Origin of the sequence: Arthrobacter agilis (assembly GCF_030816075.1) — a bacterium.
Lineage (GTDB): Bacteria > Actinomycetota > Actinomycetes > Actinomycetales > Micrococcaceae > Arthrobacter_D > Arthrobacter_D agilis_E.
This window is the reverse complement of the sequence record NZ_JAUSXO010000001.1, coordinates 3,404,651-3,460,895: the sequence shown is the minus strand read 5'-3', so window position 1 is coordinate 3,460,895 and position 56,245 is coordinate 3,404,651. Positions and strand designations below refer to the sequence as shown.

Annotated in this window: 57 protein-coding genes, 1 tRNA gene and 1 pseudogene (2 of these 59 cut by a window edge); 20 read left to right on the top strand and 39 right to left on the bottom strand. The window is 71.3% G+C overall.

The window, feature by feature from the left end; genetic code table 11:
- Window positions 1-611, bottom strand: partial view of a hypothetical protein gene (locus QFZ50_RS16345; protein WP_307085938.1) — the 5' portion only. It extends 10 nt beyond the left edge of the window; only the first 611 of its 621 coding nucleotides appear in the window; its start codon is at window positions 609-611; its stop codon lies beyond the left edge, outside the window.
- 199 nt (window positions 612-810) lie between these two features.
- Here QFZ50_RS16345 and QFZ50_RS16340 point away from each other — a divergent pair, with 199 nt between their 5' ends.
- Window positions 811-1,569, top strand: a complete 759-nt coding sequence (locus tag QFZ50_RS16340) for a ZIP family metal transporter (RefSeq protein ID WP_307085937.1) — start codon at window positions 811-813, stop codon at window positions 1,567-1,569.
- A 46-nt stretch (window positions 1,570-1,615) separates the two neighbouring features.
- Here the strand turns inward: QFZ50_RS16340 and QFZ50_RS16335 are convergent.
- Window positions 1,616-1,692, bottom strand: a tRNA-Lys gene (locus QFZ50_RS16335).
- A gap of 136 nt (window positions 1,693-1,828) precedes the next feature.
- Between QFZ50_RS16335 and QFZ50_RS16330 the strand changes: the two genes are divergently transcribed.
- From QFZ50_RS16330 to QFZ50_RS16320, 3 genes are all read left to right on the top strand, one after another.
- Window positions 1,829-2,476 carry a hypothetical protein gene (locus tag QFZ50_RS16330; protein ID WP_307085935.1) on the top strand — a complete coding sequence of 216 codons (648 nt, stop codon included), beginning with the start codon at window positions 1,829-1,831 and terminating at the stop codon, window positions 2,474-2,476.
- Between the two features lie 214 nt (window positions 2,477-2,690).
- Window positions 2,691-3,308, top strand: coding sequence for a DUF47 domain-containing protein (locus tag QFZ50_RS16325; protein WP_307085933.1), 618 nt, complete (start codon window positions 2,691-2,693; stop codon window positions 3,306-3,308).
- Window positions 3,309-4,319, top strand: a complete 1,011-nt coding sequence (locus tag QFZ50_RS16320; protein WP_307085931.1) for an inorganic phosphate transporter — start codon at window positions 3,309-3,311, stop codon at window positions 4,317-4,319.
- A gap of 126 nt (window positions 4,320-4,445) precedes the next feature.
- On the opposite strand, the gene pstB is transcribed toward QFZ50_RS16320, so the two are convergent.
- From pstB to QFZ50_RS16300, 4 genes are all read right to left on the bottom strand, one after another.
- Window positions 4,446-5,225: a phosphate ABC transporter ATP-binding protein PstB gene (gene pstB / locus QFZ50_RS16315; protein ID WP_307085929.1), complete on the bottom strand. Its 780-nt coding sequence runs from the start codon at window positions 5,223-5,225 to the stop codon at window positions 4,446-4,448.
- A gap of 30 nt (window positions 5,226-5,255) precedes the next feature.
- Complete coding sequence (gene pstA / locus QFZ50_RS16310; RefSeq protein ID WP_307085927.1) at window positions 5,256-6,362, bottom strand: phosphate ABC transporter permease PstA; 1,107 nt, start codon at window positions 6,360-6,362, stop codon at window positions 5,256-5,258.
- Window positions 6,362-7,294: a phosphate ABC transporter permease subunit PstC gene (gene pstC, locus QFZ50_RS16305; protein ID WP_307085925.1), complete on the bottom strand. Its 933-nt coding sequence runs from the start codon at window positions 7,292-7,294 to the stop codon at window positions 6,362-6,364. The genes pstA and pstC overlap by 1 nt, the downstream gene beginning before the upstream one ends.
- A 143-nt stretch (window positions 7,295-7,437) precedes the next feature.
- Complete coding sequence (locus QFZ50_RS16300) at window positions 7,438-8,556, bottom strand: phosphate ABC transporter substrate-binding protein PstS (protein ID WP_307085922.1); 1,119 nt, start codon at window positions 8,554-8,556, stop codon at window positions 7,438-7,440.
- Window positions 8,557-8,779: 223 nt separating this feature from the next.
- Here QFZ50_RS16300 and QFZ50_RS16295 point away from each other — a divergent pair, with 223 nt between their 5' ends.
- From QFZ50_RS16295 to disA, 3 genes are all read left to right on the top strand, one after another.
- Complete coding sequence (locus QFZ50_RS16295) at window positions 8,780-9,907, top strand: FUSC family protein (protein ID WP_307085921.1); 1,128 nt, start codon at window positions 8,780-8,782, stop codon at window positions 9,905-9,907.
- 94 nt (window positions 9,908-10,001) lie between these two features.
- Window positions 10,002-11,387: a DNA repair protein RadA gene (gene radA, locus QFZ50_RS16290; RefSeq protein WP_307085920.1), complete on the top strand. Its 1,386-nt coding sequence runs from the start codon at window positions 10,002-10,004 to the stop codon at window positions 11,385-11,387.
- Between the two features lie 245 nt (window positions 11,388-11,632).
- Window positions 11,633-12,709: a DNA integrity scanning diadenylate cyclase DisA gene (gene disA, locus QFZ50_RS16285; protein ID WP_307085919.1), complete on the top strand. Its 1,077-nt coding sequence runs from the start codon at window positions 11,633-11,635 to the stop codon at window positions 12,707-12,709.
- An 18-nt stretch (window positions 12,710-12,727) separates the two neighbouring features.
- On the opposite strand, the gene QFZ50_RS16280 is transcribed toward disA, so the two are convergent.
- A complete protein-coding gene (locus tag QFZ50_RS16280) occupies window positions 12,728-13,465 on the bottom strand; it encodes a hypothetical protein (RefSeq protein ID WP_307085916.1) in 738 nt (245 codons plus the stop codon).
- Between the two features lie 156 nt (window positions 13,466-13,621).
- On the opposite strand from QFZ50_RS16280, the gene QFZ50_RS16275 reads away from it, so the two are divergent.
- On the top strand, window positions 13,622-14,566 hold the full coding sequence (locus tag QFZ50_RS16275) for an A/G-specific adenine glycosylase (protein WP_307085914.1): 945 nt from the start codon (window positions 13,622-13,624) through the stop codon (window positions 14,564-14,566).
- A 112-nt stretch (window positions 14,567-14,678) separates the two neighbouring features.
- On the opposite strand, the gene dhaM is transcribed toward QFZ50_RS16275, so the two are convergent.
- The 24 genes and pseudogenes from dhaM to dacB form a co-directional block, all read right to left on the bottom strand.
- Window positions 14,679-15,431, bottom strand: coding sequence for a dihydroxyacetone kinase phosphoryl donor subunit DhaM (dhaM, locus tag QFZ50_RS16270; protein WP_307085912.1), 753 nt, complete (start codon window positions 15,429-15,431; stop codon window positions 14,679-14,681).
- Complete coding sequence (gene dhaL / locus QFZ50_RS16265) at window positions 15,428-16,078, bottom strand: dihydroxyacetone kinase subunit DhaL (RefSeq protein WP_307086856.1); 651 nt, start codon at window positions 16,076-16,078, stop codon at window positions 15,428-15,430. Before dhaL ends, dhaM begins: the two co-directional genes overlap by 4 nt.
- 2 nt (window positions 16,079-16,080) lie before the next feature.
- Complete coding sequence (gene dhaK, locus QFZ50_RS16260; RefSeq protein WP_307085910.1) at window positions 16,081-17,082, bottom strand: dihydroxyacetone kinase subunit DhaK; 1,002 nt, start codon at window positions 17,080-17,082, stop codon at window positions 16,081-16,083.
- 231 nt (window positions 17,083-17,313) lie between these two features.
- On the bottom strand, window positions 17,314-17,490 hold the full coding sequence (locus QFZ50_RS16255) for a CsbD family protein (protein ID WP_307085908.1): 177 nt from the start codon (window positions 17,488-17,490) through the stop codon (window positions 17,314-17,316).
- A gap of 85 nt (window positions 17,491-17,575) precedes the next feature.
- The gene (locus tag QFZ50_RS16250; RefSeq protein WP_307085906.1) at window positions 17,576-18,121 is read right to left on the bottom strand and encodes an amino-acid N-acetyltransferase; all 546 of its coding nucleotides are present in this window, start codon (window positions 18,119-18,121) and stop codon (window positions 17,576-17,578) included.
- 47 nt (window positions 18,122-18,168) lie between these two features.
- On the bottom strand, window positions 18,169-20,193 hold the full coding sequence (locus QFZ50_RS16245; RefSeq protein ID WP_307085904.1) for a S9 family peptidase: 2,025 nt from the start codon (window positions 20,191-20,193) through the stop codon (window positions 18,169-18,171).
- A gap of 159 nt (window positions 20,194-20,352) precedes the next feature.
- Window positions 20,353-22,860 (bottom strand): ATP-dependent Clp protease ATP-binding subunit, encoded by a 2,508-nt coding sequence (locus QFZ50_RS16240; RefSeq protein ID WP_307085902.1) that lies wholly within the window; start codon window positions 22,858-22,860, stop codon window positions 20,353-20,355.
- Window positions 22,861-22,983: 123 nt separating this feature from the next.
- A complete protein-coding gene (locus QFZ50_RS16235) occupies window positions 22,984-23,319 on the bottom strand; it encodes a histone-like nucleoid-structuring protein Lsr2 (RefSeq protein WP_307085901.1) in 336 nt (111 codons plus the stop codon).
- Window positions 23,320-23,400: 81 nt separating this feature from the next.
- Complete coding sequence (locus tag QFZ50_RS16230; protein ID WP_373462285.1) at window positions 23,401-23,589, bottom strand: hypothetical protein; 189 nt, start codon at window positions 23,587-23,589, stop codon at window positions 23,401-23,403.
- 11 nt (window positions 23,590-23,600) lie between these two features.
- Window positions 23,601-25,103, bottom strand: a complete 1,503-nt coding sequence (gene lysS, locus QFZ50_RS16225) for a lysine--tRNA ligase (RefSeq protein WP_307085897.1) — start codon at window positions 25,101-25,103, stop codon at window positions 23,601-23,603.
- A gap of 54 nt (window positions 25,104-25,157) precedes the next feature.
- Window positions 25,158-26,090 (bottom strand): pantoate--beta-alanine ligase, encoded by a 933-nt coding sequence (panC, locus tag QFZ50_RS16220; protein ID WP_307085895.1) that lies wholly within the window; start codon window positions 26,088-26,090, stop codon window positions 25,158-25,160.
- A 70-nt stretch (window positions 26,091-26,160) separates the two neighbouring features.
- The gene (locus tag QFZ50_RS16215) at window positions 26,161-27,099 is read right to left on the bottom strand and encodes a Rossmann-like and DUF2520 domain-containing protein (RefSeq protein ID WP_307085893.1); all 939 of its coding nucleotides are present in this window, start codon (window positions 27,097-27,099) and stop codon (window positions 26,161-26,163) included.
- Window positions 27,086-28,873, bottom strand: a complete 1,788-nt coding sequence (locus tag QFZ50_RS16210; RefSeq protein WP_307085891.1) for a PH domain-containing protein — start codon at window positions 28,871-28,873, stop codon at window positions 27,086-27,088. Before QFZ50_RS16210 ends, QFZ50_RS16215 begins: the two co-directional genes overlap by 14 nt.
- Before the next feature lie 5 nt (window positions 28,874-28,878).
- Window positions 28,879-29,394, bottom strand: a complete 516-nt coding sequence (locus QFZ50_RS16205; protein ID WP_307085889.1) for a PH domain-containing protein — start codon at window positions 29,392-29,394, stop codon at window positions 28,879-28,881.
- On the bottom strand, window positions 29,387-29,872 hold the full coding sequence (locus tag QFZ50_RS16200; protein WP_307085887.1) for a DUF3180 domain-containing protein: 486 nt from the start codon (window positions 29,870-29,872) through the stop codon (window positions 29,387-29,389). Before QFZ50_RS16200 ends, QFZ50_RS16205 begins: the two co-directional genes overlap by 8 nt.
- 6 nt (window positions 29,873-29,878) lie before the next feature.
- The gene (gene folK / locus QFZ50_RS16195; RefSeq protein WP_307085885.1) at window positions 29,879-30,373 is read right to left on the bottom strand and encodes a 2-amino-4-hydroxy-6-hydroxymethyldihydropteridine diphosphokinase; all 495 of its coding nucleotides are present in this window, start codon (window positions 30,371-30,373) and stop codon (window positions 29,879-29,881) included.
- Complete coding sequence (gene folB / locus QFZ50_RS16190; RefSeq protein WP_307085883.1) at window positions 30,370-30,777, bottom strand: dihydroneopterin aldolase; 408 nt, start codon at window positions 30,775-30,777, stop codon at window positions 30,370-30,372. The genes folK and folB overlap by 4 nt, the downstream gene beginning before the upstream one ends.
- Window positions 30,774-31,688 (bottom strand): dihydropteroate synthase, encoded by a 915-nt coding sequence (folP, locus tag QFZ50_RS16185; protein ID WP_307085881.1) that lies wholly within the window; start codon window positions 31,686-31,688, stop codon window positions 30,774-30,776. Before folP ends, folB begins: the two co-directional genes overlap by 4 nt.
- A gap of 10 nt (window positions 31,689-31,698) precedes the next feature.
- The gene (gene folE / locus QFZ50_RS16180) at window positions 31,699-32,316 is read right to left on the bottom strand and encodes a GTP cyclohydrolase I FolE (protein ID WP_307085879.1); all 618 of its coding nucleotides are present in this window, start codon (window positions 32,314-32,316) and stop codon (window positions 31,699-31,701) included.
- A 57-nt stretch (window positions 32,317-32,373) separates the two neighbouring features.
- The gene (ftsH, locus tag QFZ50_RS16175) at window positions 32,374-34,431 is read right to left on the bottom strand and encodes an ATP-dependent zinc metalloprotease FtsH (protein WP_307085877.1); all 2,058 of its coding nucleotides are present in this window, start codon (window positions 34,429-34,431) and stop codon (window positions 32,374-32,376) included.
- Window positions 34,432-34,606: 175 nt separating this feature from the next.
- Window positions 34,607-35,158 (bottom strand): hypoxanthine phosphoribosyltransferase, encoded by a 552-nt coding sequence (gene hpt, locus QFZ50_RS16170; RefSeq protein WP_307085875.1) that lies wholly within the window; start codon window positions 35,156-35,158, stop codon window positions 34,607-34,609.
- Window positions 35,159-35,190: 32 nt separating this feature from the next.
- Window positions 35,191-36,348, bottom strand: a complete 1,158-nt coding sequence (tilS, locus tag QFZ50_RS16165; RefSeq protein WP_307085873.1) for a tRNA lysidine(34) synthetase TilS — start codon at window positions 36,346-36,348, stop codon at window positions 35,191-35,193.
- Window positions 36,341-37,478 (bottom strand): annotated as a pseudogene (locus QFZ50_RS16160) (zinc-dependent metalloprotease). The gene tilS and the pseudogene QFZ50_RS16160 overlap by 8 nt, the downstream one beginning before the upstream one ends.
- Window positions 37,479-37,611: 133 nt before the next feature.
- Entirely contained in the window at window positions 37,612-39,048 is a 1,437-nt protein-coding gene (gene dacB, locus QFZ50_RS16155; protein WP_307085871.1) for a D-alanyl-D-alanine carboxypeptidase/D-alanyl-D-alanine endopeptidase, read from the bottom strand.
- Between the two features lie 174 nt (window positions 39,049-39,222).
- Between dacB and QFZ50_RS16150 the strand changes: the two genes are divergently transcribed.
- The 7 genes from QFZ50_RS16150 (at window position 39,223) to QFZ50_RS16120 (ending at window position 43,756) form a co-directional block, all read left to right on the top strand.
- A complete protein-coding gene (locus QFZ50_RS16150) occupies window positions 39,223-39,789 on the top strand; it encodes an inorganic diphosphatase (RefSeq protein ID WP_307085869.1) in 567 nt (188 codons plus the stop codon).
- A 96-nt stretch (window positions 39,790-39,885) separates the two neighbouring features.
- Entirely contained in the window at window positions 39,886-40,377 is a 492-nt protein-coding gene (locus tag QFZ50_RS16145; RefSeq protein WP_307085867.1) for an RDD family protein, read from the top strand.
- Window positions 40,378-40,484: 107 nt separating this feature from the next.
- Window positions 40,485-41,486 (top strand): WXG100 family type VII secretion target, encoded by a 1,002-nt coding sequence (locus QFZ50_RS16140; RefSeq protein WP_307085866.1) that lies wholly within the window; start codon window positions 40,485-40,487, stop codon window positions 41,484-41,486.
- The gene (locus QFZ50_RS16135) at window positions 41,483-42,256 is read left to right on the top strand and encodes a hypothetical protein (protein ID WP_307085864.1); all 774 of its coding nucleotides are present in this window, start codon (window positions 41,483-41,485) and stop codon (window positions 42,254-42,256) included. The genes QFZ50_RS16140 and QFZ50_RS16135 overlap by 4 nt, the downstream gene beginning before the upstream one ends.
- Before the next feature lie 113 nt (window positions 42,257-42,369).
- Window positions 42,370-42,999, top strand: a complete 630-nt coding sequence (locus QFZ50_RS16130) for a hypothetical protein (RefSeq protein WP_307085862.1) — start codon at window positions 42,370-42,372, stop codon at window positions 42,997-42,999.
- Between the two features lie 80 nt (window positions 43,000-43,079).
- Complete coding sequence (locus tag QFZ50_RS16125) at window positions 43,080-43,439, top strand: DMT family transporter (protein WP_307085860.1); 360 nt, start codon at window positions 43,080-43,082, stop codon at window positions 43,437-43,439.
- Window positions 43,436-43,756 carry a DMT family transporter gene (locus QFZ50_RS16120; protein WP_307085858.1) on the top strand — a complete coding sequence of 107 codons (321 nt, stop codon included), beginning with the start codon at window positions 43,436-43,438 and terminating at the stop codon, window positions 43,754-43,756. The genes QFZ50_RS16125 and QFZ50_RS16120 overlap by 4 nt, the downstream gene beginning before the upstream one ends.
- A 49-nt stretch (window positions 43,757-43,805) precedes the next feature.
- Here the strand turns inward: QFZ50_RS16120 and QFZ50_RS16115 are convergent, their stop codons facing one another.
- Both QFZ50_RS16115 and serS read right to left on the bottom strand, forming a co-directional pair.
- Window positions 43,806-44,645, bottom strand: a complete 840-nt coding sequence (locus QFZ50_RS16115; RefSeq protein ID WP_307085856.1) for an HAD family hydrolase — start codon at window positions 44,643-44,645, stop codon at window positions 43,806-43,808.
- Between the two features lie 32 nt (window positions 44,646-44,677).
- Complete coding sequence (serS, locus tag QFZ50_RS16110; RefSeq protein ID WP_307085855.1) at window positions 44,678-45,967, bottom strand: serine--tRNA ligase; 1,290 nt, start codon at window positions 45,965-45,967, stop codon at window positions 44,678-44,680.
- Between the two features lie 68 nt (window positions 45,968-46,035).
- On the opposite strand from serS, the gene QFZ50_RS16105 reads away from it, so the two are divergent.
- Window positions 46,036-47,166, top strand: a complete 1,131-nt coding sequence (locus QFZ50_RS16105) for a diacylglycerol/lipid kinase family protein (RefSeq protein WP_307085854.1) — start codon at window positions 46,036-46,038, stop codon at window positions 47,164-47,166.
- Here QFZ50_RS16105 and QFZ50_RS16100 read toward each other — a convergent pair.
- The 4 genes from QFZ50_RS16100 to QFZ50_RS16085 all read right to left on the bottom strand — a co-directional run bounded on the left by QFZ50_RS16100 (window position 47,163) and on the right by QFZ50_RS16085 (window position 49,932).
- A complete protein-coding gene (locus QFZ50_RS16100; RefSeq protein ID WP_307085853.1) occupies window positions 47,163-47,507 on the bottom strand; it encodes a hypothetical protein in 345 nt (114 codons plus the stop codon). The genes QFZ50_RS16105 and QFZ50_RS16100 overlap by 4 nt on opposite strands.
- Before the next feature lie 87 nt (window positions 47,508-47,594).
- Window positions 47,595-48,569, bottom strand: coding sequence for a DNA topoisomerase IB (locus QFZ50_RS16095; RefSeq protein WP_307085852.1), 975 nt, complete (start codon window positions 48,567-48,569; stop codon window positions 47,595-47,597).
- Between the two features lie 14 nt (window positions 48,570-48,583).
- A complete protein-coding gene (gene pheA, locus QFZ50_RS16090) occupies window positions 48,584-49,609 on the bottom strand; it encodes a prephenate dehydratase (protein WP_307085851.1) in 1,026 nt (341 codons plus the stop codon).
- Window positions 49,606-49,932: a rhodanese-like domain-containing protein gene (locus QFZ50_RS16085; RefSeq protein ID WP_307085849.1), complete on the bottom strand. Its 327-nt coding sequence runs from the start codon at window positions 49,930-49,932 to the stop codon at window positions 49,606-49,608. Before QFZ50_RS16085 ends, pheA begins: the two co-directional genes overlap by 4 nt.
- A 145-nt stretch (window positions 49,933-50,077) precedes the next feature.
- Between QFZ50_RS16085 and QFZ50_RS16080 the strand changes: the two genes are divergently transcribed.
- From QFZ50_RS16080 to QFZ50_RS16070, 3 genes are all read left to right on the top strand, one after another.
- A complete protein-coding gene (locus QFZ50_RS16080) occupies window positions 50,078-51,517 on the top strand; it encodes an amidase (RefSeq protein WP_307085847.1) in 1,440 nt (479 codons plus the stop codon).
- Entirely contained in the window at window positions 51,518-52,978 is a 1,461-nt protein-coding gene (locus QFZ50_RS16075; RefSeq protein ID WP_307085844.1) for a peptide MFS transporter, read from the top strand.
- 170 nt (window positions 52,979-53,148) lie between these two features.
- Window positions 53,149-54,672, top strand: coding sequence for a long-chain-fatty-acid--CoA ligase (locus QFZ50_RS16070; RefSeq protein WP_307085842.1), 1,524 nt, complete (start codon window positions 53,149-53,151; stop codon window positions 54,670-54,672).
- Here QFZ50_RS16070 and QFZ50_RS16065 read toward each other — a convergent pair.
- Both QFZ50_RS16065 and QFZ50_RS16060 read right to left on the bottom strand, forming a co-directional pair.
- Window positions 54,669-55,862 (bottom strand): glycerate kinase, encoded by a 1,194-nt coding sequence (locus tag QFZ50_RS16065; RefSeq protein ID WP_307085840.1) that lies wholly within the window; start codon window positions 55,860-55,862, stop codon window positions 54,669-54,671. The genes QFZ50_RS16070 and QFZ50_RS16065 overlap by 4 nt on opposite strands.
- Window positions 55,863-55,910: 48 nt before the next feature.
- Window positions 55,911-56,078 carry a hypothetical protein gene (locus QFZ50_RS16060; RefSeq protein WP_307085839.1) on the bottom strand — a complete coding sequence of 56 codons (168 nt, stop codon included), beginning with the start codon at window positions 56,076-56,078 and terminating at the stop codon, window positions 55,911-55,913.
- Between the two features lie 118 nt (window positions 56,079-56,196).
- Between QFZ50_RS16060 and pgm the strand changes: the two genes are divergently transcribed.
- A protein-coding gene (pgm, locus tag QFZ50_RS16055) for a phosphoglucomutase (alpha-D-glucose-1,6-bisphosphate-dependent) (RefSeq protein WP_307085837.1) crosses the window boundary here: on the top strand, window positions 56,197-56,245 show its 5' end (the start). Its footprint extends 1,583 nt past the window's final position; only the first 49 of its 1,632 coding nucleotides appear in the window; its start codon is at window positions 56,197-56,199; its stop codon lies beyond the right edge, outside the window.

The window sequence follows — 56,245 nt, the reverse complement described above, 5'->3', positions numbered from 1 at the left end:
AAGGTTCCGCGGGACCGATTCCCAGGTAACGATTCAGGGTCGGGAGTGGAACGCCCGATCTCGTGCTCGGCGGTGGCGAACGCCCGTTCCAGCCGGTCGACGGCCGCCGCGTAGCACTCCGGGTCCGGCGGTGCGGGATCGTCGCGGGCGGCGTCAGCCGCGCGCAGGGCACGGACCACGGGCCGTCCTACGGGGTGGCGGGGATCGTGCATCGCAGGGTAGTGGATCGCCTTGCCGGGATCGACGTCGTAGTCGGCCCAGCGCCGCACCACCGCGGCATGGCGCCGTCGCAGGTCCGCCCGGGCGTCCGCGGCCGCGGCTTCGTCCGCCGCACGGCTCCGCCGGGCGTGGCTGTGCCAGGACCACGCCACCGTCGCGACCACCGACACGATGCCGACCACCACCGCCAGCACCGCGCCTCCGCCGCCGAGCGACCCGCCGACCAGGCCCGCTGCCGCGATCACGACCACGCCGCCGAAACCGACCCAGAAATAGTCGTCGGCCCCACCGCCTCGGCGCGAGACCGCGTCGAGGCGCCAGCCGGTCAGGGTGGCCGCCCCGACCATCACGGCGCAGGCGGCAAGGCTTCCGGTCAGGGCGACGGCGTCCATGGATACCCCTCTGCTCGGCTGCGGCGTGCCGCTCGGCACCCGCAGCACGTGGTTCCTCCTACCAGTGCAAACGAGCGGGGGCGGCGAGTCAATCCCCCGCCCGCAGAGTGTCCGAACCGCTACCGGATCGTCCGGTGTGACAGGCTGGGCCAGGTTTTTTCGTCGTCGTGCCATGGGGTGCGGGAACAGGAGGGGTCCGGTGCCACTGTGGCTGCAGGCATTCGCCTGGGGTGCGATCGCGGGGGGCGCGCTGCTCATCGGATCCGCCATCGCGTGGAAGTGGAAGGTGCCCCCGCGCACCGTGTCCTTCGTGATGGCGTTCGGCGCCGGGGTGCTCATCTCCGCCCTCGCCTTCGAACTCGTCGCCGAGGCGCAGGAGACCGGGGGGCTCGTCCCCACGGCCCTCGGGTTCCTCGTCGGAGCCGTGACCTACGTGGGCGCCAACAGCGTCCTCGCGCGGCAGGGCGCCCAGCACCGCAAGCGCTCGGGCGGGCAGCAGCCCTCGGAGTCCGACGCCGCCGGCAGCGGCAACGCGATCGCGCTCGGGGCGCTGCTCGATGGCATCCCCGAATCCGTCGTCCTCGGGCTCGGACTCGTGGCCGGCGGCGCCGTGAACCCGGCCGTCCTCGTGGCGATCTTCATCTCGAACGTCCCCGAGGGGCTCTCGAGCACGGCGGGCATGAAGACCGCCGGGCGCAGTTCCCGCTACGTGTTCGGCCTCTGGGGCGGGATCGCGCTGGTCTCCGGACTGTCCGCGCTCATCGGGTACTCGCTGCTGGCGGGGGCCTCCGGTGTCACGGTCGCGTTCATCACGGCGATCGCCGCCGGCGCCATCCTCGCGATGGTGGCCGACACCATGATCCCCGAGGCGTTCGAGAAGCAGCACATGCTGACCGGCCTCATCGCGGCCCTCGGCTTCCTCACGGCCTTCGTGGTCCACGAGCTGTCGGGCCAGTAGGCCCGGAAAGCAGGAAGGACCCCGGGGATCCCGGGGTCCTTCCTGCTGGTGGGCCCTGTGGGGCTCGAACCCACGACCCACGGATTAAAAGTCCGTTGCTCTAGCCAACTGAGCTAAGGGCCCGCCACACCGCGGCTTCCGGCACGGAACGGCCGGCGTGGAGCGATGACCCGCTAACTTTATCGCAATCGATCCCCGCCCGATGACTGCCCCCGGCCCCGCCTTCCGGCCCGGATTTCCGCAGGAGTATCCTCGTTGCATGGACGGCGACTATACGAACAACAGCCCACGGCCCCACAAGCCGAAGCCCTTCGCTCCGGCTGACTTCGAGGTCTTCGCCGGCGGGGTGGACCCCTCGCGGGTCTCCGAGGCCGCCCACATGGCGGCGCACGCCCTCGTCCATCACGGGCGCGACGCCGACGATCCGGATGTGACACGCCGCCTCGTCGAACTCGCCGACCAGCAGGGGCTGGAGGCCATCGCGGAGATGTGGGCGGAGAGCCCGGCGCGGTCCCTGCCCGGAGCCCTGTGGCGCCTGTACGCCCTGCGGGCCGCCACCCAGCAGAACCCCGAGCGGATCGCCGCCTACTTCGCGTCCGGCAAGGAAGTGGCCCAGGTGTCCAAGGTCGTCGCCGGCGTCGCCGAGCCGCCGGGCGCCACGGAGATGACCACGATGGCCAACACCATCCTCTCCGGGGCCTTCGAGGGCGACTTCGACGTGGCGCTCGAGCGCTTCGCCGCCTTCTGCCGGGTCGTCGCCCTCGGACAGGCCAATCATGCCGACGACACGGAGCTGGCCAACGGCCCCCATGCCAGCAGGCTGACGCGCAATTCCCACCAGCTCATCAAGACCGCGGAGGACCTCGAACACGCGGCGGCCTCCTGGCGGCGGGGAGAACTGGACTGATCCGGCCTCCGGGGCACGTGTTGACAGCGGCTCCGGGGAGGGCAAGACTTAAGACGGCGTCGGACCGTGGAACCCCCGGGCTTCAACACTCAGCCGCTTCGAGCGGCCTTCCGCCGAGAGGCGCTCCCGGTTCGGCGCCACTACTTTGCCCTCCGGCAGCCAGCGCCGTCGCGACCTGCTTGCCCATACGTCCATATCCTGCGAGGAAGACTCCGTGAAACTACGCCTCTTCCCGCAGGAGAACGCTGGGCTCGAACTCCTCTCCCGCATGGCGCAGCAGCTCGTCCTCGGCGTCGGGACGATGTCCGCCATCCTCGGAGCCTCCACCCAGGAGTACGACCGCCTGTCCGAGGAACTGCACCAGCACGAATCGGCGTCGACGGACCTGCACTTCGCGCTCCTGACCTCCATGCGGACCTCCTTCATCAACCCGTTGCCCCGGGAGGACCTCTACGCGCTGTCCCGCCTGCTCAACGAGGCCATCGAGAAGCTCGACGGCGCGGGCGAGCTCATCGCGCTGTACAAGCTGAACAAGCTGAGCCAGCGGGCCGCCGACCAGCTCGAGGTCATCAACCGGCAGGCCGAGCTGACGGCGACCGCCATGCAGCGGCTCAACTCCATGGAGGACCTGGAGGAGTACTGGATCGAGATCCTGCGCCTGGCCCGGCGCGCCGAACGGACCCACCGCAGCTGGTGCGCGGAACTCCTGAACGACCACAAGCCGCTCGTCTACGCGCGGCACCGTGACGTGGCCAACCAGCTGGTCGACGTCACGAAGGACATCCGGCGGGTCGCCACCCAGGTGGGCAGCATCCTCGTCAAGGAATCGTAGGTGGAGCCACTCCTCCTCGGCACGGTGGTCATCGCCGCGGGCGGCTTCGCGTTCCTCAACGGCTTCCACGACGTCTCGAACTCCGTGGCCACCGCGGTGCGGACGCGGGCGCTCACCCCGACCATCGCCGTCCTGCTCGCGGCGCTGTTCAACCTCGTCGGCGCGCTGCTCAGCACCTCGCTGGCGCTGTTCTTCACCGACGCCGGCTTCGGGCTCCCCTCGGGATCCACCGGGCTCGGCATCCTCCTGGCGGCACTGCTCGCCGCGGGCGCGTGGGGGGTCTTCACCTGGTACCGCGGCAAGCCGTCGTCGTCCACCCACGCCCTGCTCGGCGGCGTCATCGGGGCCGGTGGGGCCTCCCGGCTCACCGACGGTCCGGCGATGGACGGCGCGGGAGAGGCGCTCCTGCTGCAGATCGTGCTGCCCCTGGTGCTCTCCCCGCTCGTCGCCTACCTCCTGGCGTACGCCGCCGTGTTCCCCGCCACCTGGCTGCTGCGCCACCGCTCACCCGGACGCGTCAACAGGGACAACCGGATGGCGCAGTCCGTGCTGGCCGGGGCCTTCGCCCTCGGGCACGGGCTCCAGGACGGCCAGCGCACCATGGCGGTCATCCTGCTGGCCCTGGTCGGGTCCGGGTACGCCACCGGCTCCGACATGCCCCTCTGGGTGCAGGTGTTCGCCGCCGTGCTCCTGACCGCCGGCTCGCTCTTCGGCGGGTGGCGCATCACCCACACCCTGGCCCACCGGCTGGTGCACGTCGATCCCCTGCGCGGCATGACGGCGCAGGGGGTGAGTTCGGTGATGCTGTTCGTCGGCGCCATCTCGCTGCACTTCCCGCTCTCGAGCACGCACACCATGTCCTCGGCGATCATCGGCGCCGGTGCCAACCAGCGCTTCGCCTCCGTCCAGTGGCCGCAGGTGACCCGCATCCTCGCCGTCTGGCTCGGCACGGCCCCGATCACCGCCCTGCTGGGCGCCGTGTTCCTCCTCGCGCTGAGCCCCCTGCTGTAGCCCCGCCCGTCCGGCGCCGTCCCGGGGAGGCCGCCGGGAGGCCGGCGGGACGGCTGCGGGAACGACGACGGCGGCCCCGCGTGGGAGCCGCCGTCGTTGCTGCCGTGATTCCGTTGAGCGTGGTGCCTACCCGAAGCGCCCGGAGACGTAGTCCTCCGTCGCCTTCACCGAAGGCGTGCTGAAGATCTTCGTGGTGTCGTCGTACTCGATGAGCTTGCCCGGCTTGCCGGTGCCGGCGATGTTGAAGAACGCCGTCTTGTCGGACACGCGGGCCGCCTGCTGCATGTTGTGGGTCACGATCACCACGGTGTAGTCGGCCTTGAGCTCGTTGATGAGGTCCTCGATGGCCAGCGTGGAGATGGGATCCAGGGCCGAGCACGGCTCGTCCATCAGGATCACCTGCGGCGAGACCGCGATGGCGCGGGCGATGCACAGGCGCTGCTGCTGGCCGCCGGAAAGCCCCGACCCCGGCCGGCCCAGGCGGTCCTTGACCTCGTTCCAGAGGTTGGCGCCGCGCAGCGACTTCTCGACGAGGTCGTCGCCGTCGGACCTGCTCATGCGCTTGTTGTTGAGCTTGACGCCGGCCAGCACGTTGTCGCGGATCGACATGGTCGGGAACGGGTTGGGGCGCTGGAAGACCATGCCGATCTGCCCGCGCACGGTCACGGGGTCCACCGCGGTGTCGTACAGGTTGTCGCCGTCGAGCAGCACCTCGCCCTCGACCCGCGCACCGGGGATGACCTCGTGCATGCGGTTGAGGGTGCGGAGGAACGTCGACTTGCCGCAGCCCGACGGACCGATGAACGCCGTCACCGAACGGGCTTCGATGTTGATGTTGACGTCCTCCACGGCAAGGAACTTGCTGTAGTAGACGTTCAGGTCCTTGACGTCGATTCGCTTGGACATTGCTTCCTTATCGGTAGGTACCGCGCGTGGTCAGCGGCTGGTCTTGGGGGCGAAGATGCGGGCCACGAACCGGGCGACCAGGTTCAGGAGCATCACCATGAGGATCAGCAGGAGCGCGGCGGCCCAGGCGCGCTGGTTGCTCGGATCCGGCGACGTCGGGGAGGTCGGCGTGAGGATCTGGTAATAGATGAAGGTGGGCAGGGTGCTCATCCAGCCACCGAAGACGTTCCAGTTGATGGAGCTCGCAAAGCCTGCCGTCACAAGGATAGGCGCGGTCTCACCGATCACGCGGGCGATCGAGAGGGTTACGCCGGAGGCGATACCGGAGATCGCCGTCGGGATGACCACGCGGGTGATGGTGCGCCACTTGCGGACACCGAGGGCGTAGGACGCCTCGCGGAGTTCGTTGGGCACGATCTTCAGCATCTCCTCGGTGGAGCGGACCACCACGGGGATCATGAGGACGGAGAGGGCGACGGCGGCCACGAACCCGGTGCGGGTGCCCGGTCCGAACAGGAGGCCGAACAGCGCCGCCGCGAACAGGCCCGCGACGATCGAGGGGATGCCGGTCATGACGTCCACGAAGAACGTGATCGCCTTGGTGAGGTTCTTGCCGGCGCCGTACTCCACCAGGTAGACGGCCGTGAGCAGGCCGATGGGCACGGAGATGAGCGTTGCCCAAAGGGTGATCTGCAGCGTCCCGAGCACGGCGTGGTAGGCGCCGCCGAGCACGGGCGTGCCGTTCTGCACGGCCTGGTTGTCCACGGCGCCGGTGACGCCGTTCATCGACGTGAAGAGGAAGTTGTAGCTGAGGCCCGGGAGTCCCCGCTCCAGCACGGTCCAGAGGACCGAGACGAGCGGCAGCAGGGCGACCAGGAAGGCCCCGTACACGAGGAACGTGACGAGGCGGTCCTTGGCCTTGCGCTCGCCCTCGCCGACGGCGGTCACGAGGGTGGCCGCGAAGACGAAGACGATGGCGGAGATGACCGCCCAGCCGACGACGCTGAACCCGATCAGGGAGGACAGCGCCGCGCCGAGGATGACGGCGGCCGCGAGGACCACCCACAGCGCATAGGAGGGGAGGTGGCCGCGGGTGAGCTGGGACTGGCGACGCTGGAGCGTCAGGTTGGTGGCCATTAGTTAGCTCCCGAGAATTCTTTGTGCCGGGTGATGATGAAACGGGCGATCATGTTGACGATCAGCGTGATCACGAACAGCACGAGGCCCGCCGCGATCAGCTCGTTGAGCCGCAGGCCGAACGCCTCCGGGAAGTTCAGCGCGATCTCGGCCGCGATGGTCTGGTTGCCGGACTTCACGAGGCTGGCGATGAGCGCACCGGGTGAGAGGACCAGGGCCACGGCCATGGTCTCGCCGAGGGCGCGGCCGAGGCCGAGCATGGTCGCGCTGATGATCCCGGGGCGCGCGAACGGCAGGACCGCCATGCGGATCATCTCCCAGCGCGTGGCGCCCATCGCGAGCGCCGCCTCCTCGTGGAGGTTGGGGGTCTGCAGGAAGATCTCCCGGCTGAGCGAGGTGATGATCGGGATGACCATGACCGCGAGGACGATCCCGGCGGTGAGCATGGTCTTGCCGGTCTGGCTCGCGGGCCCGGCGAAGAGCGGGATCCAGCCCAGGTTCTCGGCGAGCCAGGTGTAGCCCCTGGCCAGCTGCGGCGCGAGGACGATGTAGCCCCAGGCGCCGTAGATCACGGACGGGATGGCCGCGAGCAGGTCGACGACGTAGCCGAAGGCCCGTGCGAGCCGCCTCGGCGCGTAGTGCGAGATGAAGAGGGCGACGGCGATACCGACGGGGGTCGCGATCGCCAGGGCTATCACGGCGGCGATGACGGTACCGATGACGATCGGCAGGATGTAGGCGGTGAAGCCGTCACCGCCCGTGATCTCGGTGGGATCGGCGGTGAAGGTCGGCGCGGCCTGCACGAGCAGGAACACTGCGACGCTGAAGAGCACGGCCAGGATCAGGACACCGGCGGTGAGGGAGATGCCGGAGAAGATCCTGTCGCCTGCGCGGCCTCGATCTGTCGACGCTTTCAGCGAATTGGTTGACACTTCTCTGCCTTCCAGGCGGTCGATTTCGATTGCAGTGACGGCCCGGGGACGGACCGATGGGGAGGGTCACTGCTGATTCCAGCCGTGAACGGCGGACGGTCCCGCCCGGTCTCCATTAGACCAGACGGGACCGGTGGCCCTCGCTAGGAGGCAACCTTGATGGAGTCGATGGCCTTCTGGGCCTTCTCGCTGAGCGACGCGGACAGAGGGGCGTTGCCCGCGGAGGCCTCGGCCTCCGCCTGGCCTTCCTCGCTGATGACGTAGGAGCCGAACGCCTTCACGAGGTCGACGGTCTCCTGGCTGTCGTAGGTGGTGCAGTACACGTGGTAGCTGACCAGGACGACGGGGTAGGCGCCGGACTCGGTGGTGTCGCGCTGGAGCTCGAGGGACATGTCGAGCTCGGGGCGGCCCTCGACCGGCTCGGCGACCTCGACGGCCTTGGCCGCCGCGTCGGAGCTGATCTCCGTGTACTCCTCGCCGACCTTGACCTTGGCCTTGCCGAGGTCCCCCACGGCGGAGGCGTCGGCGTAGGTGATGCCGCCGTCGGTCGAGGTGACCGTCTGGACGACACCGGAGGTGCCCTTGGCGTTCTCGGACTGCAGGTCCGCGGGCCAGGCGCCGTCGACCTCGTAGGTCCAGTCCTCGGGAGCCGCCGAGGAGAGGTAGTCCACGAAGTTCTCGGTGGTGCCGGACTCGTCCGAGCGGTGCACGACGGTGATCGGGGTGTCGGGCAGGTCGACGCCCTCGTTCTGGGAGGCGATCGCGGGATCGTTCCAGGCGGTGATCTCCTTCTTGAAGATCTTCGCGATGGTGGACGCGTCGAGGTTCAGGTCCTTGACGTCGCCGAGGTTGAAGGCGATCGCGATCGGGGAGATGTACGCGGGGATGTTCAGCGCGCCGTCCGGGCCGCAGACCTCGACGGCCTGGGTCATCTCGTCGTCCTTGAGGTAGGCGTCCGAGCCGGCGAACTGCGCGCCGCCGCTCAGGAAGGCCTTGCGCCCTGCACCCGAGCCGTCGGGCGAGTACTGCACCATGGCGCCCTGGTTGGCGGATTCGAAACCGGCCTTCCAGGCCTCCATCGCGGAGTTCTGCGACGAGGCGCCGATACCGGTCAGGGTCCCGGACACCGCCGTGCCGGCTGCGGAGGACGTGGGGCCCTCCGCGGCGGGCTCGCCAGTGGCGTTGTCGGAACCGCAAGCGGTCAGCGCCAGCGCGGCTACGGAGATAACTGCCGCCGCGCGGCCGAAGCGAAGAGCCTTCACTAGATTTTGCCCCTTCCAGGGAGGTATTCATCGGTGCGCGAGTGGCACCCGATGGAGATGTACGCGTTCTTGTACATCCTTCAAGCTAGGCAGTGCAGGTAACGAGACTGACGAAGCGACATGAACGGAAAGTGAACAGCACGGGGCCATTCCCCGCCCCGGCCGGTCCACCCGGGCGGATGAGACGAAGGTCTCGCCGCGATGCACCTCTTACACTGAGGACATGCCGCCGCGCCAGGGAGTGTCCAAAGCCCTCGCCTTCCTCCGCAAGCGTTCCAGGATCGGCTTCAGGCGCAGCTCGAACTCGGTGGTCCCGGCGCTGCAGATGACCGCCTGCGCGGTGGGGGCGTACGCCTTCGCGGAGCACGTCCTCGGCCACAGCGGTCCGCTGTTCGCCGCGACGTCGTCGATGATCTCGCTGGGGTTCTCCCGGGATCCGCGCATCCGGCGGGTCCTCGAGGTGGCGATCGGCTGCACCCTCGGGATCTCCGTGGGCGACCTCCTGCTCACCTTCTTCGGTACCGGGCTCTGGCAGGCCGCCGTCGTGCTGTTCATCTCGATCCTGCTGGCCCGCTTCCTGGACAGCGGCACCATCTTCACCACGCAGCTCGGGCTGCAGTCCCTGCTCGTGGTGCTGCTGCCCGCACCCCAGGGCGGACCGTTCACGCGGAGCGTCGACGCGATCGTGGGCGGCCTGTTCGCGCTCGCGATCACCGTGCTGCTGCCCCGGGACCCGCGCCGTGAGCCGAAGACCAACGTGCGCGGACTGCTCGGTGAGCTCTCCGGCGTGCTCCGTGACGGCGCCTCGGCCCTCCGGCAGAGCGATTCCACCCTCGCGTGGCACGCGCTCGTGCGGGCGCGCAGCTGCCAGGCCCAGCTCGACACCCTGACGGGCGGCATGAGGGCTGCGGAGGAGGTGGCACGCATCTCCCCCGCGTACCGCCGTCACCGCGACGAGCTCGGCGACCTGCGCAGCGCCATCGACTCGATCGATCTCGCCATCCGCAACAGCCGCGTGTTCTCCCGCCGCCTGACCTCGGCCATCAACCACGCGGCGCTGACCGACGAGGCGATCGAGACGCTCGGCCAGGCGCTCGAGGACACCGCCGACGCCGTCGACGTCCTGAGCCGGGCCCTCTCGGCGGGTGATTCCGCCGAGCGGCGCCTGAATCTGCGGCAGGCGCGCAACGAACTGGCGGCCGTCGCCACCGACCTCCACCCGGTGACCCTCAACATCAGCCGCCTCGAGGGCGAGGGGCTCGTCCTCCTCCTGCGTCCGCTCGTCGTCGACCTGCTGAGCGCCACCGGCCTCTCCCACGAGGACGCCTCCGGCTACCTGCCCCGTCTCTGAGCTCCGGCTCCGCATCCCGGCTCCGCCCGCCAGGCGGTGGCGTGCCTGGCGGGCGGCGTGCCTGGCTGTCGGTGGGCGCCGGTAGCCTGAAACCATGCCCACGAAGACCTCTCCCGCCGCACGCGCGAGCCGCAGCAACACCCCGAACTACCGCTGCGCGGAATGCGGATGGACGACGGCGAAATGGGTGGGGCGCTGCGGTGAGTGCCAGGCGTGGGGCACCGTCGAGGAGACGGGCCAGGTGGTCGCGCGCACCACGGCCGCCGCGGCGGTCACCACCCCGGCGCGGCGGATCGCCGACGTCGATGCCACCCTGTCCGGATTCCAGCCGACGAAGATCGACGAGCTCGACCGCGTCCTCGGCGGCGGCCTGGTGCCGGGCGCCGTCATCCTGCTCGCCGGGGAGCCCGGCGTGGGCAAGTCCACGCTGCTGCTCGACGTCGCCGCGCGGGTGGCCCGGCTGGGCAAGGACGTCCTCTACGTCACCGGCGAGGAGTCCGCGGCGCAGGTGAAGCTGCGGGCGGACCGGATCGACGCCGTGGCCGACTCGCTGTACCTGAGCGCCGAAACGGACCTCGGCCAGGCGCTCGGCCAGGTGGAATCGATCGACCCGGCGCTGCTGATCGTCGACTCCGTGCAGACCCTCAGCAGTGCGGCCGTGGACGGCAGCGCCGGTGGTGTCACGCAGGTACGCGAGGTCGCGGCGTCCCTCATCGGGGCGGCCAAGGCCCGCGGCATGACCACGCTCCTCGTCGGGCACGTCACCAAGGACGGTTCCATCGCCGGGCCGCGCCTCCTCGAGCACCTCGTGGACGTCGTCTGCCAGTTCGAGGGCGAGCGCCATTCCCGCCTGCGCCTGCTGCGGGCGGTGAAGAACCGGTACGGCCCCACGGACGAGGTGGGGTGCTTCGACCTGACGGACGGCGGCATCGAGGGACTGGCCGATCCCAGTGGCCTCTTCGTCTCGCGCACCAAGGACCCGGTGTCGGGTACCTGCATCACCGTGACGCTCGAGGGCCGGCGTCCCCTCCTCGCCGAGGTGCAGGCGCTCCTCGCCGAGTCCGCCAACTCCCAGCCACGCCGGGCCACCAGCGGCCTCGACAGTTCGCGCGTCGCCATGCTGCTGGCGGTGCTGCAGAGCCGCGCGTCCGTCAGCCTCTCCAAGGACGACAGCTATGTGGCGACGGTGGGTGGTGTCCGCCTGACCGAACCCGCCACCGACCTCGCCGTCGCCCTGGCCATCGCCTCCGCCAAGACCGACCACCCCCTGCCCGCGCGGCTGATCGCGTTCGGGGAGGTGGGCCTCGCCGGCGAGGTGCGTCCCGTCCCGGGCATCGGCCGGCGCATCCAGGAGGCGGAACGGCTCGGGTTCACCCACGCGATCGTCCCGGCGTCGCCCGGCGGCACCGGTCCCGTGCCGAAGGGCTTCTCGGTGCGGGAGGTCTCGACCCTCACCGAGGCACTGGCCCTCCTCTTCTAGGGTCTCCGCCGCAAGGCTCCGGGAGCAGGGACGGAGTCGCCGCCGGTCCGTGAGGGCGCGACGGGCCCGCCCGGGTGAGCGTTACCGATCTGCGACGGCGGCCGTTGCAGAGGAATTCGTGCGCGCCAGTAGTATTATGTTCGGCTGCGCGGGGTATCCGGCAGCCGGTTCCCGCCGTCCGAGGTTCGATGGCGGCGCCCGACTGCGCCGGGCCATCGACAGCGCGGGCGGTGAAAGGATAGGCCATGGTTCGTAGTCCGGAGGACTCGCTCAAAGCCACCCTCGCCAGAGTAGCCCCAGGCACCCAGTTGCGCGACGGGCTCGAGCGCATCCTGCGGGGTCGCACCGGCGCGCTGATCGTGCTCGGCTTCGACCGCACCGTGGACTCGATCTGTTCCGGCGGCTTCGACATCGGCATCGAGTTCTCGCCCACCCGCCTGCGCGAACTGGCGAAGATGGACGGCGCCATCGTCTGCGACAAGGATGCGAGCCGGATCCTCCGCGCAGCCGTCCAGCTCGTACCCGACCACACCATCGAGACGCAGGAGTCGGGCACGCGCCACCGCACCGCGGAGCGCGTGGCCAAGCAGACCAACCTGCCGGTGATCAGCGTCAGCCAGTCCATGCAGATCATCGCCCTCTACATCGACGGTCTCCGCCACGTCCTCGAGGGTTCCGAGCCGGTACTCGCCCGCGCCAACCAGGCCCTGGCCACGCTCGAGCGGTACCGTGCCCGGCTGGACCAGGTCACGAACTCGCTGTCCGCCCTGGAGATCGAGGCGATGGTGACCGTCCGTGACGTCGCCGTCACGCTGCAGCGCCAGGAGATGGTGCGCAGGATCTCCGAGGAGATCTCGCAGTACGTCCTGGAACTCGGCGTGGACGGCCGCCTGCTGTCGCTGCAGGTCGAGGAGCTCACCACGGGGCTCGGCCCCGGGAGCGAGATGGTGCTGCGCGACTACATGGACCTCGGCAGCAGCACGGCGCCGCTCGAGGAGCGCGTCGCGACCCTGCAGGGATTCAGCTCCACCGATCTCATCGATCTCGGGACCATTGCCAGCGTCCTGGGCTTCAACCCGTCGGTGGACTCGCTCGAGGCCGTGATCCAGCCCAAGGGGTTCCGCCTGCTCTCGGGCATCAAGGCCGTGCCGCCGGCCGTGGCGAACCGGCTCGTGGAACACTTCGACGGCCTGCAGAACCTCATGGCCGCGAACATCGAGGACCTCATGGCCGTGGACGGCATCGGCGAGCAGCGCGCCCGGACGGTCCGCGAGGGCCTGTCCCGGATCGCGGAGACGAGCCTGCTCGACCGCTTCATGTGACGCCGCCCGCGGCGGGCCCTACTGGAGCGTGAAGCCCACCGGGTCGCTGCTCCGCACCCCGAGCTTGGTGGTCACCGTGTACTGACCCGCCCCGGGCTCCTCCTGCACCGGCGTGCAGCCCGGCATGCTGCGGGTGCGTGGCCACTCGAACTCGGCCCGCTGGTCGGCGCCCGGCTCGATGCTGCGCTCGAGGTCCTGCGAGGACTCCTGGCAGTCGATGGAGGAGAACACGCGCTCGTCGCCGCTGGTCACGAGGAACTCCATCTGGGATGTACCGACGTTCGCGGTGCAGGCCGTGTCACCGGTGTTGCGGACCACGAGGGAGAGGATCACCGTGTCGTCCGGCCCGTACTCCTGCCGGTCGGTCTCCGCCTCGACCACCACGTCGTCCGGGTCGCACGCGTCCGTGGGCGTCGCCGATGGCTGCGCCGTGGCGCCGGCTGACGGGGTCGCCGCCGGGCCGGGCGAGGCGGTCGCCGTTGGACCGGGTGAAGCGGTGGCCGTCGGCGCCGCGGGATCCTCCGTCGCGGGTGCCACGGTGGCGTCGGGCGTGGGCGAGCCGCCGGCGTTCGCATCCGCGCCCCGTCCGAGGGCTCCTGCGAGGACCACGCCACCGATGACGAGGGCCACCAGCACGAGGAGCGCCAGGATGGTCACGGCGAGGCGGCGCCGGCGATAGACGGCGGGACTCGGCCGCCGCCTGCTGCCGGTGCGGCCGCTTCCGCCATGGTCGTCGTGCCCGCCCGTTGATTCCATCCATCAAGGCTAGGGAGCGCCTCCCGCATTCCTCCGGGCACCACGCCGGTGGATAGAGTATTCACGACAATGACCCAGGAACATCCCCGAACCCCCGGCAGCGGAGCATCCGCCGATCCCGCGCGCCCTGCACCCCGGGGTCGGCGCGAACTCCCCGTGCGTGATCTCCACGCGCGGATCACCGACTGGTTCGCGGACGCCGCACGGGACCTGCCCTGGCGGGAACCGGGATGCTCCCCGTGGGGCATCCTCGTCAGCGAGGTCATGCTGCAGCAGACCCCGGTGGTCCGGGTGCTCCCGGTCTGGCGTGAGTGGCTGGAACGCTGGCCGTCCCCGGCCCACCTCGCCGCCGAACCCGCCGGTGCCGCCGTCCGTCACTGGGGCCGCCTCGGGTATCCCCGCCGCGCGCTCCGCCTGCACGCCGCGGCGTCGGCCATGGTGGCGCGGCACGACGGCGAGGTCCCGCGGACCTACGAGGAGCTGCTGGCGCTGCCCGGCGTGGGCACCTACACCGCCGCGGCCGTGGCCGCCTTCGCCTTCGGCCGGCGCGAGACAGTGGTCGACACCAACATCCGGCGGGTCCACGCGCGGCTCTTCGGCGGCACCGCGCTCCCCGCGCCGGCGCTCACCGCAGCGGAGACGAGGCGGGCCGTGGACCTGCTGCCCGAGGACGATGCGCTGTCGGTGCGCTGGAACGCCGCCGTCATGGAACTGGGGGCCGTCGTCTGCACGGCCAGGAGCCCCCTGTGCGACGCATGCCCGGTGCTGGACGCGTGCGCCTGGGTGGCGGCGGGGCGGCCGGCGCCCGACTACGTGCCGAAGGGCCAGGCGTGGGCGGGGACGGACCGGCAGGTGCGTGGCGCCATCGTCGCCGTGCTGCGGGACGCCCACGCCCCGGTCCCGCGGTCCGTGCTCCTGGAGGCACCGGTGGACCTCGCCCTGGGGACGGGCGCCGTGGAGGTCGCGGGCGGGGCACCGGGGACGCTCAGCGCCCTGCACGGCCTGCGCGCGCCCCTCGAGCAGCTCGAGCGCGCACTCGCCGGGCTCATGGCCGACGGCCTCGCGGAGGAGACCGACGGCGGGATCCGCCTGCCGGCCTAGGAGCCGGCCCCGAGGGGCCTGCCTTCCGGGAACTTCGCCATGGACGCGGACGGCGTGAACCGGGGCGTCCCGCGGATCCGGGAGGCCGCCGTGCGGCCGGCCTCCCGCGGGGTCAGGACGGTTCGCCGAAGCCCGACTCGACCGCCTGCCCGACGAAGTCGACCGCCGCCCGGGCGTCCGGGCCCGTCGCCTCGACGGTCACGGTCTTCCCCTGGCCGAGCCCGAGGCTCATCAGGAGCATCACGGACTTGCCGTCCACCCCGTTCACCGTCACCTCGGCATCGAGCTCCGTGAGCCCCGTGGCGAGCGTGGCGGCGGGCCTGGCGTGCAGGCCCATCTGGTTGGGCAGCGTCCATGAACCGCTGGCCGTCGGCCCTCCGGTGCCACCGTCGGCGTCGGCAGCGGGCGCCGGCCCCTGTCCGGGGGCTGCCGCGGCGTGGCTGACGAAGGGCTCGAGCTCCTCGGGGCGGATGGACACCACGGCCCGTTCCGCCGCCTGCACCACCTCGTCGAGGGTCCCGCCGCCCTGGGCCTGCACGGCCGCTGCGACGGCGCCCTCCACCAGGGCCGCCCGGGCGAGCCGGACGGACTCCCGCGCCTCCGGCTCGAGGAACTCGAGTACCATCTCCGCGGTCATGACCGCGGAACCGAGATCGGTCAGGACCACCACGCCGTCACCGCCGGACGCACGCCCGATGGCCGCCTGCACGCGGTCGAAACTCGTCCCGATGCGGGCGGGGCCCGTGCCGTCCTCCGCTCCCCCGGCCGCGACGAGGAGGACGTCGGGCGCCATCTGCGCGGCCAGCTCGACGACGCCCTCGGCGATCTTCTCGCTGTGGGAGACGACGACCAGGCTGATGCTCACGCGACCTCTCCCCCGGCCGCGGCCGCGGCCGCCGTCAGGATCAGGGCCGTGGACACGGCACCCGGGTCCTGGTGGCCGGCGCTGCGTTCACCGAGGTAGCTCGCCCTGCCCTTGCGGGCGATCAGGGGTTCGGTGGCCACGGCGCCCGCGTGGGCGGCGTTCGCTGCGGCCGCCAGCACCTCCGGCGGGGTGGCACCGGCCTGGGCGGCGGTCTCGGCGGACTCGGTGGCCGGCGTCCAGGCGTCGACCATGGTCTTGTCCCCCACCTCGGCCTTGCCGCGCGCGACGATCCCGTCGCGTGCCGCCCGGATCATCCCCGCGGCGGCCCCGGCGTCGATCTCCCCGGCATCGCCGAGCGACGTCGCGGCGCGCAGGAAGGCCGTCCCGTACAGCGGCCCCGCAGCACCCCCGACGGTGGACATGAGCGTCATGGCGGCCTGTTTGAGGACCGCGGCGGGGGTCGCCGGCGCGTCACCGGCGTCGAGCTTGGCGACGACGGCGCTGAAGCCGCGGTCCAGGTTCTCCCCGTGGTCCGCGTCCCCGATGACCCTGTCGAGATCGATCAGGAGGGCGCGGTTCTCCGCGACGACGCGCGCGGTCTCGTGCATCCACCGCACGGCCCAGCCGGTGTCGAGGGCTTCGGCCATGCTCATGCCCCCCAGCGCAGCGCGGCCGTGTGCACGGGTGCGTCCCACAGCTCGAGCATCTCGTCGTCGACCCGCAGGATCGTCAGCGACGCCCCCTGCATCTCGAGCGCGGTGATGTAGTTGCCGACGAGGGACCGCTCGATGCTCACGCCGAGGCCCTCGAGGAGCTCCGCGACCTTCCGGTACACGATGTACAGCTCGCTGGCGGGGGTCCCGCCCATCCCGTTGACCATCACGAGGGTCCGGTCGCCGGAGGTGAGTCGGAGGTCGGCGACGATGGGGTCGAGGAGCCGCTGCGTGATGCCGTCGGCGCTCTCCATGGCGATCCGGTGCCGGCCGGGCTCCCCGTGGATGCCGATGCCGATCTCGATCTCGTCGTCCGAGAGCTCGAAGCTCGGCACCCCGGCGTGCGGGACGGTGCAGGCCGCGAGGGCGACGCCCATGGAGCGGACGCCGTCGATGACGCGCTGGGCCACGGCGGTGACGCCGTCGAGGTCGTCGCCGCGCTCGGCGGCCGCACCCGCGATCCGTTCCACGAACACGGTCCCGCCCACGCCTCGCCGGCCCGCCGTGTACAGGGAGTCCTCGACGGCGACGTCGTCGTTCACGAGGACGGAGCGCACGGTGACGCCCTCGGCCTCCGCCATCTCCGCCGCCGTCTCGAAGTTGAGGACGTCGCCCGTGTAGTTCTTCACGATGTGCAGGACACCCGCCCCGCCGTCGACGGCGGTGGTGGCGGGGATGATCTGGTCCGGGGTGGGAGAGGTGAACATCGCGCCGGGGACGGCGGCGTCGAGCATCCCGCGGCCCACGAAGCCCGCGTGGAGCGGTTCGTGACCGCTTCCGCCTCCGGAGACCAGGCCTACCTTGCCCCGGACAGGGGCGTCCTTGCGGGTGATGAAGAGGGGGTCCGGATGGACGGTCACCAGGTCGGCATGCGCGATGCCGAATCCTTCGACCGACTCGTCGACCACGGCTTTGGGGTCATTGATGAGCTTCTTCACGACGGCTGCTCCTTGACTGCGAAGACTGCGAACGGACGGTTTGACAGCCCGCAGCCCGCCTTCCATGGACCACGTCGGCCACTGGAGACACTACCGTCCGTTCCTGCGCCTGCCTATAGCCCGCCCGGGCCCGGGCCGCACCCCTTCCTGCGCCTTAAACGCCCGAGGGAGGGCCCCGGCTGGGGCGCCTCCCTCGGGTGGCCTGGCCGCTCGATCAGCGGCCGGAGTGGATCAGTGACCCTTGAAAGCATCCTTGATGTTCTCGCCGGCGTCCTTCAGGCTCGAGCTCGCCTGGTCCTTGTGACCCTCGGCCTCGAGGTTCTCGTCGCCGCTGGCCTTGCCGAGACCTTCCTTGATCTTGCCGCCCAGGCCTTCGCTCTTGTTCCCGATCTTGTCATCCAGTCCCATGATCGGACCTCCTTCAGCTCGGTGTACGGCCACCGGTTCCGGTGGCCTGCCCTCATCCCCTGGAGGGATGCTAAGCAGTCTTACCTTATCCCCCGGCATCGGGAGAAGCCAGCCGCTGGGCTGGGAGTTCCCTGATCATCCGCGTATTGCCCAGGGTGTTGGGCTTCACCCGCGCCAGGTCGAGGAACTCCGCGACGCCCTCGTCGTGGGAGCGCAGGAGCTCGGAGTAGACCCGGGGATCGATGGCGGACTGGTCCGCCATGACCTCGAAGCCGTGGCGGCGGAAGAAGTCCACCTCGAAGGTCAGGCAGAACACGCGGCCGACCCCGAACCCGCGGGCCTCCTCGAGCAGCTCCTCGACGAGGGCGTGGCCGACGCCGCGCCCCCGGGCCGCAGGAGAGGTCGCGAGGGTGCGCACCTCCGCCAGGTCCTCCCACATGATGTGCAGCGCCCCGCAGCCGAGGATCTCGCCGCTGGCCGACTCCGCGATGCGGAACTCCGGCAGGCCCTCGTAGTAGGCCACGGTCTCCTTGGCCATCAGGATGCGCTCCTGGGCGAGGGGCTCGACGAGCGCCTTGATGGCGGGGACGTCCGAGGTGCGGGCACGGCGGAGGGTGAAGGGCGGGGTCACCGTCCCACTCTACTGAGCGCGACCCCGCCCCACACGGTCCGGGGGCGCTAGAGGCCCAGTTCGGGAGGCAGCTCGCGTTCCTCCCCGAGGACGTTCGACGCCAGGAAGGCCTCGACCACGCCGTACCAGATCCGTGCGTGCTGGGGCTTGAGGATCCAGTGGTTCTCGTCGGGGAAGTAGAGGAACCGGTGCGGGGTGCTGCCGTCGTCGTCCGCCGGCAGCTTCGAGGCCGACAGGAGTTCGTACCACAGCCGCAGCCCCTCGCCGATGGGGACGCGGTAGTCCTTGTCGCCGTGGATGACGAGCATCGGTGTGCGGATCTCGCCCACGTGCAGGTGCGGGGAGTTCTCGCGCATCGCCTCGGGCGTCATCTCCCGCTGCCAGTAGTAGGCCGCGTCGGTGGTGGGGGCGAACTGGTCCAGCGCCCAGAGGCTCGCGTGGGTGACGATCGCCGCGAAGCGGTCGGTGTGGCCGGCGATCCAATTCGCCATGTACCCGCCGAAGCTGCCGCCCATGGCCGCCACGCGCGCCCCGTCGATGTCCTCGCGCGCCACGAGGGTGTCGGTCGCCGCCATCAGGTCGGTGTAGGGCGCCTGGCCCCAGGCACCCCATCCGCGGTCCACCATGTGCTGGCCGTAACCGGTGGACAGCGCGGGGTCGGGCAGCAGGACGGCGTAGCCGCGGGCAGCCAGGAGCCAGGGCGACCAGCGCCACGTCCAGGCGTTCCAGGAGCCGATGGGCCCGCCGTGGATCCACAGCAGCGCCGGGACGGGGGATGCGGCGGAGGCGCCCTCGGGCAGGACGAGCCAGGACCGCACGGGCTGCCCGTCCTCGCCCACGGACTCCACGCGCTCGAGCGTTCCCGGGACCTCAGGGCGTTCCGCGGGGTTCGGGAGGCGCACGGTGGTGCCCGAGGCCAGGTCGATGCGGACCACCTCGGCGGGGAACAGGTAGGAGCTGCGCACGGCATAGGCCGTCGCCCCGTCCGGGGAGACGCTCACGTCCGAGTACGCGGCGGCGTCCTGTGTCACGCGGCGCACCGATCCTGTCGCGGTGTCGATCACGAAGACGGGGGCGCCGCCGTCGTCGTCGGCGGTGACCACGAGGCCGGAGCCGTCCGGCAGCCAGGCCGCGGGTGCGGGCCACCGGTCCCAGTCCTCGGCCAGGGGTACGGGGGCACCGCCGTCGAGCGGGAGCAGCAGCAGGCTGGTGCGCGGTGCGAGATCCGCGCTGGTGCGGCGGTTCCGGACGACGGCGAGGAAGCGTCCGTCGGGGCTGACGGGCCCCGGCGAGTAGTCGTTCTCCCGGTCGTCGAGCAGGACGGCGAGTTCCCTGGTGGCCAGGTCCACGCGCACCAGGACCGTGCGCTGGGAACCTCTCTCCTCCGGGACGGTGAAGGCCGTGAAGAGCGCCGACCCCTCGGGGTCCAGGACCGGGTGTGCGTCCCGCAGGCCTCCGCGCGCCGAGGGGACGAGGTCCTCGAGCGGGTGGTCGCCGTCGGCGGCGGCGTCCTTCAGCGCGAAGTAGCGCGGCTCGCCGGGGCCGAGGTCGGCATCCCAGTAGCGGACGGGGTACCCGGTGTGCAGGATGGCGGCGACACCGGACTCCTTGCGTGCCTTGCGCCGCTCGGCGTCGTCCTCCTCGTTCGCGGAGCCGGCGAGGGAGTCACCGGTCACGACGACGACGTCGGCCGCTTCCGCCGTCGCGACGCCGCCCACGCCGCCCTCGCGCGTGAGGAGCAGCGATGCCTCCCCGCCGGCCGCCGGCAGGCGCCACAGGGCGGAGCGCTTCTCACCCTCGGACTCGTCCGGGTCGGGGCGCGTGGACGTGAAGAGCAGGTCTCCGTTCGGCAGGAACGCGGCACCGGATTCACCGGCCGCGCTGCGGGTCAGGCGCCGGGCGGGCTGCTCACCGGTGGGGTCCACCTCCCACAGGGCCGTCCGGTAGGCGGTCTTCCGGGGGTCCAGGGTCGCCACGGAGGTCACGAGGCGCGTGCCCTCCCGGTTGAGGACGAGGCCGCTGAGGCGTGGCAGGGCGACGAAATCGTCGAGCGATGAGAAGGGAGTGGTCATGCGTCATCTCTATCACCGCGTGTGGCCGGGATCACAGGCGTTCACTACCGGAGGAATCTGGTTGCTGCGGGCACCCATTCGGGCGGATGTACCCGGGTGCCCGTTAACGCACGAACCCGCCCTGGCGACCAGGGCGGGTTCGTGCAGTTCGGACCGGTGTTACTCGAGGACCGTCGCCTCGAGTGCGGCCGGTGCGTCCTCGAGCTCCTTGGGGGCTCCGTGTCCGACGAAGGTGAAGCGTGCATCCACGCCCTCGCCCTCGACGTCCACGTCCACGCGCTCGCCCGACTTCAGCTCGCCGAAGAGGATCTTCTCGGAGAGCTGGTCCTCGATCTCGCGCTGGATGGTGCGGCGCAGCGGCCGTGCACCCATCGCGGGGTCGTAACCGCGGGTGGCAAGGAGGACCTTGGCCGCGGGGGTGAGCTCGATCGTCATGCCCTTGTCCGCCATACGGCGGCTCAGGCGCTCGAGGAACAGGTCCACGATCTGGACGATCTCGTCCTGGGTGAGCTGCGGGAACACCACGGTGTCGTCGACGCGGTTCAGGAACTCGGGGCGGAAGTGCTGCTTGAGCTCCTCCGTGACCTTGGCCTTCATCCGGTTGTAGCTCGTCGTGGTGTCGGAACCGGACTGGAAGCCCGTCATGACGCCCTTCGAGATGTCGCGGGTACCGAGGTTGGTGGTCATGATGATCACCGTGTTCTTGAAGTCCACCATGCGGCCCTGGCTGTCCGTCAGGCGCCCGTCCTCGAGGATCTGCAGGAGCGAGTTGAAGAGGTCGGCGTGCGCCTTCTCCACCTCGTCGAACAGCACCACGGAGAACGGCTTGCGGCGGACCTTCTCGGTCAGCTGGCCACCCTCCTCGTAGCCCACGTAGCCCGGAGGGGCACCGAAGAGCCGCGAGACCGTGTGCTTCTCGGAGTACTCGGACATGTCCAGCGTGATGAGGGCGTCCTCCTCACCGAACAGGAACTCCGCGAGGGCCTTGGCGAGCTCGGTCTTGCCGACACCCGTGGGGCCGGCGAAGATGAACGAACCGCCCGGGCGCTTCGGGTCCTTGAGGCCGGCTCGCGTACGGCGGATCGCCTGCGAGATGGCCTTGATGGCCTCGTTCTGCCCGATGACCCGCTTGTGCAGCTCGGACTCCATGTTGAGCAGTCGCGAGGACTCGGCCTCGGTCAGCTTGAACACGGGGATGCCGGTGGAGTTGGCCAGCACCTCGGCGATGAGTTCCTCATCCACCTCGGCGATGTCGTCGAGTCCGCCGGACTTCCAGCGGCGCTCCTTGTCGCTGCGCTCGTCGTGGAGCTTCTGCTCCTTGTCGCGCAGCGATGCGGCACCCTCGAAGTCCTGGGAGTCGATGGCCGACTCCTTCTCGCGCTTGACCTCGGCGATGCGCTCGTCGATCTCCTTGAGCTCCGGCGGGGCCGTCATCCGGCGGATGCGCAGGCGCGCTCCCGCCTCGTCGATGAGGTCGATCGCCTTGTCCGGGAGGAACCGGTCCGAGATGTAGCGCTCGGCCAGGGTCGCGGCACTGGACAGGGCACCGTCGGTGATGGAGACGCGGTGGTGCGCCTCGTAGCGGTCGCGCAGGCCCTTGAGGATCTCGATCGCGTGGGCCACGGAGGGCTCGGCGACCTGGATGGGCTGGAAGCGGCGCTCGAGGGCGGCGTCCTTCTCGATGTGCTTGCGGTACTCGTCGAGCGTGGTGGCGCCGATGGTCTGGAGTTCGCCACGCGCGAGCATGGGCTTCAGGATCGATGCGGCGTCGATGGCGCCCTCGGCGGCACCCGCCCCGACGAGGGTGTGGATCTCGTCGATGAACAGGATGATGTCGCCGCGGGTGCGGATCTCCTTGAGGACCTTCTTCAGCCGCTCCTCGAAGTCGCCGCGGTACCGCGAGCCGGCCACGAGGGATCCGAGGTCGAGCGTGTACAGCTGCTTGTCCTTGATGGTCTCCGGGACGTCGCCGCGCACGATCGCCTGGGCGAGGCCCTCGACGACGGCGGTCTTGCCGACGCCCGGCTCACCGATGAGGACAGGGTTGTTCTTCGTGCGGCGGGAGAGGACCTGCATGACGCGCTCCATCTCGGACTCGCGCCCGATGACGGGGTCGAGCTTCGATTCGCGCGCCGCCTGCGTGAGGTTGCGTCCGAACTGGTCCAGCACCACCGAACCGGCAGGAGTTCCCTCCTGCTGCGGGCCGCCGGCCGCTGCCGGCTCCTTGCCCTGGTAGCCGGACAGCAGCTGGATGACCTGCTGGCGGACACGGTTGAGGTCTGCGCCGAGCTTCACGAGGACCTGCGCGGCGACGCCCTCGCCCTCGCGGATGAGGCCGAGCAGGATGTGCTCGGTACCGATGTAGTTGTGGCCGAGCTGGAGAGCCTCCCGGAGGGAGAGCTCGAGTACCTTCTTGGCCCGGGGGGTGAAGGGGATGTGACCGGACGGGGCCTGCTGGCCCTGCCCGATGATCTCCTGCACCTGCTCCCTCACGGCGCCCAGCGAGATGCTGAGCGACTCCAGGGCCTTGGCGGCGACACCCTCGCCCTCGTGGATGAGGCCAAGCAGGATGTGCTCGGTGCCGATGTAATTGTGGTTGAGCATGCGGGCCTCTTCCTGGGCCAGCACAACAACTCGACGGGCACGATCTGTAAATCTCTCAAACATGAGACACACACTCCTAGCTAACGCGTATTTCGATGCTACGGGGCCGGGGTGTGCTTTGGGCGCGTGTTCGCCACAGGCGAGATAACGCCGGAGGGCTTCCGCTCCGGCGTCCGGTGGGGATGGTCAGCGCTGGGCGGCGCGGTAGGCCTCGACGATCTCGCTGTTGACCCGTCCGCGGGACGAGACGTCGTAGCCGTTCTCCCTGGCCCATTCGCGGATCTGGGCCGCCTCCTGGTTGCGCGACGGCGCCGGGGTACCCGACGTGTTCGACCGCTGCTTCGAGGAGTTGCTGCGGCGGGCGGCTCCCACGTAGTCGGCGAGGGCTCCGCGCAGTTCCGAGGCGTGCGCTTCGGAGAGGTCGATCTCGTACTGCACGCCGTCCAGTCCGAAACGGACGGTTTCGTCGGCTTCTCCGCCGTCGATGTCATCGATGAGAATGATCTTTACCTTCTGCGCCACGACAATCTCCTATTTAGTTCCTCGATATCGATGCCCCCTGGACGATTATGGTCCACACTTCAATCGAGGTCAAAAGGAGATTCAGTCGGCGTCTATTTCCGGATTTCCATTTTCTTCGTCGGCCGATTTGCGGCGGCGCGCGTCCTCGGCGTCCTGCAATTCCTCGGCCCGCGCCATGGCCTCGCGTTCAGCGCGGTCCGCGTTGAATATGGCCTTGATCACGAAGTAGAAGAGGACGGCCAGACAGACGGACGGCAGGAGGACTGCCACATATTCCACGGCTACTGACCTGCCTCGGGCTTGAGAATGGGGAAGAGTATGGACTCGCGAATTCCGACGTTCGTGAAAAGCATCACGAGCCGGTCGATTCCGAGCCCGATGCCGCCCATGGGCGGAGCGCCGTATTCGAGGGCACGGAGGAAATCCTCGTCGAGCTGCATGGCCTCGTCGTCACCGGCGGCCGCCTGGCGCGACTGCTCCGTCAGCCGTTCACGCTGGATGACGGGATCGATGAGTTCGGAGAACGCCGTGCCACGCTCCATGCCGCCGATGATGAGATCCCACGCCTCGATGAGCTGCGGGTTCTCGCGGTGGGGCCGTGCGAGCGGCTGGGCGGACGGGGGGTAGTCGTAGACGAACGTCGGCTGGAGGAGGGTGGGCTCGACGATCTCGGAGAACAGTTCGAGGACCACCTTCTCCGCGCCCCAGGCCGGGTTCAGCGGTACCTCGTGGCGTTGTGCGACGGCCCGCAGTTCCTCCACGCCGGTGTCGGGGGTGATGTCCTGCCCCACGGCCGAGGACAGGCCCGGGTACACGCCGAGCCAGGCCCACTCGCCGTCGAGGTCGATCGTGCCCTTGGCCGTCTCGATGGTGCGGGAGCCGAGCAGATCCGCGCACGCAAGGATCATCTCCTTCATGCGGTCGGCCATCACGAACTGGTCCGCGTAGGCCTCGTAGCACTCGAGCATCGTGAACTCGGGGCTGTGCGTGGAGTCGACGCCCTCGTTGCGGAAGATCCGGCCGATCTCGTAGACGCGGTCGATCCCGCCGACGACGGCGCGCTTCAGGTACAGCTCCAGGGCGATCCGGAGCGTCATCTTCTGGTCGAAGGCGTTGAGGTGCGTCTCGAAGGGCCGGGCCGTCGCGCCGCCGTGGACGAGCTGGAGGATGGGCGTCTCCACCTCGATGTAGTCGTGGCGGTTGAGCGTCTCGCGGAGGGTCCGGGTGATGGCGGCGCGGGTGCGGACCATCTGGCGGGCCTCCTCGCGGACCATCAGGTCGACGTAGCGCTGGCGGACGCGCGTCTCCTCGTTCACCCCGGCGTGCAGGGTGGGCAGGGGGCGCAGGGCCTTCGAGGCCATGGTCCAGGACCCGGCCATGACGGACAGCTCGCCGCGGCGGGAGCTGATCACCTCGCCGTGCACCTGCACGTGGTCGCCGAGGTCCACGAGGGACTTCCACCCGGCGAGGCCGTCCTCGCCGATCTCGGCGAGGCTGAGCATGACCTGGAGCCGGGTGCCGTCGCCCTCCTGCAGCGTGGCGAAGCAGAGCTTGCCCGAGTTGCGGATGAACACCACGCGACCGACGACGGAGACCTGCCGTCCGCTCGACTCGCCCGTCGCGAGGTCGGCGAACTGCTCGCGCACCTCGCCGAGCGAGTGCGTCCGTTCGGGTCGGACCGGATAGGGCTCCATCCCGGCGTCGAGCAGGGCGGCGCGCTTCTGCAGGCGGAAGCGCATCTGCTCGTTGAGGTCGTCCGGGGAGAGGGTGTCGTCGTGGGTCACGGAAGACAAGTTTACGGCTCCCCGGCGGGCCCGCGGTGGGCCGGCCGGTGTGCGTCAGCCCACAGGCGGCAGGAAGGCGTTGTCGATGAGCCGGACGGCGCCCACCCGCGCGGCGACGACCGCGAGCGCGGAGGCCGGCCGGGTGCCGCGGTCCCCGACCGGGGCGAACGACGACGGGTCGACGATCTCGAGGTAGTCGAGGTCCACGCCGCCCTCGGCGGTGATCTCCGCACGGGCCGCCTCGAGGTCGAGGGGTGCGCCGCCCCGCGCCCTGGCGCGGAGGTCCCCCAGGACGCGGGAGAGCACCAGGGCGGCCCGACGCTCGTCCGCGCCCAGGAAGCGGTTGCGGCTGGAGAGGGCCAGCCCGTCGGCGTCACGCACGATGGGTACGCCCTCGATGCGGACCGGCACATTGAGATCGAGGACCATGCGACGGATGAGGGCGAGCTGCTGCGCGTCCTTCTCGCCGAAGTACGCGCGGTAGTCGGCCGCGGTGCCCGGCAGCCCGAGGTTGAGGAGCTTGGCGACGACGGTGAGCATGCCGTCGAAGTGGCCGGGCCGCGCGGCGCCCTCGAGCACCTCCCCCATGCGGCCGGCACTCAGGCGGACCAGCGGCTCGCCCCCGGGGTACATGTCCTCGACGGACGGGGCGAAGACGACGTCGACCCCGCACGCGCCGAGGAGCAGCAGGTCGTCGTCGAGCGTGCGGGGGTAGCGGTCGAGGTCCGCCTGGTCGCCGAACTGCAGGGGGTTCACGAAGATGGACACGACGACGACGTCGTCGGCCCCGCGGGCCGTGCGCGCGAGCGTGGCGTGGCCCTCGTGCAGGCCGCCCATGGTGGGCACGAGGCCGAGCGAGGGGTGCCCGGCCCCTGCGCCGCGGCGGGTCCGGGCGTCGTCGAGCAGCGCCGTGGTGGCCGAGCGCAGGTCAGCGGGAGTGGAGACGAGGAGCGGGGTGGCCGGGCGTGGGGTGCCGGTCGAGGTCACGGGGAGGTCCTTCCGGGGCGGAGTCGGTCTGTCAGGGGGCGGGCTGGTCCGGGCGGGCTCCCGGAGGGCGTCAGGGACGCGGGGCGTCCGGCCCGCCGGGAGGTCCGTCCGCCGGGGTGTCGGCGAGCACCGCGAGGATGGCCTGTCCCTGCGCGGGCGAGAGGATGCCGCGCTCCAGGGCGCGCAGGGCCGTCGCCCGCGCCATGCCGAGGTAGGCCTGGCGGGTGTCGGGGGCGTCGTGGGACTCCAGGGCGGCCCGGTGCGCGCGGACCGTCCCGGCGTCGCCGCGGGCCACGGGACCGGTCAGGGCGCCCTCGCCGGCGGACAGCGCGTTCTCCAGCGACGCCTTCATGAGGGGGCCGAGCAGCCGGTCGGGGTGCTGGACGCCGATGTCGGACAGCAGCTGGGAGGACTGCGCCGCGAGGGTCACGAGGTGGTTCGACGCGTGGGCGAGGGCCGCGTGGTACAGCGCACGGGACTCCTCCTCGATGACCACGGGCTCGGCCCCCATCTCGACGACGAGCGCCTGCGCGATGGGGAGCACGGCGGCCGGGGCGGTGATGCCGAACATGCTGTCCGGGAGCCGCCCGAGGTCGAGGCTCAGCCCGGTGAACGTCATGGCCGGGTGGATGGCCAGGGGGATGGCGCCGGCCGCCCGGGCGGGCCCGAGCACGGAGGTGCCGTAGCGGCCGGAGGTGTGCACCACGAGCTGGCCCGCCTGCCAGGCGCCCAGCTGCGCGAGCCCTTCCACCAGGGTGGGCAGGGCGTCGTCGGGCACGGCGAGCAGCACCAGTTCGGCGCGTTCGATGACATCCGGGACCTCCAGCACGGGCACCCCGGGCAGCAGGCTCTCGGCGCGCTCGCGGCTGGCCTCGGAGACCGCGGAGACGCCGACGACGGCGTGGCCCGCCGAGCGCAGGGCCGCACCCAGGACGGCGCCGACCCTGCCGGCCCCGACCACTCCGACCCCGAGCCGCCCCGGGCGCCTCGAGGCGTCAGCGCGGGCCATCGGTGGGTACCTCGCTCCCGGTGGGCGCGGGGACGTAGCGGGGCACCTCGGGCATGACCTCGCGCGCGGGTGGCGTGTCCGGTCCGGCGGCTCCGGGGTCCTCCACGGCTTCGGCGGTCCCGGGAGCCCCGACGGGTGCGGCCTGCGCGGCGGCCCCGAGGTGTCCGGTGCCCGGCATCGGCAGGACCGTCCCGGGCGGCCGCCCGGCGAGCGGTCCGTCCCCACCGGCCGGGCCGGGGACGGGCGCCGGCACGACGGACGTCCCCGGGTCGCCGGGACCGGTGGCCGGTGGAGCGGCTGCAGGGACGGGCTTCATCCACTGCTCGGGGCCGCTGCGGCGCCGCGCCTCCGCGGCCCGCGCCGCCTGCCCGTGGAAGAGCTCCCACGCGGTGGGGGTGTCGGCGAGGGGTACACGGGCGGTGACAGGGCCGGGCGTCGTCTGGAGCTGCAGGTCGGAGACCCCGAACCGCCGGCCCAGGGGCCCCTGGTGGAGGGAGAGCGACTGGGTCCGCTCGTGCGGCACGACGACGAGCTGGCGCCACAGCACGCCGGAACGCAGGAGCAGCGCCGTCCCCGTCACGGCGAAGCCGTTCCGGCGCCACGCCAGCGGCGCGAGCCACCGGGCGCGGCGGGGCGTGGTGACGAACCCTTCCCCGTCGCCCCGGCCGGCCAGGCCCGCCGCGACGAGCTCGACGGGACGGGACGTCCCGGGGTCGGGCAGCACGAGCGCCAGGGTCTGCAGCACCTCGTCCCGCGTCCCGACCGGCAGCAGGGTGGCGCGTGCCTGGCCCTCGCTCGAGGCGGCGGCACCGTATCCGGCGACGTTCACGGTGACCCGGTACCAGCCCTTGAAGCGCCACAGCGGCGGCTGCACGATGCTGAGGGCCTGCACCCGGCCCGGCGGGACGGTCTGTGACCGCGTGTCCAGCAGGCCGTACCGCATCCGGATGCCGTCCGGGGAGGTGGCGGCCCGGAAGTTGTAGCCGGTGTTGAGGGCGGACCAGTAGCCGCCGACGACGCCGATGAGGATCGGGATGAAGGACGTCGCGATGATCGGTGTCTCGAAGACGACGCCGATCGTGACGACGACGACGGCCGCGACGACGAGCGCGACGGTCATGCCGGACAGGACGGCCGCGCCGATCACCCGGCCCGGCGGGAGCGCCACCACCTCGCGCTCGGGCGCCTCGGCGACCTCCTCGGGATGCTCCGGGTCCGCGTCGACGCCCGCGGCCCGCGCGAGGATCGTGGCGCGGAGCCTCTGGGCGTCGTCGAGCTTCAGGAAGGCGAGCCGGACGGCGGACTCGCCGGCATCGGCCACCTCGAACTTGAGTTCGGCCAGGCCGAAGATGCGGGCGAGGAAGGGCTGGACGATGTCGATCGCCTGCACCCGGTCCAGCCTCGCCTGCCGCTGCTGCCGGAAGACGACGCCGGAGTGGACGCGCACGTGCTCGGCCGTCACCTGGTACCGCGTGAAGTACCAGGAGACGAGGAAGGCACCGGCGACGATGAGCACGACACCGAGGAGGACCCCGCCGGCGAGCAGCGGGGCGACACCCTCGGGCAGGGGGCCGCGGCCCCTCGTCTCGGCGGAGAACAGTCCCTCGAACCAGTCGCGGCCCACGAAGTAGAGGATGGCCACCAGCACGATCCAGCCGCGCACGAGCGGCGAGATCACGTGGACCCGCTGCCAGGCGTCGTCCCGCGGGCCGGCGGGGCCGTCGGCGCCGTCGGGATCGGTGTGCGCGGGCAGCGCTCCGGGGGGACCGTCCACCGGGGTCACAGCCCCGCCAGCCTGGCTTCTCCCCGCGCGGACAGCTGCTCGCGCAGGCGTGTGCCCTCCTCGGCCGGCAGCCCGGGGATGAGGGCATTGGTGGCGGGAGAGGCGGTGTGCAGCTTGAGCGTGCAGATGCCGTAGGCGCGTTCCAGGGGGCCGACGGCGACGTCGACGTACTGCATCCGGCCGTACGGGACCACCAGGGTGCGCTGGAAGAAGACGCCCTGGCGCACGAGGAGGTCGTCGTCGCGCTCCGCGTAGCCGATCGAGGCGACCTGCCGCGGCAGGAGGACCCCGCGCCACACGGACATCACCAGGACGGCCGCGGGGAGGCCCCACGCGATCCAGACGGCAGGGAAGGAGTCCCAGACCCCCGTGAGGCGCAGCACCAGCGGGACGCTCGCCAGGACGAGCCAGACGAGTGAGCCGATGAGCCAGCCGATGACCCTGACGCGCAGGTACTTCGGCGACACCCTCGACCACTCGAGTCCGGACGGATCGATCGGTTCCCTACGCATACTCCCCCTCGCTCGATCCCGCCGCACCCGAGCCGTCGTCGTCGGGCGGGATCCGGCAGAAGTCCTCGACGACCAATCCCACCATAATCATGATGATCCCGCCCGCCATCAGGGCGGCCGACCCCCAGAGGGGTCCGGTGGCCGAGCGCACCGACAGGAGGGCCACCTGGTCCACGAGGATACCGGCGTGCCAGCCGAGGCTCAGCGCCCCGGCGTAGGCGCACGCCTGCGCGAGGACGAGCGTGCGGGTGGCCAGGATCGGATCGAGCGGGCGGTCGTGGTCGCCGTTGCGCCAGCGGAGCACGCGCCGGCCGAACACGAGGGTGATCGCGATGATGAGCGCCGTCGTGACGAGCGAGGTCAGGGGCAGCGTGGGCGTGCCGAAGCCGTTCCGCGTGGCGAGCCAGTTGACCAGCCAGCCGGCGAATCCGGCCACCAGGCCCACCAGGGCCAACCAGCGGAACCGAAGGGTGCTCACAGCGTCCTAGACTCCCTCGTAGGGCACCAGGCCCGCAAGGTCATCGGCCTCGGCGGCGAGTTCCGCCACCGGCCGGCCGTTCAGCACGGCGCCCGAGTCCATCCAGGCCCAGGGCTGCAGGACGAAGGCCCTCGACGCCGCCCGGGGGTGCGGGATGGTCAGGATCTCGTCGTCGGAGGTCCAGGACCCGTAGGTGATGACGTCGACGTCGAGCGTCCGCGGCCCCCAGCGCACGGTGCGCTTGCGGTGGTGCCCGTCCTCGACGGACTGGCAGTGGGCCAGGAGCTCGTACGGGCCGAGGTCCGTCTCCACCTCGATCACCATGTTGAGGTAGTCGGGTTGCTCGGGTCCGCCCACCGGCCGGGTCCGCACCACGGGCGAGACGGCGTGCAGGCGCACACGGTCCGATTCCACGAGGTCCGCGACGGCACGCACCAGGGTGTCGTTGCTGGCTCCGAGGTTGCTGCCGAGGGCGAGCACGGACCGGACGGTGCCGCTCATGCCCGGCTCCTGCGCAGCGTGACGGACACGTCGCCGAACGGCACCTCGATGGGCGCCTGCGGTTTGTGGACCGTGACGTCGACGGCCGTGACCGGGAAGGCACCCAGGACGGACGCGGCGATGGTCTCGGCGAGGGCTTCGATGAGGTCGAACGGTTCGCCCTCGATGATCCCGTGCACCAGTTCGGCGAGCTCGCCGTAGTGGGCCGTCCGCGTGAGGTCGTCACTGGTGCCGGCAGGCTGCAGGTCCAGGTGGAGGACGACGTCGACGACGAACGGCTGCCCGTCGCGGCGCTCGTGGTCGAAGACCCCGTGGAAGCCCGTGGCCGTGATGCCCTTCAGCACGACGGTGTCGAGGTCCCCCGAGGGTGAGCCCGGGCGGCCGGGGGCGGCCTGGCTCGTCACGGGCGCGGACCGGCGGCGGCTGAGGCGACCTTGACGGCGTCGAGCGTGGCGGCCGGGTCATGGACACGCACGCCCCACGCGCCGGCGGCCGCGGCGAGGGTCGCGACGGCGAGCGAGGCGGCATCGCGCTCACCGGGGGTGGCGGCCTTCCCCGCAGAGGTCAGCAGCGTCCCGAGGAAGCGCTTGCGGGATGCGCCGACGAGCACGCGGTGACCCATCCCGGTGAAGGCGTCCAGGCGCCGCAGGAGGGCCCAGTTGTGCTCGTCGGTCTTGGCGAAGCCCAGCCCGGGGTCCAGGATGATCCGGTCCGCGGCCACTCCGGCCTCGACGAAGCGGTCCCGCAGTGCCGCGAGCTCCGCGACCACCTCGGCGACGACGTCGTCGTAGTGGGCCAGGCCGTCCATGGTGGCCGCGTCCCCCCGCCGGTGGGTCAGGATGTACGGGACGCCGCGCTCCGCGACGAGGGCGGGCATGGCGGGATCGAGCTCGGCGCCGGAGATGTCGTTGATGATCGCGGCCCCGGCGTCGAGGGCCTGCCGCGCCGTCTCCGCGTGCATGGTGTCGATGCTGACGAGGGCCCCCGCCTTCACGAGTGCGGCGACCACGGGCAGCACGCGCGCCAGCTCCTCCTCGACCGGCACCTGCCGGGCGTGGGGCCGGGTGGACTCCCCGCCGACGTCGATGATGTCGGCGCCGCCGTAGTGCATCCGCAGGCCGTGGCTGATCGCGTCGTCGGTGCCGGCGTACTTGCCGCCGTCGCTGAAGGAATCCGGCGTGACGTTGAGGATCCCCATGACGACGGCGCGGTCCGTGGGCAGGTCCCCCACGGTCTTGGCCCTGCGGACGGGCCGGATGACCGGCAGCGGGGAGGTCGCCGGCCCCGTCCCGGGCGCTGCTGCGAGAGAATCCATCAGGGGGGTCCTACCTTCCGAGAATGAGGCTCATGGCCTCGGCGCGCGTCGCCGTCTCGCGGATCTGGCCGCGTACGGCGGACGTGACGGTCTTCGCGCCGGGCTTCCGCACCCCGCGCATCGACATGCACATGTGCTCGCATTCGATGACGACGATCGCGCCCTTGGGCTTCAGGTGTTCCATCATCGCATCGACGATCTGCGTCGTCAGCCGCTCCTGGATCTGGGGCCTGCGCGCGTAGACCTCCACGAGCCGGGCGAGCTTGCTCAGACCGGTGACGCGGCCGTCCACGGAGGGGATGTAGCCGATGTGGGCGGTCCCGTGGAACGGCACCAGGTGGTGTTCGCAGGTGGAGTAGAACGGGATGTCCTTCACGAGGACGAGCTCCTGGTGGTCCAGGTCGAAGGAGGTGGAGAGGACCTCCGCGGCATCCTGGTGGAGCCCGGAGAACATCTCCGCGTACGCCTTCGCGACGCGTTTCGGGGTCTCGAGCAGGCCGTCACGGTCGGGATCCTCACCGATGGCCGCCAGGATCTCCCGGACCGCCCGCTGGATGCGGAGCTGGTCGACGGGTGATCCGGTGGCGACCAGAGCGGCGTCCACCACTTCGTCGTCGAAATCTGTCACGGTCAACTCCCCTTCGTTGGACCACCGCCGGCCCTGTGGCCGGCGGTGTCGTGCGGACTAGCTGTCCCGTGCCTCCCGGGAGCCCTCGTCCGAGGCGGGTGAGGGGAGTTCCGAGCCCTGGACGTCGAAGTCCCCGGGGAGGTTCGCGTCGGCGATCTGGTCCTGCGGGGCCACGGACTCGGGGGCGGGCCGGCCGCTCGCCAGCGCTTCCGCGCGCTCCTTGGCCGAGGTGACGGGCGGCAGGGAGTGCACGGGGCGGGTCTGCTTGGACAGCCACACCTCCCGCAGCTCGCGCTGCCGGACGGCGGAGAAGACCTCGGCGATCTCCGCCTGGTTGAGCGTCTCGCGCTCGAGCAGTTCGAGGGCGATGCGGTCGAGCACGTCGCGGTTCTCGGTGAGGATCTGGTAGGCCTCGTCGTGCGCGTTGTCGATGAGGCGGCGCACCTCCTCGTCGACCACGAGGGCGATCTGGTCGGAGTAGTCGCGGTCGCTGCCCATGTCGCGGCCGAGGAACGGCTCGCCGGCGCCCTGCCCGAGCTTCACCGCGCCGATCCGCTCGCTCATGCCGTACTGGGTGACCATCTTCCGGGCGGTCCCGGTGGCCTTCTCGATGTCGTTCGAGGCGCCCGTGGAGGGATCGTGGAAGACGATCTCCTCGGCGACCCGGCCGCCCATGGCGTAGGCGAGCTGGTCGAGCAGCTCGTTCCTCGTCACCGAGTACTTGTCGTCGCTCGGCATGACCATGGTGTAGCCCAGGGCGCGTCCGCGCGGCAGGATGGTCACCTTGGTCACCGGGTCCGTGTTGCGCAGGGCCGCGGCCACCAGGGCGTGCCCGCCCTCGTGGTAGGCGGTGATCTTCCGTTCGAGTTCCTTCATCACGCGGCTGCGCTTCTGCGGGCCGGCGATGACGCGGTCGATGGCCTCGTCGAGCGCGCGGTCGTCGATCAGCTGGGCGTTGGAGCGGGCCGTGAGGAGCGCGGCCTCGTTGAGGACGTTCGCGAGGTCCGCACCGGTGAAGCCGGGGGTCTTCTTCGCGACGCCCTTGAGGTCCACCCCGGACGCCATGGGCTTGCCCTTGGAGTGCACGCTGAGGATGTGTTCGCGGCCCCGCATGTCCGGCGCCTCGACACCGATCTGGCGGTCGAACCGGCCCGGGCGCAGGAGCGCCGGGTCGAGGACGTCGGGGCGGTTCGTGGCGGCGATGAGGATCACGTTGGTGGTGGCGTCGAAGCCGTCCATCTCGACCAGGAGCTGGTTGAGGGTCTGCTCGCGTTCGTCGTTGCCGCCGCCCACACCGGCACCGCGGTGGCGTCCGACGGCGTCGATCTCGTCCACGAAGATGATGGCCGGCGAGTTGTTCTTGGCCTGCTCGAAGAGGTCGCGGACACGGGAGGCGCCGACGCCGACGAACATCTCGACGAAGTCGGAGCCCGAGATGGAGTAGAAGGGCACGCCCGCCTCACCGGCAACGGCCCGTGCGAGGAGCGTCTTGCCGGTACCGGGAGGCCCGTACAGGAGGACACCCTTCGGGATCTTGGCGCCGAGGGCCTGGAACTTCGCGGGTTCCTGCAGGAACTCCTTGATCTCCAGGAGCTCCTCGACGGCCTCGTCCGCTCCGGCGACGTCGTTGAACGTCACCTGGGGCATGTCCTTGGAGATCAGCTTGGCCTTGGACTTGCCGAACTGCATGACCTTGGAGCCGCCGCCCTGCATGCGGCTGAGGAGGAACCAGAAGATGACGCCGAGGATCAGGATCGGGAAGATCAGGCCGGCGAGGCTCAGCAGCCAGTTGCTCTCGGCGGGCTGGTCCGTGAATCCGTCCGTGTCGGAGGCGTTGATGGCGTCGACGACGCCCTCGGCCCGCGCGGAGCCGTAGAAGAACTGGACGCTCTTGCCCTTGTCCTCGTAGTCCTCGCGCAGGGTGAGGTCGACGCGCTGCTCGCCGTCGTAGATCTTGGCCTGCGAGACCTGGTCATCTTCGAGGAGCTGGAGCCCGACGTTGGTGTCGACCCGGGAGCTGCCGGTGCCGAAGAGACTGGGGAGGACCAGCAGGAGCGCCACGACCGCCAGGACAATCCAGAAGATGGGCCCCTTGAAGATGTTCTTGAATGTCATTCGTCTCAGGGCAGCAAGCCCTGTCCCTCCTGCTGATGCAAGTAAAAATATGCCGGCACATTGCCGTGCGGGTGCCAGATGAGCACCTCAACATATACACCGTTCCAGATTCACCACGCGCGGATCGGGCCGATAGTTCCCTCTTGGCGTACTGCCCGCGTGCGGTGGGGACGTCCTATTCGTAGACGTGCGGTGCGAGAGTACCGATGAAATCGAGGTTGCGGTACTTCTCCGCGAAGTCGAGGCCGTAGCCGACGACGAATTCGTTGGGGATGTTGTAGCCCACGTACTTCACGTCGATATCCACCTTCGCCGCATCCGGCTTGCGCAGGAGCGTGCAGATCTCGACGGACGCCGGGCCACGGGACAGGAGGTTCGCCTTGAGCCAGGACAGCGTCAGCCCCGAGTCGATGATGTCCTCGGCGATCAGGACGTGCTTGCCCATGAGGTCCGTCTCGAGGTCCTTGAGGATCCTCACGACGCCCGAGGACTGCGTCCCCGAACCGTAGGACGAGACGGCCATCCAGTCCATCGTGATGTGGGAGTGCAGGGCGCGGGCTAGGTCGGCCATGACCATCACCGCGCCCTTGAGGACGCCCACGAGGAGGATGTCCCGCCCCTGGTAGTCGGCGTCGATCTGCTGCGCCAGCTCGTTGATCCGCTGCTGGATCTCCTCCTTGGTGTAGAGGACGTGCTTCAGATCTGATTGGACGTCGTTGGAATCCACCGATTACTCCTGGGTTTCACGGCGCGACTTCTTCACGCCGGGCCATCGTTGCTGCCATTGCTGGTAAGGACAAGATTGCCATAGCTTGCTTCACCCCGGAGAACGGAGCGTCCGCGCACCTGGCGGTGGACGCTCACCTTCCCGCCCAGCTGCACCGGTCCGGCGGACCCTTTTCTCTCCAGCAGGGCCTCCGCGGCACGGAGCCGCTCGAAGCTCGGCTGGAACGCCCCGAGCTCGAGGGCGGCGAGGGCGAGGACGCGCTGCCTCAGCGCCGCGGGCAGGGCGAGCAGCCCGTGCTCCGGCAGGAGGATCGCACCGTCGTCACCCGGGAGTCGCAGTCCGGCGTACGCCTCGGCGCTGAGCTGTTCCAGGTGGTCGGCATCCTGTCCGAGGATGCGGGCGGTCCGCGCGAGCGCCTGGGCGATCCCCGGGCCCAGCCGGTCCTCGAGGAACGGGAGCACCTCGCCGCGCACGCGGGAGCGGGCGAAGGCCGGGTCGAGGTTGGTGGGGTCGTGCCAGGGGTCGAGCCCGTAGAAGGCGCAGATGGACTCGGTGTCCGCGCGGCGGAGCTCGAGGAGGGGCCGGACGTAGAGACCCCGGCGTGCGGGCATCCCGGCGAGGGACCGGGTGCCGGATCCGCGGGCCAGGCCCAGCAGCACCTGCTCCGCCTGGTCGTCGAGGGTGTGTCCGAGCAGGACGGCCGCTGCCCCCAGGCGCGCCGCGGCGGCGTCGAGCGCGGCGTAGCGGGCGCCCCGGGCGGCTGCCTCGGGGCCCATGCGCGTCGCGTCCACTGTGACGCGGTGCACCTCGACGGGATCGAGGCCGAGCCCCCGCGCCGCGGTTGCGGCCTGTTCCGCCGTCGCGGCGCTGCCGGCCTGGAGCCCGTGGTCGACGACGACGGCCCCGACGCGGCAGCGTCCGAGGTGCGCGAGGTGCGCGGCCACGGCGGCGAGCGCGAGCGAGTCGGGGCCGCCGCTGCAGGCCACGAGGACGAGGGGCAGCTCGCGGGGCGGGAGCGCGGCGTCGGGGATGTCCGCCGCGTCCCCGGAGGACGCGGGAGGAGTCCCGTGCGGGTCGCCGGACCCGCGACCCTGCCGCGGTGCCGGCTCGGCCAGGATCCCCTCGAGGGCGGCGGTGACCAGGTTGCGTGCCGTACCGACGGCGGGGAGCAGCCGGGGGCGCCTACCCATGGCGGTGCAGGCTCATCCTGTCGATCCACTCGTCGGGTGCGTGGATCTCGCGTTCGGTGGGCAGGTGCGACGCCGACTCCCAGACGGCGTTGAAGCCCTCCATGCCGGTCTGGCTGACGACCCTCCGCACGAACTTGGAGCCGTCGCTGTACTGGCGCATCTTGGCGTCCAGCCCCATGAGCTGGCGGATGACCTTCTCCAGCGGGCCACGGGACTTGCCGCGGGCGTTGAAGCGGCGGCGGATGGTCTTGACCGACGGCACGATGCTCCCGTCCACCCCGTCCATCACGACGTTCGCGTGGCCCTCGAGCAGGCTCATGACGGCGGTGAGGTGGGAGAGGCGGGCCTTGTCGTCCGGGTCCTGGAGGATGGACAGGACGCCCATCTCCTGCGGCGGGACGTCCTCCGCCGTCCGCTCGCCGCGTGCCCGTGCCCTGGCCGCGGTGATGTTCTTCACGGCCGCACCGAGCCGGTCGGAGAGCGTATCTGCCTTGTCGACGAGCCCCGCGGTCAGCTCCCCGATGTGGCCGGTCATGTGATCCTTCAGCCAGGGTGCGGCGGCGAACTGCACGCGGTGCGTCTGTTCGTGGAGGCAGACCCAGAGCCGGAAGTCGGAGGGATCGACGTTGAGTTCGCGTTCCACCGAGATGATGTTCGGTGCCACGAGCATCAGCCGGCCCCCCTGCCCGTTGCGGGAGGGCACGAACGGATCGTACTGGCCCAGCACCTTGCTGGAGAGGAACGCGAGGATGGCGCCGAGCTGCGCGCCCGTGACGGTCCCGCCGAGCACCAGGGACGCGGACTTCAGGACCTCGGGGCGCGACGTCGCGAGCTGGTCCAGCGCGGGTTCCATGAGGGTGCGGAAGCTCTGCGAGTTGGCCCTCGACCACGAGGCGCGGTCGACGATCAGCAGTTCCGAGTCGCGGAGGTCCCGTGCGGCGTCGAGCCGCGAGATGGCGTGGACGTGGCCGACCGAGGCGTCGGCGAGCTCGCGCATGTTCTGCACGGCGCGGGCGATGTCGGCCGGCTTCATGGTGGGTCCGGCGGGGGCGAGGGAGGCTGCGGTCCGAGGCCGCGACGTCCCAGTTGACCAGCTGCGGGCGGGATGCTGCGGACTCGTTCCTGGACATGCGCCTATTCGATCACATCCCGCTGACGACGGCTCCCAGCGATCGGTGGAGCGGGCGGCCCGTGCGCAGTGCGTCCCGTCGGCACCAGGCGGCACCCGGCCCGGATCAGGCCCGCAGCGGACCCGGTCGAGGGCTAGCGGCAGCCGCACCCCGCGAGGACCGCGGCCGCGCTGTCGGCCGCGCCCCGTGCCTCCACCGTGTTGCCCTCGAGGCCCAGGGCCAGGAAGGAGAACACGAGCAGGCGGCCGTCGGTCGTGACCACGTGCCCGGAGAGCCCGGTGACGGCGTTCAGCGTCCCGGTCTTCGCGCGCACCACTCCCGCCCCGGCCCTGGCCGGCCCGTCGTCGGCCGTGAAGCGTGAGGCCAGGGTGCCGGTGGCGCCGGCGATCGGCAGGGACCGCGCGACGGCGGCGAGCCCCTCCTCGCCGGACGTGGTGGTGCCCCGGACCAGCACAGCCAGCTGTTCGGGCGAGACGGCGTTGCGGACGGACAGTCCCGCCGCGTCCCCGATGAGGAGCCCTTCCTGCGGGACCCCCAGCTCGGAGGCCGCGGCGGTGAGCGCCTCGGTGGCCCCGCCGAAGGAGGCCGGGCGCCCGCTGTCCAGGGCCGCGCGGCGTGCCAGCGCCTCGGCCAGGTAGTTGTCGGAGATCTCGAGCATCCGGCGCATCTGGTCCTCGAGCGGCGCTGATTCGACGGCCGCCAGCGGCTCGGCGTCGTCCGGCGCGACGGACCGCTCCACCTCCGGCAGGACGGTGATACCGCGCTCCGCGGCGGCGGGGACGAGGGCCGCGGCGAAGATACGCGCCGCGTCGAGGGCCGCGTCCTGGGAGCGCGGCCCGCCGGAGCGTCCCTCCTCGAGCCAGGCCGAGTTGACGGCGAGCGCGTGCAGCGGCGCGATCTCCCCGGCCTCGATGTCACCCTGCGCCCAGGTGGGGTTCAGCGCAGCCCCCTCGAACAGGGAGTCGTCGAGGCGGACGGAGTACGGTCCGGAGCCCGCCGGGAGGGCCGCGGCCGTGTCCGCCGCGAGGGTACCGAGGCCCGCACGGCCGACGACGGCCCCCGGGTCGGAGGCGCCGGAGCCGAGGAGGACGTCACCGCCGCCGTGGAGGTAGAGGGACCCGGACCTCTCGTCCGAGGTGAGGACCGACGTCGTCAGTGTCCTGCCGGGCTGCCCGAACGTCATGGCGGCGACGGCGGTGAACAGTTTGATGTTCGAGGCGGGGGGCTGGGGCCGGCCGGCGTCCCGCGCGTAGAGGACCGTGCCGTCCGCGGAGTCGACGACCGTCCCCGCGAAGCTGCCCGCACCCGCCAGCTGCAGGACGTCGTCGAGCCGGGGGCCGAGCACCGCGGGGTCGGGGGCGGGCGCCGACGGCGGGAGGGGAACCACGACGTCGGGCACGGCCACCGCCGTGGGCGGGACCTGCAGTGCCGGGGTGACGGGCGGCTCGACCGGAGGAGGCGGGTCGACGACCGCCAGGACGCCCGGCACGAGGTGGTTGGCCAGGGGCACCGCGAGCGCCGCCATCACCAGGACGAGGAGGAGACCCGTCAGCAGGCGGAGCGGGCGCACACGGTGTCCTTTCTCAAGCTCTCGCGGGCAGCACGGAAACCACGGGGAAAATGCTCGGGTACCGGCAGCCGACCGATATGTTAGGGCTGACGATTAACAGTAGACCGGCAGGGAGCCCCTTCTCCGGAGGGCGCGGCCGCAGCCTGTCACCCTCGACCTATCCCAGGAGTTGCCATGAAGCTCGACGTCACCATCGAGATCCCGAAGGGCTCGCGCGTCAAGTACGAGATCGACCACGACACCCACCGGCTGCGGCTGGACCGGGTCCTGTTCACCTCGATGCAGTACCCCACCCACTACGGCTACTTCGAGAACACCCTCGGCGAGGACGGCGATCCGCTGGACGCCCTCGTGCTGCTCCAGGACTTCGACCTGATCCCGGGCGTCCTCGTGGAGTCGCGCCCCATCGGCGTCTTCAACATGGTCGATGACGGCGGTGGAGATGCGAAGGTGCTGTGCGTCCCCGTCGATGCCCGCTTCGACCACATCCAGGACCTTGCGGACGTCTCCGACTTCCTGCTGGACGAGATCAAGCACTTCTTCACGAAGTACAAGGACCTGGAGCCGGGCAAGTGGGTGGAGGCCGCCGACTGGGCCGGCCGCGAGGAGGCCGAGGCCGAGGTCGAGGCGTCGCTCAAGCGCTTCAGGGAGATCGGCGAGGGCAGCGCGCACGACGAGCCGCAGGGCCGCTCCGTCGACGTCGACGCGAAGAACGCGACGGAGACGCCCGAGGGCCGCTGAGCCCCGGCCTCGGGACGCAGCAGCCACGGAGCCCCCGCAGGTCCGACTGCGGGGGCTCCGTGCGTCCGGGGACGCTCTGGCTACACTGAAGCCACTATGAGCCAGCACACCTCCCCTCCCCGGCAGTCGGCCCCCGTGGACAGGACGACGGTGCGGCTCGGCACCGGGGCCGTCCTGCAACGGGGCGGCGGCCGGCGCAGGACCGGCGCGGTCGCGGTGGACATCGTCGTCGGCGCACTGCTGTGGGCCCTGTGCTACCTGGTGCTGGTCCTCGGGACCAGCAGCGTCACCGACGGTTCCACGGGCGTCGCCGTCGCCGTGCTCCTGGGGAGCTTCCTCGCCGCCGTCGCCGTGTACGGGCTCTTCTACGGGATGCGCCGCACCCTCGGCCAGGCCCTGTTCGGGCTGCGGACCGTGCGGACCGCCGACGGCGGCCGGGTGGGCGCCTGGCGCGGGATCTGGCGCATGCTCGGCGGGGCGCTCCTGGTGCCGCTCGTCCCGGTCCTCGTCGTGGGGCTCGTCGTGAGTGCCAGCGGGTACACGGTGATCGACAAGCCCAGGCGGTACGCCGTCGTCAGCACCCGGTGATCCCGCACCCGGTCGGGTCCCGTGGGCAGTCCTCCCCAATGGCCTCCTCCGCAGGGCCCCGGTAGGGTCGGGCCGACAGGTGATGAGATCCCAGCCCGGAGGCGGACATGACGGCAACACTCGGCGCGAACGTGCAGGAGCTGCAGGCCCTGGCCCAGCAGTTCGCACAGTCGGCCGACCAGCTGCGCACCATCCGGTCCACGCTCACGCAGCGCGTCGTCAACAACCAGGGGTGGCGGGGAGCGGACGCGGACCGCTTCAAGGCCCAGTGGAGCAGCCACGACATGGCACTGGCCGTCGTCGCCGGGAGCCTGGAGACGGGCTCCACCCGGCTCGTCGACGACGCCCGTGAACAGGAGCAGGCCAGCGACCAGGCCTCGGGCTCGTCCGGCGGACCGGGTGGCGCCGGCGGTCAGGGCGGGCCCGGCGGTCAGGGCGGGCCCGGGGGGCAGCCCGCCGGTCCCGGGGGTTCCACCGACGACGGCCAGGGCTGGCTGGACGATCTCTTCGCCGCGGGGTCCGCGGGTCTGGGGCTCTTCTTCAAGGGCAAGGATGCCTTCCAGTTCCTCCGCGACGCCCAGGCCTTCCTGGGCAGCAAGAGCATCTTCGACCTCAGCAACGGCCTGCGCAACGCGGCACTTGCCGACGAACTGGTCACCGCCAGCAGGTTCTCGCAGGTCACCCGCTTCGCCGGCCCCGTCCTCGCGCCGCTGGCGATCGCCGGCGGCATCCACGACATGATCGACCCGGCCCACTCGGGCGCCGTCGGGGTGGGCGACCGGATCGCCGGCGGGCTGTCGGTCATCGGTGGCGGCGGGACCCTGCTGATGGCGGCGGGCCTGCTCAATCCGGTGGGCGCCGGGATCGTCGTGGGTGCAGGGCTGGCGGCCGGCGCCTGGGCCGCCGGGACCTACGTCTACGACCACTGGGACGACATCTCGGAGTTCACCGGCAACGCGGTGGATGCGGTGGGGTCCTTCGCCACGGACGCGTACGACGGCGTGAGGGACACCGCCGGGGACATCGCCGACGGTATCGGGGATGTCGCGGAGGATGTGGGAGATTTCATGGATGACCCGATCGGATCCCTCGGAGGAATGTTCTCGTGACCACGCAGCAGATTGACTGGACCGACCGCGACATCGAGTGCGCGCAGGCGGTGCTGACCGGCTCCGCCCCCGCGGACGGTCCCCTGCCCACCCTCACGGACGAGGAGATCGTGGCACTCGACGGCGTGGACCGCTCGCAGCTGGTGCCGCTGCCGTTCCTCGACAAGAACGACGGCGACAAGCGGCTCATGGCCACCGTGGCGCTCCGGGGCCTGCTGGCGAAGCAGATCGCCTACCCACGGGCGAAGGGGCAGGCGGAACCCACCGGCCTCGGCGCCGTTCCGGAGATCACCGGCATCCTGACGCTCCGGCGCACGGGCCGGCGCATCGTGTCCGGCGAGCGTCGCTCCGCGGCCGGGACGCACTGGCTCTTCGGCTACCTGCACGGCGACCGGGTGCTGGAGGAGCAGATCAGCGACACCGGGGTCCACGCGTTCGAGGTGTACCCCGCGGCGCAGCTCGTGGAACGCCTCGGCGTGCTGGTCGACCCGCAGGGCGCAGCAGCCGGCGACGGCACGCCCGACACCCTGCCGCAGGAGCGGTTCGAGGAGGAGGCGCCGACGATCTTCGCCGGGGCACTCGCGGTCACCACTGTGGTGGCCGGGGGGATCGAGCCGGACTCGCAGGCCGTCCTCACGGTGTACGCCTCCGCGGACCGGGTGCGGACGCTCGACGCGGCCACCGGCGAGGCGGGCATCACCTACACGGTGGCCGAGGTCTCCCCGGGGACACTGCGGCGGCGCCTCGCCGAGGACCTCGTCCGCCTCTGACAGGGCAGTCGGACAGGGCGGTCGGACAGGGCAGTCGGACACAGCGATCCGACAGGGCGCGCTGAATCAACGGGAAACGGTTGATTCGTGGGGTTCACGACCATACTGGTCGCATGCACTATGTCCTGACCATCAACCAGCGTGATTCGCGCGAGGTGGGCGACCTCACGGCCGACCTGCTCCGGGCGCTGCGCCACCTGCCCACCGTGGTCCCGTTCCAGCGCTCGGTGGGCGATGAGGTGCAGGGCGTGGTGGACGCGGCCCCGACGGCGGTCGACGCCGCGCTGCGGGCCATCCGCCACCGGCGCTGGCACGTCGGGATCGGCGTCGGGGGGCTCACACCCCCGGTGCCCGAGCGGATCATCGACGCCGAGGGCTACGGACTGGTGTACGCCCGGCGGGCCGTGAACCGGGCGCGGAAGACCGGCGAGCGGATCCCCCTCGCGGTCGAGGGTCCCGACGGCGAGATCGCCGCCGAGGCGGAGGCCGTCCTCCGGCTGCTCGGGCAGATCGTCTACACCCGGACCGACGCGGAATGGGCGGTGCTCGACCTCATGACGCCGGGCGCCCGGGGGCAGCAGAAGTACGTGGCGCAGGAGCTCGGCATCACCACGCAGGCAGTGAGCCGCGCCGTCGTCCGCTCGCACTGGCTGGAGGAGTGGGCCACCCGGCCGGCCGCCGCCCGCCTGCTGGATCTCACCTCCGGACCGGCGTCGCTGCCCGCGGCGAGCCTGGCGTACTAGATGGCCGGGCGCAGCAGCAGGACCGGCACGGACGCCGGCGGCGGACGGGCTGGCGTGCGCGGCGCCCGGGACGGACGCCCGTGAAGTGGATCCTGCTGGCCGGTGCCATCGTGAGCGAGGTGACGGCCTCCCTGTCGCTGAAGGCCGCGCTGGAGCAGCCCGTGTTCTTCGTGATCGTCGTCGTCGGGTATGTCGCCGCCTTCGTCCTCCTCGCGGCGGTGCTCCGCCGCGGCATGGCGTTGGGCGTGGCCTACGGCGTGTGGGCCGCGCTGGGCGTCGCGGCGACCGCGCTCCTGTCGGCCGCGCTGTTCGGGGAATCCCTCACGCCGATCATGCTCGCGGGGATCGGCCTGGTGATCGCGGGCGTCCTGTGCGTCGAACTCGGCTCGCACCCGCCCGCACCGGCGACAGCGGCCGCACCGGAAGGCGACAGCGCATGATGTGGCTCTTCCTGGCCGGCGCGATCGTCACGGAGGTCGCGGCCACCCTCAGCCTGCGGGTGGCCTCCGACGGGCGGAAGGCCTGGTATGCGCCCGTGGTGGTGGGGTACCTGCTGGCATTCACGTTCCTGACGCTCGCGCTGAGGGCGGGCATGGGCCTCGGCGTGGCGTACGGCATCTGGGCGGCCGCGGGCGTGGCCCTGACCGCCGTGGCCGGGCGCGTGCTGTTCGGCGAGCCGCTCACGCGCGTCATGGTGCTGGGCCTCTGCCTGATCATGGCGGGCGTCCTGCTCATCGAACTCGGGGCCGGGTACTAGGCGTACCGGCCCGCGGTCCCTCCTGCAGGCCTGCGGCGTCGGGGCCGCGTCAGACGAGCGAGCGCAGGACCTTCGCGGCGCCGTCGTCGAGCACGCTGCCGGTGACCTCCGACACGACGGAACGGACCTCGTCGGGAGCCTGTCCCATGGCGACGCCGCGGGCCGCCCACTGGAGCATCTCGATGTCGTTGCGACCGTCACCGACCGCGACCGTGAGGTGCGGGTCCGTGCCGAGCCGCTGCCGGAGGGCTTCCAGCGCGGTGGCCTTCGTGACACCGGAGGCGGCGATGTCCAGCCACGCCGTCCAGCCCACCGAGTAGGTCACGCCGTGCAGCCCGATCGATGCGACGGCGTGCCCGAACTCCTCCGCCGAACTGTCGGTGCTGAACACCACGACGCGCACGGCGCGGCTCTCGAGCATCTCCTCGAAGTCGACGCTCTTGGCCTCGGAGCCGAAGCTCGCGTCCTGGAAGCTCTCCGTGGACAGGAACCGACCACGGTCGTCCTCGAGCGCGTACTTGGCGGAGGGGAGCCGTTCGCGCAGGGCCGTGAGGGCGGGCTTCGGGTCGAAGGTGACGCGGTCGAGGATCTCGAAGCCCTCGGGCAGCGTGCTGTCGATCCTCAGCGTGACACCGCCGTTGGAGCACACCGCGTGGCCGCGGGTGATGCCGAGGAGCCGGATGATCGGGAGGGTGGCGCCGAGGGACCGGCCCGTGGCGATGATGACGTCGTGCCCGGCGTCGACGACGGCCCGCACCGAGTCGCGGACCTCCTCCGTCATGGAGCCCTCGTGGTCCACGAGGGTGCCGTCCACGTCGAGGGCGACGAGGTGGCGCTTGCGGTCCTCCTGCCGGTCGCCCACGCCGTCGAGGTTGCTCAAGGTACTCATACTTCAGTGAACCAGACGCCGCGGCCGCGCTGCTACCGCGGCGCCAGTACCGGGAAGGTGTCCAGCCCGTTAAGATACGGGCGCAGCGCGGCGGGCACCGTGACAGAGCCGTCCGGGTTCTGGTGGTGCTCGAGGATCGCGACGATCCAGCGCGTGGTCGCGAGGGTGCCGTTCAAGGTGGCGACGGCGCGCGTCCCCTTCTGCCCCTCGCCCTCCTGGCGCTCGCGGATGTTCAGGCGCCTGGCCTGGAAGGTGGTGCAGTTCGACGTCGAGGTCAGCTCGCGGTAGTCGCCCTGGGTGGGGACCCACGCCTCGCAGTCGAACTTCCGCGCGGCGGACATCCCGAGGTCGCCCGCTGCGGTGTCGATGACGCGGTACGGCAGCTCGACCTTCGCGAGCATCTCCTCCTCCCAGGCGAGGAGGCGCTGGTGCTCGGCGGCGGCGTCCTCGACGGTCGTGTACGTGAACATCTCCACCTTGTTGAACTGGTGGACGCGGATGATGCCGCGCGTGTCCTTGCCGTGCGAGCCGGCTTCGCGGCGGTAGCAGGAGGACCAGCCCGCGTAGCGCACGGGGCCTGCGGTGAGGTCGATGATCTCGTCCGAGTGGTACCCGGCCAGTGCCACCTCCGAGGTGCCCACGAGGTAGAGGTCGTCCGCCTCGAGCCGGTAGATCTCGGCGTCGTGCGCGATGTCGAAGCCGGTGCCCTGCATGGTCTCGGGACGCACGAGGGTGGGGGTGATCATCGGGGTGAAGCCCGCCGTGATCGCCTGGTCCATCGCCATCTGCAGCAGGGCGAGCTCGAGCCGGGCGCCGACGCCCTTGAGGAAGTAGAAGCGCGATCCGGAGACCTTCGCGCCGCGCTCCATGTCGATCGCCCCGATCAGCTCGCCGATCTCGAGGTGGTCGCGGGGCTCGAAGCCCTCCGCAGCGAAGTCCCTCGGCGTGCCGACCGTCCGGAGGACCTCGTAGTCGTCCTCGCCGCCCTCCGGTACGCCCTCCTGCACGAGGTTCGGCAGCCGGCGCAGCAGTGCCTCCTGCTCGGTCTTCGCCTCCTCGGAGCCGGCCGCTGCCGCCTTGACGGCCGTCGCGAGCTCCTTGACCTCGGCCAGGAGCGCCTGCTTCTCCTCGCCCTTGGCCTGCGCCACCTTCTTGCCGAAGGCGTTCTGCTCGGCGCGGAGCGTCTCGTAGGAGGTGACCGCCTCCCGGCGCCGCGTGTCCGCCGCGAGGACGGCGTCGATGAGCGACTCGTCCGCCCTGCGGGCGCGCTGCGATGCTCGGAACTGCTCGGGATTCAGGCGGAGGTCGTTGACGTCGATCACACGGTCAAGACTACCGAAGCCCGCGGGCCCGCCGGTCCCGGCGGGCCGTGCCGCTATTGTGGGTGACCATGCGCCGCAAACTGCTTGCCGGAACCGCGGCGGCCTCCGCCGCCGTCGCATCGCTGCAGAGCTACTGGTCGGTCCGGCGGCTGCAGCAGACCCGCACGCCCACCGCCGCCGTCAACGCGCCGGCCCCGGTGCCGGCGGGGCCGCAGCGTGTCGCCCTCGTGCTCAACCCGTCGAAGCTGCAGGCGGGTCCCACCCGCGCCCTCGTGGAACAGGCCTGCTCCGACGCCGGCTGGGATCCTCCCCTCGTCCTCGAGACCACCATCGGGGACCCGGGCAGCGGCCAGGCCGAGCAGGCGCTCCGCGCCGGGGCCGACGTCGTCCTCGCGGCCGGTGGTGACGGTACGGTGCGCGCCGTGGCGCAGGCCCTCGCGCACCAGCCGGCAGCCCTCGGGCTCCTCCCGCTCGGCACGGGGAACCTGCTGGTACGGAACCTCGGTCTTCCGTACAACGACATCGCCGGATGCCTCCGCCTCGCCCTGCACGGTCATGAGCGGCGCATCGACATGGCCAGGATCAGCCTGCGCAACGACAGCACGCAGGCCTCGTCGGAGCATCCGTTCCTGGTCATGGGCGGTGTGGGTTTCGACGCGAGCGTCATGACCGACGCCAAGCAGGACCTCAAGGACAGGTTCGGGTGGCTCGCGTACAGCGAGGCCGGTGTCCGGCACCTCCCGGGCCGGCGGCGCCGCATCTCCATCCGCCTCGACGGCCAGCCGCCGCAGAGCCGGAAGGTCCGCAGCCTGCTCGTCGCGAACTGCGGGAAACTGCCGGCGGGCGTCGACTTCGTGCCCGACGCGGTGATCGACGACGGCTATCTGGACGTGGTGGTGCTCAGCCCGCGCAGCCTCCTCGGCTGGACGTGGATGGCGGCGAAGATCCTCCTGCGCCATCGCGGCGGCATCCCCGTCATCAGCTACTACCGGGCCCGGGAGGTCTCGGTGTGGTCCGGGGACCCGATCGCCACCCAGCTCGACGGCGACCCTTCCGGGTCCGTCACGTCGATCACGGCCCGGGTCGACCCGCACGCACTGATGGTCCGGGTGCCGGCATCGGCACCCGGACCATCAGGGCAGGCCGGGTCGCGGCCTGCGGTCACGCGCCGGTCCTGGCGCCGGCCGCGGTCCGGCTAGCGGTCCGTGTCGGTGTACCCGCCCTGGCCTTCCGGCTCCTCGACGAGGGGCTTGTCCACATCCGTGTACTCACCCTCCTCGGCCGGGTCCTCAGCCGAGGTGTAGCCGCCGGATTCGCCGGCGGGCTCGGCGCTCGTGTAGTGGCCCTCCTCGGCGGCGTCCACGTCCTCGGTCGTGTCGCGGTCGGCGCGGCCGGCCTGCTGGTTGATCAGGGCCTGCTCCTCCGCGAAACGGACGTCGTTACCCTGGTCGCCGAGGTCGCCCTGCCAGTTCGGATCCGACGTCGACCCGTCGCCCTCGTTGGGGTTGACGATGTGTCCTCCATGAGCGTTCTCGGTCATGATGCTGCCTTTCGTCGAAGGATGCGCTCCTCGTTGGGCGCCCGCTGCCAGCGTACTGACGAACGGGGTGGTTGGAAATGCGCCGGTTCAGTCCTGCAGGAGCTCCTGCACGGCCTTCTCCGAGGCCGAGTAGGTGGTGATCGGGATGACCTCCCCGCTCATGAACCGGTCCACGAGCCGCGGGTCCACGTAGGAGCTCCGGGCCACGGAGGGGGTGTTGCCGAGGTGGTCGGCGACGGCCTTCATGGTCGCGGTGACGGCCTTCTGGCGGGCCGTGCGGCTCGTCGCCTTCAGGTCCTCCTTGGCGAGGGCCATCGCGGCCACGACCGTGGCCTGCCAGGTCCTGAAGTCCTTGGCCGTGAACGGCCCGCCGGTGACCTGGCGGAGGAACTCGTTGAGCTGCGATCCGTCCACGTGGTGCCACCTGCCGTCGTCGCTCCGGTAGGCGAGCACGGTGTCGGCGTCCTCGCGCTCCATCATGGGACGCAGCGCGCGGGCGAGGTCCTCGTCCTCGAGGACCGTGTCCCAGTGCTGTCCGCTCTTGCCGGGGAAGTCGAAGGTGATGATGTTCCCCTCGATGGTGCAGTGCTCCACGAGGAGGGTGGTCACGCCGAAGGACCCGTTGGCCTCCGCGTACTGCGCGGACCCGATCCTGAGCGCGCCGGAGTCGACGATCCGCAGCGCCGCCGCGAACGCCCGCTCCCTCGAGAGCCCGTCGCTGCGCAGGTGCTGCGTGATGGCACGGCGGGCGCTCGGGAGCTTCGCGCCGAAGTCGAGTGCGCGGTCGAACTTCTCACGGTCCTTCTGCTCGCGCCAGGCGGGGTGGTACATGTACTGGCGCCGCCCGGCGTCGTCCGTGCCGATCGCCTGCACGTGCCCGTTGGGATACGGGGCGATCCACACGTCCTTCCACGCCGGCGGGATCACGAGGTCCCGGATGCGCGCGATCTCGTCGCGGTCCTGCAGCAGTTCGCCGTTCGGGGCCCTGTAGCTGAAGCCCTTCCCATGGCGGCGGCGGGTGATGCCGGGCCTGCGCGTGTTGCTGCGGCGCAATCGAGCCATCGGGAGAACCAGCCTTAGGTCGGGGACGCTTCGATAGTAAGCCTACTGTGCTTCGACCCTCGGTGGGCATCCGCCGCGGGGCGGAGGACGGAGGCGAGCCATGCATCGGCGGCGCCGAAGGCCTCGTCGGAGGTGTGGCGCTCGACGGCCGGTGAACGGCGATCGGCGCGCGGATAGGAGCCGAGGAACCGCAGGCCCGGGCTGATGCGGTGCAGGCCCTTGAGCGCATCGGCGATGCGCGCGTCCTCCACATGGCCGTCGGCGTCCACGCTGAAGAAGTAGTCGCCGAGGAACTGCCCGGTGGGCCGCGACTCGATGCGGCTGAGGTTCACGCCGCGCGCGGCGAACTGGTCCAGGATCTGCATCAGGGCGCCCGGGCGGTCCTCCGGCAGGGGGATCACGAGGGTGGTCTTGTCCGACCCGGTCCGTGGGGGCAGGGCATCCGGCCGGCCCACGAGGATGAACCGCGTGACGGCGTCCGTGACGTCCCCGATGTCGGTTGCGAGGACGGCGAGGCCGAGGCGCTCGGCGACCAGCGGCGAGCAGATCGCCGCGTCGTGACCGGCCGCCCCGTGGGCGTCGCCGGAAGACTCGCCGGGGTCGCCCACGAGGTCGTAGGCGGCGGCCGCGGTGGAGGACGCCGGGAAGTATTCCGCGCCGGGTATGTTCTTGTCGACCCAGGTGCGGCACTGCGCCCAGGCATGGCCGTGGGTGGCGATGCGGCGGATCCCGCCGAGCGTGGCGCCCGGCCTGGCGGCCAGGACGAAGGTGATGGGCACGAGCTCCTCGCGCAGGATCCGCAGCGGGTCGCCCACGGCGATGGCGTCGAGCGTGGCGCTCACACCGCCCTCCACGGAGTTCTCGATGGGCACCATCGCGGCGTCCACCGACCCCGCCCGGACGGCGTCGAGGGCCGCGCCCACGGTCGAGGCCGGGACGCGGCGGGCGGACCCGGCTCCCGGCACCTGCAGCAGTGCGGCTTCCGTGAAGGTGCCCTCCGGCCCGAGGTAGGCGTAGGAGGAACTGGCTGCGCCGGTCACAGGACCGTGGGCTCGCTCCCCGACTCGGAGACCATCGGCTTGCCGGCCTCGAGCCAGGCGCCCATCCCGCCGCTGACGTTGATGGCGGTGTATCCGTTGCCCTCGAGCCAGTCGGCGGCACGCCGCGAGCGCCCGCCGCTGCGGCAGATGACGTGCAGGTCCTCGTCGGGATCCAGTTCCTCCAGCCGGGCGGGGAGCTGCTCGAGGGGGATGTGCAGGGCGCCGTCCACGTGGCCCGCCTCCCACTCGTAGTCCTCGCGGACATCGAGGATGCGCGCGTCGCTCGGCACGGCGGTCACCGGTACGTTCTGGGGTTCGCTCATGCGCCTACCCTTTCACGGCCCGGTGCGGCACCGCCATCACCACGCCCGGTCCGGCGGGGGTGCCGGGCTCCTATAGTTGTCCTTGTTGTCTCGTCAGGGCCGGCGGCGCGATGGGCCGCGACGGCCCGCTGCCGACTGGAGCCCCATGAGCGAACTGCACGAACTCTCCGCACTCACCCTCCGGGACGCGCTGGCACGCGGGGCCGTCGGCGCGCGCGAGGCCACGGAGCATTTCCTCCGGCGGATCGACGCCATGAACCCCGGCCTCGGGTCCTTCGTCACGGTCACGCACGACGACGCCCTCCGGGCGGCCGACCATGCGGACGGCATGCGCAGGTCCGGGGTGCCGCTCGGCCCGCTGCACGGCGTCCCCCTGGCGCACAAGGACCTCACGGACGTGGCCGGCGTGCGGACGACGCTCGGCACGGCCGCCCTGGAACACGCCGTCGCGGAGAAGGACGCCCCCCTGGTGGCGGTCCTGCGGCGCTCCGGCGCCATCAGCCTCGGCAAGACGCAGGTCCCGGAGTTCGGGCTGAGCTGCTACAGCGAGAACCTCGTGGCACCCCCGGCCCGGAACCCCCTGGACCCGCGCCTCAGCCCGGCCGGCTCCTCGGGCGGTAGCGCCGCGGCGGTGGCCGCCCGGCTGGTCCCGTTCGCGCCGGGGACCGACGGCGGCGGGTCGGTGCGTATCCCCGCGGCTGCGACCGGGCTGGTGGGCCTCAAACCCAACCGCGGCCGCGTGCCCTCGGGCTCGGGCCAGGCGGACCTCGGGCAGTTCGTCGTCGCCGGCCCCCTGGCCCACTCCGCCGTGGACGCGGGACTGCTCCTCGATGCCCTCGTACGGGAGCCGAACTACCGGCCCACGAGCGCGGCCTCCCGCTACCCGGGGTCCTTCACCGAGGCGGCCCTGCGCGCCGAGGGCCGTTTCCGCATCGGTGTGAGCACGGCGTCGCCCTTCTCCACCGCCATGGACATCGCCCTGGACGGTGCCGCGACGGACGCGTTCCACGCCGGGATCCAGGTCCTGCAGCGGGCCGGGCACGATCTCGTGGAGGCCGACCTCACCTACGACTCCCGCTACCACGACGCCTTCCAGCTCGTCTGGACCGCCGGGCTCGCCGCGGCACCCATCCCGGACGACCGCGAGGACCGGCTGACGGACATCACGCGGGTCCTCCGCCGTCGCGCGCTGGGACGGTCCGCCGCCGATCTCGTCGGCGCCGTGGAGGTGCTGCGGCAGTTCGAGCACGACAGCATCGAGCAGTACTCCCGCTACGACATGATCCTGACGCCGGCCGTGGCCATGACGCCCCGCCCCATCGGCTGGTACACCGACGGCGACGGCGACACGGACTACCTCCGGCAGTGCCAGTACTCGCCCTACACCTCGATGGTGAACGTGTGCGGCCTGCCGGCCGTGACGGTCCCCACCCTGCGCCTGGCGGACGGCCTCTCGATGAGCGTGCAGCTCATCGGCCGGCCCGGTGAGGAAGCCCAGCTACTCGCCGTGACCGCGCAGATCGAGGCCCTTCGTCAGGGTACTGCCGGATTTACACCCCTTGCGCCCGGTGGCACCATGGAGTAGGTGAGTACAACCAAGCAGACCCCCGCCGCCGGGAAGACGTTCTTCGGTCACCCGCGGATGCTGGCGAACCTCTTCAGCGTCGAACTGTGGGAGCGGTTCTCGTTCTACGGCATGCAGGCGCTGCTGCTGTACTACATGACCTACTCCCTGGCCGAGGGCGGACTCGCGTTCGACGAGATCACGGCGGCCGGGCTCGTCGGGGCCTACGGCGGCGGCGTGTACCTCTCGACCATCCTCGGCGCCTGGCTCGCGGACCGCGTCCTCGGGTCCGAGCGCGTGCTGTTCTACTCCGCGATCATCATCATGTGCGGGCATATCGCCCTGGCCCTGCTGCCGGGCGTGGTGGGGCTCGCGATCGGCCTGGTCCTCGTGGGGGTCGGCTCGGGCGGCCTGAAGGCCAACGCCTCCTCGCTCGTCGGGACCCTGTACGCCCCGGGCGACGAGCGCCGCGACGCCGGTTTCTCCATCTTCTACATGGGCATCAACATCGGCGCCCTCGTGGGTCCGCTGCTCACCAACCTGGCGTGGGACACCTACGGCTTCCACGTCGGTTTCGGCCTCGCCGCGATCGGCATGGCCGCCGGGCTCCTCCAGTACGCGGCCACCCGCAAGAACCTGCCCCCCGCCGCGCACGAGATCGAGAACCCCCTCCCCCGCGCGGCCTACCCGCGCTGGATCATCGTCGCCGTCGTCGCCGTCGTGGTGATCGGGGTGGCCCTGGGCACCGGCCTCCTCGGCGCCGGGAACCTGGCCGACGTCATGGCCTACACCGCGATCGTGGCGACCATCGCCTACTTCGCGGTGATCCTCACGAGCAGCAAGGTCTCGGCCGTGGAACGCCGCCGGGTCTACTCCTTCATGCCGCTGTTCGTGGCCAGCGCCGCCTTCTGGTCCCTGTTCCAGCAGCAGTTCACCGTCGTGGCCCTGTACTCCGAGAGCCGGCTGGACCGGAACATCCTCGGCTGGGAGATGCCGCCCGGCATGGTGCAGTCGATCAACCCGATCTTCATCATCATCTTCGCCGGCGTGTTCGCCGCCTTCTGGACGCGCCTCGGCAGCCGCCAGCCGTCGTCGCCCGTGAAGTTCTCCTTCGGGCTGGTCGTCATGGGCCTCGCCTTCCTCGCGTTCATCCCCTTCGCCGGAGGCGGCCCCAACAGCACGCCGCTGATCGGCCTCGCCGCGATCCTGCTGCTCTTCACCTGGGCCGAGCTGTTCATCTCCCCGATCGGCCTGTCCGTGACCACCAAGCTGGCGCCGGAGGCCTTCCGCACCCAGATGCTGGCCCTGTTCTTCCTCTCCATCTCCCTCGGCACCACGGTGTCCGGGCTCCTCGCCGGTTTCTACTCCGAGGAGAACGAGGTGCCGTACTTCGCCTTCAGCGGCGTCACCGCGATCATCCTCGGCGGCGCCCTCCTCGCCGCCGCCCCCGCCATCCGGAAGGGCATGAGCGGAGTCCGCTAGCGGCACGCGGGCCGCTCCCGGCACACGGCAGGCACACCGCAGGCACCAGGACCCGCCCGCCACCGGGCGGGTCCTGTTGCGTGCGGGCCCCTGATCCAACAGACTTCTACCCACCGGTAACATCCGTACCGGAAGCTGCTGCAGACGGACCGGAGATCGAAGGAGATCGCGTGACGAACCTCGCCAACAACCTGGTGGCCACCGCGACGAGGAGCCCCTCGGCCGTGGCCATCAAGCTCGACGACGTGGAGGTCACCTTCGGTGCCCTCGAGGTGCTCAGCCAGAAGATCGCGACGATCCTCGCGGAGCAGGGCGTGGGGCGCGGCGACCGGGTGGCCCTGATCATGCCGAACATCCCCCAGATGGCCTTCGTCTACTACGGGGTCCTCCGGGCCGGCGCCGTCGTGGTGCCCCTCAACCCGCTCCTCAAGGGACGCGAGGTCGCCTACCACCTGACCGACTCCGGGGCGCGGCTCGTCTTCGCATGGGAGGGCGTCCTCGCCGAGGCGCAGGCCGGGGCCGAGGACTCCGGCACCGCGACGGGCGAGCCGGTGAGCGTGATCGCGGTGGACGGCAGCGCGTTCATGCAGCGCGTGGCCGGCACCGAGCCCACGCCCGGCGTCGTGGAGCTCGACGGCGGGGACACCGCCGTGGTGCTCTACACCTCCGGCACCACCGGCCGGCCCAAGGGCGCGACGCTCTCCCACACGAACCTCTCCCGCAACACGGAGATCTCGCGGGACCTCATGGGCACCGCCGAGGGCGAGGTGCTCTTCGGCGGCCTGCCGTTCTTCCACATCTTCGGGCAGACCTGCGCGCTCAACGCGGCCGTCCTCACCGGGGCCACGGTCACCCTCCTGCCGCGCTTCGAGCCCGGGAAGGCGCTGGAGATCATCGCCCGCGACCGCGTCACGATCTTCGAGGGCGTGCCGACCATGTACATCGCGATGCTCCGCCACCCCAGCGTCACGGACACGGATCTCTCCTCCGTCCGCGTGGCCGTCTCGGGCGGTTCCGCGCTGCCCGTGGAGGTGCTGCACGAGTTCGAGCGGGTCTTCGGCGCGGATCTCCTGGAGGGCTACGGACTGTCGGAGACCTCACCGATCGTGAGCTTCAACCGTGTGGGCCACCTGCGCAAGCCCGGCTCCATCGGCACGCCCGTGGACGGCGTGGAGGTGCGCATGCTGGACCCGGAGGGCAACGAGGTGGCCCAGGGCGAGGTGGGCGAGCTCGCCGTCCGCGGGCACTGCGTCATGAAGGGGTACTGGCGGAACCCCGACGCCACGGCCACCGCCATCCCCGACGGCTGGTTCCGCACCGGCGACCTCGCCCGCTTCGACGAGGACGGCCTCATCTTCATCGTGGACCGCAAGAAGGACGTGATCCTCCGCGGCGGGTACAACGTCTACCCGCGCGAGGTCGAGGAGGTGCTCTACGAGCACCCCGCCGTGGCCGAGGCCGCCGTGATCGGCGTGCCGGACGACCTGCACGGCGAGGAGATCGTGGCGGTGATCGGCCTCAAGGCCGAGCACGCCCCGGCCGACGACGCCGCCCGCGAGGCGCTCGGCACCGAGATCGTGGATTTCGCGAAGGAGCGCGTCGCCGCGTACAAGTACCCGCGCCGCGTGGTGCTCGTCGACGCGCTGCCCAAGGGTCCCACCGGCAAGATCCTCAAGCGCGAGATCAAGGTCTAGCGCAGGCGCCCCGCGCTGAAGACGCCGTAGACCTGCGCGGCGGCCTCCTCCATCAGCGGCCCCGCCTCCCGGATGAGCTCGTCGAGCCCCGTGGGGCCGGTCGCGAGGGAGAACGCCGCCGCCAGGCCGGCGCCCTGCACCTCGGCCGCCGTGAGCTGCACGCGGCCGGCGATCGCGACGACGGCGCAGCCCTCGGGCGCGTTGCCGACGACGGCCTGCACCACCTTGCCGCCGAGCGACTGCGTGTCCAGGGACCCCTCCCCGGTGAGCACGAGGTCCGCGCCGGCGAGGGCGCCGGACAGCCCGACGGCGTCCGCCACCAGGGTGGAACCGGGCACGATCTCCGCGCCGAGGAACGGGACGAGCACGGCGGGCAGCCCGCCGGCGGCGCCCGCGCCGGACACGTCGAGCATCGACACGCCCGTGGCGTCCTCGGTCACGCGCGCAAGATGGGCCAGGCCGGCATCCAGCACGGCGACGTCGTCAGGCGTCGCACCCTTCTGCGGACCGAAGACCGCGGCGGCACCCCGCGGACCGCACAGCGGATTGTCGACGTCGACCGCGATGCGCCACCGCACGCCGCGGGCGCGCGGGTGGAGGGCGCCGATGTCGATCGAGGCGAGGGCCATGAGGGCTCCCCCGCCCGGCGGGAGGGGCTCCCCGTCGGCATCGAGGAAACGGGCGCCGAGCGCGGAGAGGAGTCCCGTGCCGCCGTCGGTGGTCGCGGATCCGCCGATGCACAGGAGGATCTCCTCCGCGCCGTCGTCCAGGAGCCGGGCGGCCAGTTCGCCGACGCCGTAGCTCGTGGCGGTGAGGGCGTCGAGGGGGAGATCGGCGACCAGGGGCAGGCCGTTGGCCTCCGCCGCCTCGAGGACGCCCCGGACCGGGAGGCCGGAGGCATCGCCCGGCGCCGAGATGCCGTAGCGTGCGGTCCGCGCCCGGCCGGCGGCGTCGTGGCATGCCGTGGTCCGCGGCTCCACCGACCAGGCGGTGAGCAGGGCGTCGAGGGTCCCCTCGCCGCCGTCGGCGAGAGGGGCCAGGACGACGTCGGGTGCCGGGTGGCCGAGGCGTGCGGCGGCCGCCGTCACACCCGCGGACATGGCGAGGGCAGCCTCCGCCGCGGGGAGGCTGCCCTTGAGGGAGTCGGGCGCGAGGACGATTCTGAGCGGACGGGGCGCTGGCGTGGTCACGCCTTCACCCTAGCCGTGAGCCCCCGCATGGTGCCCGCAGGGCCCGAGTCAGTCGCCCGAGCCGCCGTCGTTGTCCGCCTCGAAATCGGGGGCGATCTCGTCCTCCGTGCCGGGTCCGCCGTAGCCGCCGGCGTCCTGCTCCTCGGGCTTGCCGGCGTGCTCCGCGCCCTGCTCCTCGGGATCGCCGGTGGGGGTGTCCTTGGGACTCTCGCTCATGGTGGTGCCTTCCGTGGTCCGTCCGCCCCTGGCTGGGTGCTGATACTCAGCTTACTGATGATCGGGTGGCGGGCAACCGACGGGTGTAATCGCGGGCGTTCTTTGGCATGCTGGGGCCATGGCTAACCGAGCGGGCACCGTAGCCCTCCCCAGCGATCTCGTCGACG

Coding starts and splice junctions, on each gene's coding strand:
- QFZ50_RS16330 (WP_307085935.1), top strand. CDS start 1,829: ATGGACGGCGACTATACGAACAACAGCCCACGGCCCCACAAGCCGAAG.
- pstB (WP_307085929.1), bottom strand. CDS start 5,225: ATGTCCAAGCGAATCGACGTCAAGGACCTGAACGTCTACTACAGCAAG.
- pstA (WP_307085927.1), bottom strand. CDS start 6,362: ATGGCCACCAACCTGACGCTCCAGCGTCGCCAGTCCCAGCTCACCCGC.
- QFZ50_RS16295 (WP_307085921.1), top strand. CDS start 8,780: ATGCCGCCGCGCCAGGGAGTGTCCAAAGCCCTCGCCTTCCTCCGCAAG.
- radA (WP_307085920.1), top strand. CDS start 10,002: ATGCCCACGAAGACCTCTCCCGCCGCACGCGCGAGCCGCAGCAACACC.
- disA (WP_307085919.1), top strand. CDS start 11,633: ATGGTTCGTAGTCCGGAGGACTCGCTCAAAGCCACCCTCGCCAGAGTA.
- QFZ50_RS16280 (WP_307085916.1), bottom strand. CDS start 13,465: ATGGAATCAACGGGCGGGCACGACGACCATGGCGGAAGCGGCCGCACC.
- dhaL (WP_307086856.1), bottom strand. CDS start 16,078: ATGGCCGAAGCCCTCGACACCGGCTGGGCCGTGCGGTGGATGCACGAG.
- QFZ50_RS16255 (WP_307085908.1), bottom strand. CDS start 17,490: ATGGGACTGGATGACAAGATCGGGAACAAGAGCGAAGGCCTGGGCGGC.
- QFZ50_RS16245 (WP_307085904.1), bottom strand. CDS start 20,193: ATGACCACTCCCTTCTCATCGCTCGACGATTTCGTCGCCCTGCCACGC.
- QFZ50_RS16240 (WP_307085902.1), bottom strand. CDS start 22,860: ATGTTTGAGAGATTTACAGATCGTGCCCGTCGAGTTGTTGTGCTGGCC.
- QFZ50_RS16215 (WP_307085893.1), bottom strand. CDS start 27,099: ATGGCCCGCGCTGACGCCTCGAGGCGCCCGGGGCGGCTCGGGGTCGGA.
- QFZ50_RS16205 (WP_307085889.1), bottom strand. CDS start 29,394: ATGCGTAGGGAACCGATCGATCCGTCCGGACTCGAGTGGTCGAGGGTG.
- folK (WP_307085885.1), bottom strand. CDS start 30,373: ATGAGCGGCACCGTCCGGTCCGTGCTCGCCCTCGGCAGCAACCTCGGA.
- folP (WP_307085881.1), bottom strand. CDS start 31,688: ATGGATTCTCTCGCAGCAGCGCCCGGGACGGGGCCGGCGACCTCCCCG.
- ftsH (WP_307085877.1), bottom strand. CDS start 34,431: ATGACATTCAAGAACATCTTCAAGGGGCCCATCTTCTGGATTGTCCTG.
- tilS (WP_307085873.1), bottom strand. CDS start 36,348: ATGGGTAGGCGCCCCCGGCTGCTCCCCGCCGTCGGTACGGCACGCAAC.
- QFZ50_RS16150 (WP_307085869.1), top strand. CDS start 39,223: ATGAAGCTCGACGTCACCATCGAGATCCCGAAGGGCTCGCGCGTCAAG.
- QFZ50_RS16145 (WP_307085867.1), top strand. CDS start 39,886: ATGAGCCAGCACACCTCCCCTCCCCGGCAGTCGGCCCCCGTGGACAGG.
- QFZ50_RS16140 (WP_307085866.1), top strand. CDS start 40,485: ATGACGGCAACACTCGGCGCGAACGTGCAGGAGCTGCAGGCCCTGGCC.
- QFZ50_RS16130 (WP_307085862.1), top strand. CDS start 42,370: ATGCACTATGTCCTGACCATCAACCAGCGTGATTCGCGCGAGGTGGGC.
- QFZ50_RS16120 (WP_307085858.1), top strand. CDS start 43,436: ATGATGTGGCTCTTCCTGGCCGGCGCGATCGTCACGGAGGTCGCGGCC.
- QFZ50_RS16115 (WP_307085856.1), bottom strand. CDS start 44,645: ATGAGTACCTTGAGCAACCTCGACGGCGTGGGCGACCGGCAGGAGGAC.
- QFZ50_RS16105 (WP_307085854.1), top strand. CDS start 46,036: ATGCGCCGCAAACTGCTTGCCGGAACCGCGGCGGCCTCCGCCGCCGTC.
- QFZ50_RS16100 (WP_307085853.1), bottom strand. CDS start 47,507: ATGACCGAGAACGCTCATGGAGGACACATCGTCAACCCCAACGAGGGC.
- QFZ50_RS16095 (WP_307085852.1), bottom strand. CDS start 48,569: ATGGCTCGATTGCGCCGCAGCAACACGCGCAGGCCCGGCATCACCCGC.
- QFZ50_RS16085 (WP_307085849.1), bottom strand. CDS start 49,932: ATGAGCGAACCCCAGAACGTACCGGTGACCGCCGTGCCGAGCGACGCG.
- QFZ50_RS16080 (WP_307085847.1), top strand. CDS start 50,078: ATGAGCGAACTGCACGAACTCTCCGCACTCACCCTCCGGGACGCGCTG.
- QFZ50_RS16060 (WP_307085839.1), bottom strand. CDS start 56,078: ATGAGCGAGAGTCCCAAGGACACCCCCACCGGCGATCCCGAGGAGCAG.